The following is a 57,671-nucleotide window of genomic DNA, read 5'->3' as shown; positions in this document are numbered from 1 at the left end:
TACCCATTTCATGAATGCCTTGTCCCATGGCAAATACACTACGGTATCCCGTTACTTCTTTAACCCCCGCAGCTTCGAGCATCTCTTTTCCTTCTTTTATAATATCATCAATCATCAATTTTTCATTCTCTTTAATTTCTGCATCGATTGCCAAAACCGGTAAACCCCATTTATCTTTCCGATTTTTATCGATATATACCCTGTTCTCGTGATAAGGTAAAATCTCACCAAAACCGGTAAGGCCAATCGACCAAACTCCCGGTTCGCATAATTCTTCCTTCAGCCCCGCCCCAATACTCAATTCAGCTATAGATCGTTGCCATGCATCCCGACCTGCTCCACCTTGGTAACCATATCCTCTAATAAATGAACGTTTATCATCACCGATATTCTGAAAACGCGGTATGTATACGCCATTTGCTCGCCTGCCATAGACATATTTATCCTCATAGCCTTCTACAATCCCTCTAGCTCCGTTACCTAGTGTATGATCCATTACGTTATGCCCTAATTCACCCGAGCTGCTACCCAATCCGCCTTCCCAGATATCCGTTGCTGAATTCATTAATATCCAAGCCGAATTAAGTGCCGATGCATTTACGAAAATGACTTTAGCGAAATACTCATAAGTCTGTCCATTTTCGGCATCTAGAATCCGAACACCTTTGGCTTTTTTCAATTCCTTATCATATAGGATCTCCATGACAATCGACCACGGCCGAACGGTTAAATTACCCGTGTTAACCGCCGCAGGTAAAGTAGACGACTGCGTACTAAAATAGCCACCAAAATTACATCCGTTGCTACATTGGTTTTGGTATTGACAGTTAATCCTTCCAGGCAGCGGTTTCGTAATGTTGGCAACTCGACCGATAATCATCGCGCGCTTATCGTTATAGTGTTTTTTAATACGAGCTGCTACATCCTTCTCTACAACATTCAGTTCCATCGGTGGCAAAAATTCGCCATCGGGTAAAATAGAAATCCCATCACGATTACCGCTTATACCGGCAAAACGTTCCACATAACTGTACCAAGGAGCAAGGTCTTTATAACGGATGGGCCAGTCGACCGCAATCCCATCGCGAAGATTAGCTGTAAAGTCTACATCGCTCAGACGATAGCTCTGCCGTCCCCATATCAATGATTTTCCTCCTACCTGATATCCCCTAACCCAATCAAAACGTTTGACTTCTACATAAGGATTATCAATTTCGTTGACTAAAAAATTGACATTACCTTCCGTCATAGGCCAATAACGAGCCTGTATAGGATGCTCGTGAAGCATTTTTTGACTTCTATTATTACGGTATGGGTAATCCCATATATCCTTTGCCGCAAAGCCATAATCCTTTACATGCTCTACATTCCGGCCACGTTCCAACATCAGCGTTTTTAATCCGCTCTCTGTAAGTTCTTTAGCGGCCCAACCACCGCTAATACCTGACCCAATAACAATGGCATCATAATTTTTCTCTGTCATATATGTGTTTTTAGTATCCGACGTTCATACCGAAATCTTTTACAAACAGTAGTGCCAACGTTGGCTTTATCGAACATCTCAATAGACTGATTGTTGTGTGAAAGACTTGCATAAATATTTTATATTGGTTTATTAAACAGACCTTGTCATTATCCAAACATAAATAATTCCTCGCTAAAGCGCAAATAGGAAGTAATTTATTTCATTCAGTATAAGCTTCATGATACTATTTACATGGAGAGAAACAATTTAACGAAAACACCATATAACGACAAAATCCATCGTTTTTTCGTAAATTTGTGATACCCTTCTCCTCCTAAACATTCTCAGTAAATTTTTGGCCTTGCATTCCACGTCAACTCCACGTGAAATCCACCTTTAGTCCACGTTAGATCCACCTGTCATTCGGTATCCCTTTGGTATATACCCGTGTTTCCTTGCTTTTCTATAGAGCGTACATAGTACGGATAGCGCACGAATATCACAGGAATGGAAAACGAATAGAACACGACTGGAAATAAATGAATGTAAGGCTAATTTCATTTATAGCTGTACTCATAAAAATTTCTTAACACATGCTACAACATTTTCCTACCTTGTACGTCTAATGCATTAAAAACTAAAGGAATGTTCAGTAGAATATTATTTATTATACCAATTTGGTTGATTTTAGATTTTTACTTTTTTCAATCGCTAAAGTCAGTTACGCAAAATCTATCAAGTGCAACTCGAAATGGAGTTCATTGGGCTTATTGGCTGTTTGATCTTGTGTTGATTTTAATCGTACTCTTTTTAATATTTATAAACCCAAAACTGCTACCGGCCAAATACATCTTTGTACTCGTCGGTTTTGTTTTACTTAGCTTGGTTCCCAAGTTATTAGTACTTCCTTTCCTCCTCTTGGAGGATATCACTCGTTTAGGAAGCTATGCATGGAATTTCAAGAACAACATCCCTTATCCCGAAAGAAGAAAATTCATTGGTCAAATTATACTTGGCGTAAGCGCCGTCCCTTTCCTTGCCATCATTTACGGGATGTCTCGAGGTAAATATCAATATAAAGTGCATCATCATACCTTATATTTCGACGATTTACCCGAGGCCTTCGATAACTTTACCATTACACAACTATCCGATATACATTGTGGCAGCTTCACGGATCACGCTTCGGTTAAAAGAGGAATAGAACTAGCCAATGAGCAGAAAAGCGACTTATTGGTTTTCACCGGTGATTTGGTAAACAATGAGTCCATCGAATTGGATGAATGGCAAAGTTTATTTGCCCGATTAAATGCTCCCTTTGGTGTCTATTCCATATTAGGTAATCACGACTACGGCGACTATACCGAATGGCCTTCTCCGGATGCAAAGGCAGCCAATTTGAACCGATTAAAGACCATGCAAAAAGAAATGGGTTTCCGTTTATTGCTTGATGAACATGTCAAATTGGAGAAAAATGGTCAATTCATCAACTTGGTTGGTGTACAAAACTGGGGTAAGAATTTCGCGCGCTATGGCAATCTCGAAAAAGCGATGGCTACCGTAGATCGTGATAGCTTCACGGTCGTATTGTCACATGATCCTACTCATTGGGAAGCTGAAATTTTACGGCACCCCATGCCGGTTCATCTAACCTTAGCGGGCCATACGCACGGCATGCAATTCGGCATCGAAATTCCCGGTTTCAGGTGGAGCGCTGTTAAATATATTTACAATCAATGGGCAGGCCTATATAATAAAGGAAAGCAATATATTAACGTAAATCGCGGATTTGGTTTTATAGGCTTTTCAGGAAGAGTAGGTATTTGGCCTGAAATCAGCGTCATTACCTTAAAGAAAAGAACAGTTTAAGCCGCTACACTTTCAAAGTGACCTCGATTACACAAATCCGCGCGCTAAGTTTCAAGTTAGGTGGTGGTGGGTAACTACCGGGATAAAATGTAAGGTAAAAAATTCTTAAGAAAGCTAAAACGATTTAATTATATTTGAAACCGATAGAAATAGCTATAACCAAAAAAACCGTCATGAAACTAAAAACAGTTACCTTACTTCTTTTATGCTCTTCATCGGGCCTAGCAGCAGAAAAACAACTGGCTGACTATGTCAATACTTTACAAGGGACTAATTCCAAGCATGAGCTTACTCGAGGGAATACCTATCCAACAACAGCATTGCCATTTGGTATGCATACTTGGACGCCACAAACCGGAAAAAATGGAGACGGTTGGAAATACCAGTATTTTAAGAAAACCTTAAGAGGCTTTCAACAAGCGCACCAATGCAGTTCATGGACAAATGATTATGCTGTATTTTCTTTTTTTCCAACGATTGACAGTCTACAGGTAGACGAAGAAAAGCGAGCGACGGGATTTTCACATGAAAATGAAATTGCCAAGCCCTATTACTATCAGGTAAAAATGGATAATCATATCCAAACAGAAATGGCTCCAACCGAGAGAGGCGCGCATTTGCGCTTTTCGTTCCCAAAGGGACATAAGGCGTTTTTAGTATTTGATGGTTATACGGGTTATAGCTTGGTTAAAATTCTACCCAAAGAAAGGAAAATCATTGGCTATGTACATAATGGTCGCGGATTTAAAGAGGGTTTTAAAAGCTTCTTTGTGGCCGAGTTTGATCAGCCGTTTCTTGATTATGGTACGTGGGAGAACAGGAAAAACACGACCGATGCACGGACTTTGGAAGCAGAAGGCGATGGAAAAGGTGCTTATTTGGTGTTCAAATCAGGTGCAACTGTACAAGTTAAAGTGGCCTCTTCTTATATCAGTCAAGAGCAGGCTGAACTTAATTTAGACAGAGAACTGGGAGATGATAAAAAGCTGGAAGTAACCAAAAATCGTGCGGTTACTGTCTGGAATAAACATTTGGGAAGAATTAAGGTGGAAGGAGGCAGTGAAGAAGACAAAGCTACCTTTTATAGCTGCTTCTTCAGAGCAAGTCTTTTTTCCCGTCAGTATTTTGAGTATGATAAGGATGGTAAACCTTATTATTTCAGTCCGTATGATGGAAAAGTGTATCCGGGCCATATGTTTACAGATACCGGTTTTTGGGATACCTTTAGGGCACAATTCCCTTTAAATGCGCTTCTCTATCCAACAATGCATGGCCAGTATATGCAGGCGCTACTTGCCGCTTACGAACAGTGTGGTTGGCTACCCTCCTGGTCTTTTCCCAGTGAAGCAGGAAGTATGATCGGCAATCATGCCATTTCGCTACTAGCCGATGCTTGGGCTAAGGGTATTCGTACATTTGACCCTAAAAAAGCACTGGAGGCTTATTTACATGAGGCTACTAACAAGGGACCATGGGGGCCGGCCAATGGCAGGGATGGCTGGAAGGAATATTACCAGTTGGGTTATGTTCCCTATCCGGAGGTAAGAGAAGCTACTGCCAAAACGCTGGAATATGCTTATGACGACTTCTGTGGTTACCAGCTTGCAAAGATGACCAACCAGCCGTTTTATGAGAAGATTTTTAAAAGGCAAATGTTTAATTACCGGAATGTATACGACTCAAAAACCCGATTTATGCGTGGAAGGGATAAAAATGGCAACTGGAATGCTAATTTTGACCCCGCCGAATGGGGCGGTCCTTATACGGAAGGAAATGCATGGCATTGGGTTTGGTCGGTTTTTCACGACACCAAAGGCCTGATTAAGCTCCTAGGCGGAGACACGAATTTCGTCGCCAAGTTAGACTCTGTATTTACCGAGCCCAATCGTGTGAATGTAGGCACCTATGGCGGATTAATTCACGAGATGACAGAAATGGTCATGGCTAATATGGGACAATATGCCCACGGAAATCAACCGATTCAGCATATGGTATATCTATACAATTACGCGGGTCAGCCCTGGAAAGCGCAGTATCATGCACGGGAAGTTATGCGCAGGCTATATAACAGCACAGAAAACGGCTATCCTGGTGATGAGGATCAAGGACAGACCTCATCGTGGTATGTATTAAGCGCCCTCGGTTTCTACAGCGTTTGTCCCGGAACCGACCAATATGTCCTGGGAAGCCCGGCATTTAATAAAATCACCATTAGTTTAGAAAATGGGAAAGAATTCATTATTCAGGCGGATAAAAATAATGGAGACAACGTATACATACAAAAAGCCTCTTTAAACGGGCAGGACTATTCGAAAAATTACCTCACCTATTCAGCTATAAACAATGGAGGCATCTTAGTATTGGAAATGGGTGCTAATCCAAATAAGGAAAGAGGTGTTCGTGAAGAAGATAGACCGTTTTCTGTTAGCAACTCATTTATCGAAATGGAATAAAAACGAGAGGTTTCACTGATTGTTAAATACCGTATATTTTGCTATTTTTGCGAAACGGAAATGATGCCTTCCGACTGAACCGCCTTAAAAAAGCTGATGGCGTCTACTAAAATAAAAGGAATGCGATAGACACTTATATGCGGTCTATTAGAGCCTATTTTGTAGACACATAGCTTTGTATACCATGATAGATAAAATTTTCTTGCTTGAACAGGTTCGCGTTTTGAAAAATCTACTGCGGTGGACCCTTATTATCCTCCCTGTGTCTATCGCGATAGGGAGCATGGTTGCCCTGTTTCTTTGGTTGCTTCATCTTTGCATCCATTTTCGTTTCGAGCATCCTTGGTTACTTTATTTCCTCCCCCTAGCAGGTTTGCTTATCCATTTTGCTTATAAACTGTACGGAAAAAATGCCGAACGGGGTAATAATTTAATTATCGACGAAATTCACGAACCGGGAGGAGGTATTCCGAAACGTATGGCACCTTTGGTTTTATTGAGCACAGTTGTTACCCACCTCTTCGGAGGGTCTGCCGGCAGAGAGGGTACGGCTGTACAAATTGGAGGAAGTATTGCGCAAGCCTTTAGCAAATGGTTTGGTTTAAACGACAAAGAAACTGGTATTCTATTGACCGCTGGTGTAGCTGCAGGTTTTGGTGCCGTATTTGGTACACCACTAACCGGTGCCATCTTTGCGCTCGAAGTGTTAACCATCGGACGCATTCAATACCAAGCCGTTTTTCCCTGCTTAGTGGCAAGCCTTATCGGCGACCTTACCGTTTCGGCATGGCAGGTCCATCATACGAGTTACCGGATCGATGCAATTGATATTCCAAATTATTTTGACGCCTATTTCTCGTTGAACCCTTTGCTGTTAATAAAAGTTGTAATCGCCTCAATTGCCTTTGGCTTAGCCAGTTTATTATTTGCGCAAATGGTCCATAGGATGAAGCATCTTTTCCTTAGCGTTTTTTCTAAAACATGGATTGTGCCTATGGTGGGTGGGCTAACGATCATTCTCTTAACATTTATTTTAGGTAAACCCGATTATTTGAGCTTAGGTGTTGATGCGGAATATAATGGCGCGATTACCATCCCATCCGCTTTCCAAGCTGGCGGGGCTGATACCTGGAGTTGGCTGTGGAAAACCATTTATACCAGCGTCACCCTAAGCAGCGGCTTTAAAGGTGGCGAAGTGACACCGCTATTCTATATTGGAGCAACCTTGGGAAATACCTTATCAACGTTATTAGATGCACCCGTCAGTCTTTTTGCTGCCTTAGGTTTTCTGGCCGTTTTTGCCGGTGCCACCAATACTCCCCTAGCTTGTACTATTATGGGCGTTGAGCTGTTCGGAGGAGAATATGTACTCTACTTCGCCATCGCTTGTTATACGGCTTATTTTTTCAGTGGACATAATGGAATCTATAGTGCACAAAAAATTGGCATAAAGAAATTAGACGCTTAAGAGACTAGGGCTGATAGTTATCCTGATAAAGGAAGCGTAAACCATAAAATAGTGCGGGTAACACTACACTCCCATGGTTCTCTTCATCAAAACGCCTATAATGCCATCGTAAGGTTGGTTGTGTCGTTTCTTTGAGCATATCAGGCAATGACAAGCGTTTTTCATGGTTTGGATTTATGTTTTTTTCCATTCCGGCGCTGGCGACGAATAAACCAACGTGATCAAATTGCGATCTTTGCAGAATCTCCTTTGCTTCTGTCAACAATTTGGAATCATCCCACCATAAACTTGGATCGATAGCTAAATAATCGGAAAATAATTGGGTGTGTTTTAGAAAGATATTGATGGTTGTTAACCCGCCAAAAGAATGGCCGATGAGCACGCGTCTTTTGCTCGTACGAAATTGGCTATCCACCAAGGGAAGCAGTTCTTTTTCAAGAAAGGAGACAAAGCGTTCTCCACCACCGCTATTTGTTAAAGTGGCATGTCCACGCTCGCTAACTGCCGGTGTGGGCGTCAAGTCCCGGGTACGATCGGTATTTTCAATCCCAACAATAATGGCATCGGGTTTACGGCTACGGCCTCCGCGATGTAAGGCGGCCTGTACTCCGGTTACGGTTAAAAAATTCAGTTCGGCATCCAACACGTAAATTACGGGATAATGATGATTGATTGCGCGTTTATCGTGGTAGTTTTCCGGCAAATGAATCCAAATAGATCGTTCTTCTTTCAATTGCCAGGAAACAATTTTATTCTTTTTCCCAACAATTAAAAGACTATCGTTCTCCTTTGCCTGCAAATCCATCATAAAGAAAAAAACACAAAAAATAATGTATGTATGGTATATTTCATTCTACAACAACTTTAAACATGTTCTGTTTGTGCAACTTTAGACCATAGTTTATAGGCTTGCAAAGAAGCAGGAAATGGGTTAATCCAGTGCACCAAACACCTTCTTCAACAAGGACGTACTTCTGAACGCCGCATTATCGCGCACACCTTTTTCCTTTTCGGCAACCATTTTAAATACACCATTAAGCGTTTCTTCCGTTACATACTGATTCAAATCAGGGGTAACATTTTGTTTAGTGATGCTGTTATATTTGGTAATGATTTGATTCCATACTTTATCGGCACCCACCTTTCCTAACGAATTTTCAACCTTTGGTTCAAAAGCCTGATACAATTGTGCAGATGTTTTTCCCTTTAAATAGCTGGTGGCCGCTGTATCCGTACCTAAAAGAATCTTCTTTGCATCATCAAAAGTCATGGATGTAATCGCATTAGCAAAAATAGGCACGCCTTCAGTCACGGCATCTTCGGCCGCTCTATTCAATAGTTTAATTCCCTGATCAGCCAAGCTTCCCATACCCATCATTCGTAAAGTGGATTCTACTTTTTGTAGTTTTTCAGGTAGTAAAATCTTTACCAGATTATTCTTATAAAAGCCATCTTCGGCTCCTAATTTTTTTATACCTTCTTCGACACCTATATTAAGCGCTTGCTTTAATGCACCCGAAACATCAGTGCTACTTAGTTTCTCCACCGCGCTATTATTGCTGCTCGTTGATTTATTCGTAGTGCTACTATCCGCATTTTTCTGCTGCTCTACTGCCTTTTTAACTTTGTCAAAAATGCTTTGGGCCTGTAGATTAGACGAAACCGCTAAACTGATTATTAAGAGTAGTAAAACACTGCTGACTTTCTTCATTCCTTTTGAAATTATGTATTTCCTTAAATATGGCTTAAATATAAGAAAGTTCTTCACCGAATTTTAATATATTGCTTCGGTTTTCCGATAACGCTATGTTCGAGATTTTATTTGAACACATTAACAGAAAAATTTCGCTTCAGGAAGCGGAAATGGAACAATTAAAAACTTTTTTCATTCCAAAAAAATACCGCAGAAAACAGTATGTACTCCAACAAGGAGATCCATGCAAATACATCGTATTTGTAGAAAAGGGCATGTTGCGATCTTATCAGGTGGACGACAAAGGGAACGAGCATATCGTTCAATTTGCGCCGGAAGGCTGGTGGATTAGTGACAGCTACAGTTTTTTAACGGGTACTCCCGCTAGCTACGATATTGATGTATTAGAGGAAGCAGAAGTTTTGCTTATTACGCAACCGGCGATGGAAGAGATGTTACAAGCGATTCCGGCAATGGAACGCTATATGCGTATCCTGATGCAGAATAGTCTAATCAGCATGCAACGTCGAATTGCCTGTACACTTACTACACAGGCAGAAGAGCGATACCTGGGCTTTATTGCCGAAAATCCCCATATCGGCCAACGAGTACCTCAACATATGCTGGCTTCCTTTCTTGGCATGACTCCTGAAACCTTAAGTCGGGTTAGAAAACAATTATTGAAGAAAAGTTGATTGTCAAAGTAGGTAATACGTAGAAACGGGATATAAGTATCAGGACGTAAGACTCATGAGGGGAGGCTTCTACTTAAAACGTATAACTTATCACATAGAACGTACAACTACCTCCCCCCTCTTGATCTATATCAATCCTATTTCTTATTTCATATCAACAGAATAGGGCTCCATTTGTCTCTACCTTTGTAGTACAAAACGAAGGAAATATGAATACAAAACAAACGATTGCTATTGTTGGGGCCTCCGGACAGATGGGCTCTGCCTTAGCGAAGAGCTTGGCAGGGAGTTCTTATCGTTTATTACTAATGGGAACAAACCAGGCCAAGCTTCAAGATTTATATCATCAATTGAAAAAGATAAATCAAGAAGTGGATAGCGACTGGATTTTATGTCCCGTCGATGCCAGTTGGGAAGCTGATATCATTGTTTTGGCGGTTCCTTATAGCGCAGAGAAGGATTTGGCGGCCAAAATCGCACCGGTGACTACGGGAAAGATTGTTATCAGCATCTCAAATCCGATAACACCTGATTTTCAGGGATCACTTTTGCCCGAGCATACCAGTGCAGCGGAAGAACTGCAAGCTCTTTTACCCTATTCGAAAGTCGTGAAGGCATTTAATACCACCTTTGCAGCCAATTTTGGTCAGCCTGTATTTTCAAATCACGTGGCTGATTGCTTTTTAGCGGGTGACGATGAGGCCGCTTTAAGCCAGACGGAAGCACTGGTGAAAGAAGTTGGTTTTAGGCCGGTGATTGCCGGAAATTTGAGCAAAAGTAGAACATTGGAAAATATGCAGATTCTGTTAATGCAACTGGGAATAAAAAACCATTATAATTGGCACGCCGGTTGGAAAATTTTGCATAATTAATTAAGCATCAAAATCTATATAAAACAAGCTGTTAAAGCTTATAACGTAAACTTAAAACGAATAAAATGAAAATTGCATTAATTGGCGCCACGGGATTTGTTGGCGAAACTATTTTAAACGAGTTATTAAATAGAGGGCAAGAGGTAACCGTCTTGCTGAGAGATCCTTCTAAATTAAATACACAGGATGAAAAGCTGCACATCACCCAGGTTGATGTACTTGATACAGAAAATTTTGTAAAAGCCCTCCAAGGTTTCGACCTTGTGATCAGTTCTTATAATGCCGGCTGGACAAATCCAAACCTGTACAATGATTTCTTAACCGGCTCAAAAGCTATTCAAGAAGGCGTAAAAAAAGCTGGCGTAAAGAGATTACTGGTAATTGGAGGTGCGGGCAGCCTATATGCTGCTGAAGGTTTACAGATCGTTGATACACCCGAATTCCCGGCTGAGTGGAAACCCGGTGCTCAGGCCTCTCGTGATTACTTAAACATCCTAAAACAAGAACAGGATATCGACTGGACATTTATAAGCCCTGCACCTGAAATGCACCATGGCCTACCGAGAGAACGAAAAGGTACTTATCGAACCGGTGCTGATTATCCGGTTGCTGATGAAGCTGGAAGAAGTTGGATAACGGTAGACGATCTGGCCGTAGCCATTGTTGACGAAGCTTTAAATCCGCAACATATTAAACAACGCTTCACGGTTGCTTACTAAACATGAGGGTTTGTTCAAAAGGATAGTATAACTTAACAATTAGCTAAAACGAAAGGTCTCCAACCGGGGAGATTGAAGACCTTTACTAACCAATTATAAACCTAAATTATGATGACACAAAGATAATAAGGAGCAGGTACATCGCAAAACTTTTTTTGGGGTTTTAACATATTTTAACATTCTGCTAAAACATTTTAACAACCTATTTTTAGTCTTAAAAATCTACGTGGTAATCCTTTCTAAAAGGCTCTCCTTTCCATGCTTTTAACATGGTCCATTCTTGAAAAGGGTCCGACCAAAAAGGATGTTTTTCAGGCAAGCCTAGGGGCAAGAAAGATAATGATGTTAAATACATACTTCCCGTATTACTATAACTGTCTGCCAAACCACTTTGCCTATCCCCGATAATCCCTAAAGTTAGCCAACCATCCTTTGTAAAGCTCTCCGGAATAAACACCCGCCTCTTCACGGCTGTTATTGCACTCCTAACTTGTGCAGGTGTAATCCAATCAGGCAGGGCATCTTCTAAGGCCAGTTGCGCCAAAGGCTGAAAAATGGCCGTACGATAGGTTGCCGATCTTCCGAAGATCGGATACGTTCCTTCCGGTGAAATCATGCGCTCCAAAAATTCGGCATATCGTTGCATGCGTTTATATGCCCGATCAAATTCGTCCCGCGTACGGCGCCCCTGTTTCACATTTACTCGTAAAATATCCACCAGCATGGGTTGAATAACATAACTATTATAATAGTCGAAACTAAAAACCGCTCCATCACTATACCATCCATCTCCCTTATACCAAGTCACGATCTTCTCAATAGCATAATCAATTCTTTTTTCCTCCACATTTTCACCTATTTCCAAAAGAAAGCTTTCTATCATAGCGGCAAAGAGCAACCAATTACTTTCGTAAGGCTTTATGCGTCGAAGCTGCTTAAATTCGTGGATTAATTGTTGCTTAGTACCGTCGCTTAGCGGTTCCCACAATACCTTCGGGGCCTTCACGAAAGCCTGTGCTAAAAAAGCAGCATCCACTAGGGGTTGAGATCCTTTGTCCCAACTTAGGTAATCTGCGCTTTTCGGATCAACTCCCTTTGCAATACTATCCTGCAATTGCTTCTTTAATCGTGATTGGATTACTTTTTCATTGGCATTCACCTCCTCTAAAGCAAGCCAGGGCCCCATACCAACAGCTAAACGACCTAAAGCTTCTAAATATCCGACTCCTATATCGCGGTTATCCCATATCGGACTGACCCGCATATCCATATTTTTTCGTAACAGGCCTTTACTCATATTGTCAAGTACCGGACTCGCTATCTTATCCATTAACGAGACCCAATAAGCCCGATCGCGTGAGCCATTGATCGACGCTGTATCGTTATTTATTTCAGTACGAGCAAGTAAGGTTGAAGGTTTATATATACCAACCAGTCCGGCCAGGGACAATCCTTTTAAAAGGCTTCTTCTTTTCATGTTAAGTCCGTATACGGTTATCCTCCAAAAATAGGTATTTAATGAACATATTCTAACTCAACAGCAACCTTATGGCTGTTTTTAAGCAATATACAGTGTCAATCAGTATGGTTGTGTTTTTTTAAAGCAATGACCTGAAAACCTATGCCGCAAATTTTGCAAACTTAATATCTGTTATGTAAGTTTGGTTACAGAAGATACCATGCAGATGCCTTGGCTTTTTAAAAAGATCGACCATATCCAACTCATTCTTTTTAGGATATTTTTTGGGCTCTTGGCTTTGCTGGAATGTTGGGGGGCTATTGTAACGGGCTGGGTAAAGGAAACCTTCGTCGACCCTAATTTTACATTCCCCTTTTTTGGTTTCGAATGGACCCAATTTTTATTAGGAGATATCATGTACCTTTTATTTGTGGTACTCGGATTATCTGGGCTCTGTATCGCAATCGGTTACCGTTATCGGGTCAGCATTCTCCTGTTTAGTTTGGGTTGGTCGTTGGTTTATTTCATGCAAAAATCAAACTACAACAATCATTACTATTTAGTGATGCTCATTGCATGGTTTATGGTTTTTATGCCGGCGAATCGCGCACTTTCACTGGATGTTAGACGAGGACGTACAAAAGGTCAGCAAAGCATGTTTAATTGGCAACGCTATTTATTTGTTACTCAATTATTGATTGTATACACTTTTGCCGGTATTGCAAAGTTATATCCCGGTTGGTACAATGGACAATATTTGCATTTACGACTTTCCGATTCGTCAACTTGGTACCGTACACATTTTTCCTGGAGTCATTTCGCCGACCTACTTTCTTCTGAAAATTTTGCACGACTATTATCCTGGCTTGGCATTGGCTTTGATCTACTGGTAATACCCCTTCTATTATGGAAACCTACACGTACTATTGCATTTATCGCCGCACTGCTATTTCATATTTTCAATTCAATCACTTTACACATCGGTATCTTCCCTTATTTTGCTTTAGCATTAGCTATATTTTGTTTTCCACCTGAATTAATTCGAAAGCGATTTGGACAATATTTGACGAATAATCCATATCGTGTCGTTTCATCTCCTCCCCGCCCTTTGAGCAAATATTTATTGCTTCTATTGGCTTCTTATGTACTCTGGCAACTCTATTTACCGTTGCGCCATCACCTAATAGCAGGTGACGTACTCTGGACGGAAGAAGGCCATCGCCTGGCATGGCGTATGATGCTCAGACGAAAATCCGGACAGATCACATTTTACGTTGTTAATAAAGAAACCGGTAAGAAAGAACAGATTCGGTTAAACGAATACGTAATGCCCCATCAACTACACCTTGTCAGTACAGCCCCGGATGCTATTTGGCAATTCGCCCAGCGCTTAGCAAAGGAATATAAGCAAAGAGGACAAGTAGTTTCGGTATTTGCGCAAAGTATGGTTTCCGTAAATGGTAGCCCCTATTACCCATTTATTGATCCCACCGTTGATTTAGCGGCAACTTCCTGGAGATATTTTTCCCACCAACACTGGATTCTGGACGCCCCCGAAGAAATTTACAAGAAAAACACACCCACACCGGAATATTTCCTGCCACAAATTCGAGCGTATTAACAATCTATCCGAACCTTAAATCAACAAGATCGCAATCCGCGATTCACCGTATTAGCTTTTATATTTGCACGGTGTTGTATAGACATCCTACTCATTTATGCTAAGGTTTTTATTTGCTTCGTTTTAGCCAGCAAATTTGGCGAGATTTGTTGAATCGTTTTTTCTGAAAAGTCTAATACATGAATCGTTGCTGTCGATTCGGACTCACTTAGTTTACACAACATGTTTGCGGATTTTCTTTGTGTGATTCCTGCTTTGAAGACATAAACGTTTATTTCTTTTTGAGGAACAGCCAATAAAGAGGAGTCAAGCGCTAAAAAATCAGGCGTACCAATGATAACATAATTAAAGTGTTGCTTAAGCGTTAAGAGTATTTCTTTTAACCCTGCCTTCGCAAAAAAATGCTGTAAGCTCCCGTAGTCATTCAAGCCGGATTCGCCTTTCACGTCGCCCGTTCGAAACGTTTTAACAATATTAACCAGTACCGGGCCTTCCGTTTTCTTCTCCATCGTTTGACAAAGCTGATTCTTTATACGCTCAGCGTTGCCAATAAACTCAATAAAATCGTATGTATATACGTTATCCATATATTGTCGATCAAATTGATTTGAGAGATTTATATGAAGCACTTCATTTCCAAGCTTCGCCAATAAAGCTCCAAGTTGTACACTTATTATATATTGTTCTTTTTCTGCCTCAACAGAGTTAAAGACAATAAGACTTGGCTTTTTTGCTAAACGTTCAACTTCTTGAATGAGTTCTCCGTAGTTAAAGGCAACAAGCTCTTGATTTACATTTTTATTTAGCTCCAGCTTACTGCTTTCTGTTCGAAGCGAGATGTCAAGGTCTTCGAGCCGCTTTACAATGGGGGATTTATACCTTCTAAAAAAGCCAATAAAAAAGGGTATGATCCCTACAAAAACAGCAAGCAACAAAACAACCCATAACCATTTCAATGCACTGTTGGGAAGTAATATGTACCGAGAGATCTCGGCGGGTTGCACCGTTTGAATCTGAGGTGCTACCAATGAATCCATTAAATCACTTACTTGTGTTTGACTTAATTTTTTTTGATATCGCTCAAGCTGATCTGAATAAATCTCCGTGATTGAATCCCGGCTATTGAAAAGGGCGATGAGTTTTTCAGAAGGTTGCCGCGTATAGAACCTTTTACGCTGTGGGACTCTATTTGGCTTAAGGAGCTCCCTTTTTTCAGTGTCCAGTTTGTTAATAAGATCATCTCGCGAACGTTCAATTGGGATAAAATAAGAGGTATCGTATTTCGATTTTTCTTTATACACCTGCTGTAGCTTAGCCAACTCTTCATTATACGATCTAATCTGTTGTTCTAAAGAAGCGTTATTGATGAAATACGCCGGTAATTGGTTAAATTGGTTAAGTGGAGTTTTCAAATATTTTAAGATCGCTTCTATTTTTCTAATGATAAGCTGCTTGTTGGTCTTTGAAACTTTATTAGCCCCATTTTCATTAATAGGCCGTAATTCACTTCGTTCAGCACGTAGTTGCTCTTCAACCTGCGTATTTAATTGTAAAAGTTGTTTATTGGTCAGCGATAAACTATCTTCTAATTGCAACAAGGCACTTTTACTTGTTATCACTTGTTTCACTTCAGTTTTATTGCCAAGCGTTACACGCGCCATCAGGTACGTATAAATCACTCCTCCAATAAGAAGTAGACTGGCTAATGATAAAATTAACTGCTTTCTGTTACGATAAGCATCAACACTTTCCTTGGCTATAGTTATTATTCTCTTTCTTCTATTCTTCTTCTGCATTACGCCCCCTTTGGAGCTTAATACGAAATAAAAGGAATCCTAGTGTAGGTGTGTCGATATTGTATAGTAAACAGTATACCAAACAGTGAAAAAATGAGGTATCCACATGGGGAAATCGCTTTAAAAAAAGAACGTTTTCTTTAGTCACTTTTTTCCGCAAAAAGTGACGCAAAAACTCATCGCTTGGAACTTTGCTACAACGGCAGTGCATCAACGTGCAAACCGCAAATTTCCTAGGCGATATTTTGGCAGAACGAGGGCTTTTACTTTTAACCAATGTATTACATCTTCAGCCCTAAATATAGCCTTGTGCGTGGGAAAAGCGGCCTTGGAGGATACCGCAGCAACGAGCAGCAAAGCATTTGCACTCCTGCTCATTGTGCAGTATCCAAGCGGATTGAGGAAGTGAAACGGCTCCAATACGTGCCGTTGATGCTTTGCCATCAGTTGCAAGGTAGCCTACACAGCCTTGGGTTTTGTTCAACTTTTTGCCAAGAAAAAGTTGATTAAAAAAATCGTTCCTTTAATATAAACACTTTCATTTGTGTGTTAAATCGAAACTAAAGCGTTCAGCAGAAAAAGTAGTTGTCATCCTTTAGCGTTATAAGTAATTTTATAGATGGTTCCCTGCAGGTCATCGCTTACATACAAAGCTCCATCCGGACCCTGAGCCAATCCGCACGGTTTATGTTGACTGGGGCCCGTCGGATTTTTCAAGTCGATTCCTGCAAAATCGTCCGCAAAAACCTCCCAATTCCCTGTCGGCTTACCATTCTTGAAAGGCACGAAGGCGACACAGAAACCCTTATGCAGTTCCGGCGATTGATTATGAAAAGCAATAAAAGCGCCGTTCCTATATTTCTCAGGAAACATAGTCCCTGTATAGAAGAGCATCGCATTTGGCCCTAGGTGTGCTGGAAATGCCAAAGCGGGCTCCAAGTACTTACTATCACCTTCTTTTTTACCATCCCCTCCAAATTCGGGAGCCAGTAATTTGTTATGCCGAATATGATCGTAGTAAATATAGGGCCAGCCCGCATCAGCCCCTTTTTTTAGCTCATATAACGTTTCAGCGGGATAGGTAGCCGAATAGGTTGCATCAAAATATTGCGGAAACTTTTCATGAAAATTGCCCCGGCCATGCTGTAAGGCATAAAGTGAATTGGAAACATCGTTCCATGCAAATCCCATCACCCCCTTTAATCCCGTTGCATACTGTTCACCATCGCTGTACTCCTGATTTACCTTATCGGCGTCAAATCGCCAAATACCTGCTACGGAATCTAGTAAAGGACAAGATTTCCCGTCTTTTGTTTCGTCTGCACAGGCATCTGAATAGGAGGCAACTGCTACATATAAATTCCGTTCCTTATCTATCACCAGCGGTTTTGCACCATCAACGGCATGCGCAACCAACCCTTTAACTATAACCTCAGGGTGGTCCACATCAGTCACCTGCTGATTTTGATCGAGCTTATATCGATATACAGTTGTGTTAGATGATGCATACAGATATTTTTGATCGACTAAAATACCTGTACCGGTATAATCACCAAAAGCGACTGTTTTGTCGATCGTCCCGTCACGATCCGTGTCTGACAAACAATAGATTCCCTTTCCATCTTTTAAATTATTCAATTTAACGTATACATCGCCTTGCTGACTGACCGCAATGTGACGCGCCGCGCCTAAAGAGTCTGCAATAACAGTAGCCGAAAAACCCGGTTCTAGTGTAAGTTTGGCTGTTTTCGGCTCTTTCTTTGCAGGTGATGAGCAGGCAAGACAAGCACTTACGAATGCAAGCACACTCGTTTTTTTTACAATTTTTTTAAACATTGTTTTAGCTGTTGTTTTAGTATTAATCCGACACCTAATCATTGTAGGTTATTGAATGTAAAACTAAAAATATCGAGCAATTTCCGCCTAAGTGCTTTGTATCTTTTGTGTTGCACTCATTTGGATGGATTTATTTTAGTATGATATCCGCTTCAGCATGAACCGATTGTTTTTTTTTCGACCTTAACTTATCCGTAAAAAAAATAAATATGGCAAGGAGGAGAATTAGGCAAATGGGGGTAATGGCGTAAGAAAAATAAATTAGTATAGATGACCACCTCACACCCGGTAAGCCGAATTCTTTAAATAAAAGAAGCGCTACACTTCCGAGATATCCAGCAGAATCGCAGATGTATACAAAAAAACCAGCATTTGCTTTCAGCTTAAACAGTGCAATAATTCGTTCAAATAGGACTGTTTGTACCGGTGTATAAGCCAGGAACAGCCCAATTCCTAATAACATCATCCAAGAGTAAGCATTTAAGTAATGCATTTGAAAGAGCAGTGTACCGGTACCACTCAAAAGCACACCAAAAACCATTAATATGAGTGTGCACAGAAAACCCTTGTGATTATTTCGTATAAAGGCAATCAAACCCACTGACAGAATCACAACTATACTACTGATAATCTCGGTGGTGGCAAAAACAGTCCCCACGTAGCCTGGTTGGATTTCATCCCAGATCTCTACCGAAAAATTATCACGGAAATCACGCATAACGGTTAAAAATGCATATACGACAACGATTGTCACTACTCCGACACCATAAAGTGCCATCGTATGCTTCCTTGTTTCTTTATCCATGGGTATCCTTTCCGTTCGCAATAGTCGGTCCTTTTCGTTAGGTACGGGAATAACGGCAAGCATCCATACAAATAATAGAAAAAAGGGAAAGAACAGCGCACCAACAATAAAAGGCATCCAAAATTCACTAATGTGAATTTGTTGTTGTATAAAAACGTATATCGTTTTGAGTACGCCGGATGCCACGATGATACTTATGTTTAAACCGAAACCTAATAATTCCGTAAATCGTCGCCCCTCTAGAAAGCTAAAAACAATCCCCCAAATCATCCCTAAAGGGAGCCCGTTTAGAAATAAGCAGATAAAATTGTATGGAAAGGGAACAAGGGCAAACAGCAATAGGCTGAGACCAGCCGCTAGAATAAGTGAAATAATCAGCCAAACACGTTGGGCGCTTTTTAGCTCGGCAATTACCTTGATACCGATAAACTTGGACAACATATAGCCAAACACTTGCGCAATGATAAGAACAGATTTATAGTCCATACCAAAAAGACGCAAGCCGTCGTAATGACCGGTATTGAAAGGTTTACGGAAAGCATACATGCAAAAGTACGCTCCGAAAGCGGCGATGGAACACCATAAAATAAAGGCAATATCCGATGTGCGCGACAACCAGGTTGTCACGTTACTTTTCTTTGTATTTTCCATTGTGTATTGACGATTCGTACCTAATGATCGAAGAGTTGCTGAATACTGGCTTCCGTGTAACCTATTCCTGCCGTCATGCCCTTTCCTCCAATACAAGTACGGATGTGGATGTCATCTGTTACATTTATTTCCACAATATTCTTCTCAGGGTGTTGCGGGTAATACCCTGCCCAGCTACCGGCGATTTGTTGTACATCGAAATTGACAATACGTTGCGCCTCATTAAGCATCAACCGATTGATGTAAGAACTAATTTGAAAGCCTAAATCATCCACTTGATTCGAATCGGCATATTCATGTGAATCACCTATAATAAAACTTCCGTCAGTTGCCTTTTTGAATAGTATATGAATACCCCATTTTTTAAGTTCAAGATAATGCTCGGGCGTGCCAATTTGGTTAAATGAGGGACAATACATTTCAAAACTTTCATAGCGTCTAATGGTCAATCCTGTCAAAATATTACCTTCCAATTCAACTTTCGGCATTGGAACCGTACGCAGCATCTGTAATTTACTAACCATTTGTCCGCTGGCACTGAAGATATCCGGAAAGAGTAGTTTAAACTCATTGCCATTACAGATCACCAACTTAGCCCCCAAGTAAGATGTGCCATTCGATCTTCTTACGCAAACACCTTCGTTTAATTGCTCGGCACCAATTACCGGTGCATTATAATTAAGTGTTAAATTTTCAAACCGCGATTGCATATAGGCATGTACTCGATGAATCATCTTGTCGGGTTCTAAACTTACTTCTTGAGGAAAAAACAGCGCTTCTTGCACGTAAGACGATCGAATAGCCGGGTATTTTTTCAGCACTTGATCACTGCTCAGCAAATCACAGGCATATCCTACAGTGTCATAATGCGTCTTTAGTTCGTGAATAAGTTGTTGTTCGTCTTTATCAGAAGCAATGTAAACACTTCCATTATTGCGCACCGAAATATCAAATTCTTTCTGGAGTGCTTGATAAACTTCAAGTCCTTTTACACCATACCAAAACCATTGATCCACCATGCCGGAAGGTACGGCCTGACCGAAGTTTCGCACGGTTGCGCCTACAGGGTAGTTATCCTTCTCGAGTAAAAGCACTTTTAATCCTCTCAGAAGCGCATGGTAAGCATGAAAGGTTCCCAAAATACCACTTCCTACAACAATAAGATCAAATTTTGCTTGCATTGTTTTAATCGATAAAAAACCAATTCCATTTATAAGACAATTATAAACATTGTTTATTATAAATAAACAATGTTTATGTTAATTTTTTGTTAAGAATAAAGAACTAAGTCATGTTAATCCGTAGGAACATTGATGTTAATCTGTTTCGGTTAATAATAAATGGTTTCGTATCGGCTCGAGCCATCTTCGTATAAGTCCAATATAGAATATGCGGGCGGGAAATCATCCAAAACGCCATTCCACCAATTCCCCGAAACGGCTCCGCCACAATAATAACAGACACCCAAATAATCCACTTGGTCTACATAATGTACATGGCCGCTGAGCGCAACTTTAACTTTGCCACTTTCCTTGAATATTTTTTTTACGTCCATTACGTCCACGTGTTGATCCCCCCCTGGGAAGCCGAGTTCTTTGGCAGGTTTACGTTGTGCGGCATAAAGTAGGGGAGTAACGGATATAATAGGTACGTGCGAAAAAATCAGTACGTGCATATCTTTCGGTGTATTTGACAACTGATCTTTTAACCATTCGAGTTGCTCTTCTCCAAAAGTATAGCCACCCTTATCAGTTACATAATGAATACTATCCAAGGCAATAAATCGCCATCCCCCCTTATCAAAAGTATAATATTCACCAGGTAATCCCAACTTCTGCTTAACCCATTGTTTTCCATAATACGCATCGTCCTTTGACGTCCCGTATGCTGCATGCTCCGAAGAAAGGTACCAGACATCGTGATTACCGATACAACTTTTGACCGGCAGATGATTGTATTGAATAACTTCATCCCAGGCTGTCCAAAGGTTGGTTACCTCTTCCTTTGTTTTATTATTCATGTCCATAAGTGAATCACCTGTGTTAATAATCAAGTCCGGCTTATCACTTAATGTATTTACATCCTTTAACACTTTGGCAAAGGCAGCTTTTGGATTAGCTTCGTTAAGCAAATGGATATCTGTAAGATGCGCAATCCGCAGTGCCCGTTTTATGTTTTTCTTATTTTTCTCAGCGGCAAAAGCGCTTAGATTGGCAAAAGCAAGTAAAGAAGAAGCCGACAACAAGCCTGCTCCTTTTAAAAAATTTCTTCTTTGATAATTCATGAGAGATAATGAATTTGCTTACTATTTAATCGACCAAATGACATCATTCTGGGTATCAGAACCCTTGAATTGTCGTTGAAGCGCTTCTTTTAAATTCGCTTCGTTGGTACTATATTCCGCAGTTGGATAAGCCCATCTTTTTGGTATTTCATTGTTATTTGCGTTTGCAGGCCCAACACTGAATGTTGGAACTCCTGTGCGTCTCTGTTCAAAGAAGGCCTGTTTTCCGGAGTTTTCGAAGAAGGCTACATATTTTTGTGTTAAAATTTGCCGAAGACCATCTTCATTATTTCCCTTATAGGGATTGCCCGCTAAGAATGTACTGATTTGATCAGCAGGCACACCATAGAATTTCATGGACTCTTCGATACCTAATTTAAAATGTTCCGCAGCGTTGCCTGCCGCCCATCCACGATTAACACCTTCGGCCAAAGCAAATTGAACTTCTGAGGCTCCGAGCTGTATGGCCGGAATACCGGAAGGGGAAGTTACCCAATAATCAAAATTGATCATTGAAAGTTGGCCCTCGGTAGCCTGCTTCAAGAGTGTGCTTTGTAGATCACCGGTTTTTCCTCCCTGAAAAGCGGTAAAAGGATTACCGGGATCAGCACGGAGCCCTTCTGCCGGAAGCGCCTGAATTAGTAAGCGCGGATCTCTGCTTTCCTTTAGAATATCTACATATGTAGCGCCTAACGTATTACGTGCATCTCGCTTAATGACGATACCATCTGAAGGCCATAAAGGATACATGTTGATGGTGTTGTATCGTAACTGAAAATTATCCTGATTGGATAATATAAGCGGAAATTGTGATGGATTGGCTAATAGCTCGGCAAAACGTTCTTTTACACGTAAGTCAGGCGTATCATCCGCACGCTTACTCAAATCCATCAATACCCTCAATTTAAACGAATTCACCAACTTGCGCCACTTATCAATTTGCCCGTCATAAAAAAAGTCGCCTTCTAACGAAGCGCCCCGCGCCGCGTGCGCCTCAAGCTCGGTATTAGCCTCCTCTAGCCAGTTCAACACTTGTGCATATACCGCTTGCTGTGTATCATATTTGGGCTGAAAGTTGTTGTCAGCCTCTCCTTTAATAGCTTCTGACATCGGTATATCACCAAACATGGCAGTTGCCCGGCAAAAAAAATAGGCTTTGAAAAATTTAGCCATACTGAGATAAACAGCACCGAGTTCACCGGCTTTTCGCGCCTCCACTTCCATGCGATTTACGTCGCGGAGTGTGCCATATGCCTCCTCATAGGATCCGGTAGTCCAATTATAAGGCTGCCCGGCATAATAGGCCTCATTCTGCGTCATGTATTGATTGTGACGCTGATCTTGGCTCCAAGGCGCATCGGAAGCACGCATCAATAATCCGGTGAAAATAAGTTTAGGCGCGGGGTCATAAACGGCGGCCGGATCTTTTTGTAGATCTTCAATTTTTTTACAGGCACTCACCATGCAAGCTAGCAGCAAAATGAGCGTTATTGATTGGAAGGTTTTCATTAGTATATTTTTCGGGTCCATGGAAGTATTAGAAAGTTGCATTGAGGTTGATGCCAAAACTCTTGACAGATGGCGTCTGGTAATCAGAACTAGAACCTGTAAACTGATCCAGATCCATATTTTGCGTCCCTTTGCCTGTAAAATAGAACAGATTGCGCCCGACTAAAGAGACACTTGCCGTATCAAAGAACTTGGTCCGTTTGAGAAAGGATGACGGGAAGTTATAGCTCAACACAATCTCTCGCAGCTTTACAAAGGTTCTTTTCTTCGTTGCAATGGGATCGGATTGATAATAATTGGTCGCCCACGCTTGCCATAATACCGGAATATCATTTGGAGCGAAAACACGTGTGTCAGAAATTACATTCCCATCTTGATCGGCATTCAATTGACCGCTGACGATTTTTACGCCGTCCGTCATAACACTACCTTTATACCCGTCCACATCTCGATTTTGCCAGTCCTTTAAACGGTACTCATTGGCAGATTCCGGATGAGTGCCTGATCCCCACTGTTTGGCGTCTTGTACATTCTTTATCAAACCACCAAATCGGCCATCGAACATAAAACTTAAGCTAAAGGCCTTATACTTGAAGGTGTTGTTAACACTGACAGCCCAGTTATTATCGCTGTGTCCTATTTTCGTCATATAAGGATTATAGGCAGGTAGACCGTTTGTCCCTACAATAAGCTTCCCTTCATCATCCCGTTGGAAATCTTTTATATAATAACTGTCCCATCGTTCGCCGACATGGATATTTCCATAACGATTTTGCACGCCGTCAATTTCATGTAACCAGGCATGATTCGTCGAGGCATTGACAAGCACATTCCACGAGAAATTATCACGGGCAATGGGCGTACCATCTACACTTAACTCCAGCCCCTTGCGTAAGAGCGTTAAACCATTTGTCTGTCGAGCACTGACACCCGATGTTAGGGATGTAGCAAGCTCAATAATCCGCGGCCCTTCTAAATTTCTAAAAACAGCTGCATCTACGCCTAGTCGTCCATTAAAAAATCTAGCCTCAAGCCCTAGCTCAAATGTCTTCACACGTTCCGCCAACAAATCAGGATTAGGCAATACACCGGTATAATTAACGCCGGTATAGGTATTTTCCCATCTCCCATAATTACTATAAAAGGGTAACAACTTGTAGATATCGTACTGGGCATCTTCGTCCACAAAATCACTGGCAACGTCGGCGTAAGCACCGCGCACTTTCAAGGATGTTATCGCTTTGGGCATGCTAATCATTTCGGAGATAATAGCACTAAGAGACGCCGATGGATAAAAGTAGGTGTTGTTTTTTAGGGGCATAGTGGATGATTTGTCAACACGCCCGGTCAAACTTAAATACAATAAACTCTTGTAGTCGAGATCAATAAAACCATATACACTTCCAACCTGTCTGGAAGCCCTATCGTTAGTGGCAATGGTAGGCATAACCGAATTACTCAAGTCGTACACTCCCGGTACCGTTAATCCACGGTCAGTCCGTGCAAACAGCGATTTAGCGCTCACGGTTCGCAAGTTCCCGAAAATGGATCCCGTGAAACCAATATCTTCAAAAAACCGGTCTTGATACTTTAAGGACGCTTCCGTATTGTTTTCCCAAAAGGTATCATACGTTTCCTGATAGCCCCCCACTCTACTTCCACCAATAGTGTAGCCATATAAGTTGGCTGATATCGGGATTTTAATTGTGCGATTCCGGTTCCAAGTACTAACACTCGTACGAGCATTGAAAGACAGCTTCTCCGTTAACTTATAGTTCATCATGATATGTCCATAAATATCATCTTTATCATAAGTTCGCAGGTTTTCATAAGCTGTCATCCAAGGGTTATCGTAAATCGTATACTCTCGATTATATTGTTGTACATTCTCTTTGCCCGGTTGCCAATAATTTCGGAGATCATTGATATCGTAATCCGCGCCTCCCCAAAGCGTTAATATATAAATGGGACTTTGCGGACCATAAGCTAAATTCGGATAGTTGGGTGAATATTGTTTATTATAATTGATACTCGCATCAAAGCGAAGCTTACTGCCGGCATTAATACCGCCGGAGAGATTTACGTTGGTTCCTCCTAATTTTGTGTTAGGTGTAGTGCCTTTCTGAAACATCTGGGATGCCGACAATCGGAAATCTCCCCGATCTCCTTTAGTGGAAATAGCCAGGTTATTTGTACTTAATAAACCATTTTCCAGAAACTCCTTTAAATTGTCTTTTCCTTTGGCCGTCCAAGGCAATGGCACCAGTTCGCCGGTTTGCGGGTCAAGCGGACTGTTATACTGTATAATCAGTTGCCCCTCGAAACGCGGCCCCCAAATATTGTAATCATTATCATTAATCCCACCCCCTCTACCGTCTTTAAAAGCATATTCATAATTGGAACCGGGACCGTACGCTGTTTGAATTTTTGGTATCGCATTATAACCGGTCTGTAATTGGGTACTCGAATTAAATTCGACTTGAAAGCCTTTGTCTCGAGCCTTGGCACGTTTTGTAGTAATGACAATCGCACCATTTTGCCCTCTGTTACCATATAGAGCGGCAGCATTAGCGCCTTTCAATACAGAATACGACTCAATATCATCAGGACTTAAATTCCAGGAATCTGTATTAATGGGCATACCATCAACTACAATTAACACATTATTACGCCCTCGTAAAGTAATACCGGGGTTACCGAAGAGATTGGTGCTTGGTGTGATCGTGAGACCGGCAACCCGACCTGCCAAATTGGAAATAGCACTCGGCTCACGCGCTTTTACTAAATCCTGCCCTTTTACTTCCTGAATAGAATAACCAACCGCCTGCTTTTCCTTTTTAATACCTAGTGCGGTAACGACTACTTCATTTAGACCCTGTTGATTAGGTGCGAGGGCAATAATAAGTTCTTTTTTTGTATCGACAATCATACGCTTGGTCAAATAGCCAATAAAGGCAATCTGTAGCGAGTCAGCCGAATTTGCCGAAACATTAAAATTTCCATTTTGATCGGTTGACACCATTTTTCCGGTGCTCATGTTACGAACGGTCGCGCCGGGAATGGTTTCACCGGTCAGCGAATCGGTTACTTTTCCGCTGACTACGGGAGATTGCCCGAAGGAATAGCCATAAAGAACCGTCAACAGGAGTAATAGTATTGATTTCTGCCGTAACTGAGATGAAGGTTGAACTAACATAAACAAACTTTTAACATTAGGTGTTTTTAAACACAACAATATTAAACTTTGTATATTATTAGTAAACTATTTAAATATTAAATTTTGGTTAACTCCAAACATAGACTAGCTAAAAACAAATCAAACTACTAAAAAACAACCATTTAAAGTTATTAAACCGAAAAACAAAGAGTAAAAACCGGCACTTACCGTTACTTAACAATTGTTTATAAAAAAAGCCGTTCTTTGCAGAACGGCTCGGTTTTAAGACAGATTTAGCGGGCTAGTAGCCAGGATTCTGTATTAATTTCGTATTCAATCTCATTTCGCTGGTAGGCACCGGATAAATGCGATAGGTTGGTGCTTGCCCTCCGGGATTAAATCCCCAAGCATCTTCAAATTTACCAAAGCGTATCAAATCATTCCTTCTCCAAGCTTCCCAAGCAAACTCCCTTGCTCGTTCGTTTAGAAGAGTTTCTAAAGTAATACCCATTACTTCATCCGCGCCCACACGCCTACGGATCTTATTTACAAGTACATCTGCCGTTTGTGATTCACCTTTTACGGTGGTTGCCGCGGCACCTCGGAGAATCGCCTCGGCTTTCATTAGATAAACATCCGCCAAACGAAATACCGGCACATCATTGTTAGAATCACGATTGCTGGGATGCGTATTCTTATCGGGGTAGTACTTTATTGAACGTACACCGCGGGCTTTGCCAAGTTCATCATTGCCGACGTCCATCGTAGCTTCCAAACGTAAAGGCATTTCGGGCGTAAATTCCAATTGCCATTGAATTTCTTTCCCTGGGTCCGGCCCGCTATAGCTTGCATCTAAGCCTTTATTGGTTGTTTTGACCAAAATCGGATTACCATCAAAATCTACTTGTTTTCCAGCCAGCCAAGTCTCATTGCGTTTGTCGCCCGCTAGATTAAACAAACGATAGAAATCGGCGATAGTGCTTAAGGCAATACTCGGTCTAAAGGGCAAATCGTATTTGTCTTGTAGAGCTGTATGCAATCCGAATCGTGAGAATTGATTTCCCGGAGCCACATTGGCATCATAAGGCACTGCAAAGATGGTCTCGCTGTTTGGACCATTATCCGGCATGAACAAGCTTGTAAAATCGCTCATAAGTGAAAAATTTGATTCAGTCAGGAGCTTATCAGCGTACGCCACCGATTCTGTATATTTCGGCGTACCCGTATAATATTCGGCGTTTAAGTAAAGTTTCTGCAGCATTACATAGGCTAGCCAACGAGTTGGACGACCATAAGTCAACATACCTGTCTCGACCGATAAATCAGGAACCGCAGCCAACAACTCCGTTTCGATAAAATTAAAGACCTCTGAACGACTTGAAGTAGCTGGTTGTTCGGATGAACCGAAAGCAATCGAAATGGGTACATTTCCATATAAATCCATCATAAAAAAATAGAAAAGCGCTCGCATAGTCCGAATCTCCGCTAGGGTTTGTCTCTTAGAATCACTCTCTACTGCATCTTCGAACAGTGCCAACAGCCGATTACACGTTTGGATACCACCAAAGCCCCATTCCCAAACCGCTTTAATCGTTGGATGGTCCGGATTCCAATTATGTTTATGCAGCATCCTATATTGCCCACCATCATCATAATTCCCATCTCTTGCAGGGATAATAGCTTCATCGGTAGAAAGTTCCTGCATACGCCAATAGTTAACAGCATAACCAGACCTCAGCTGTGTATAAATGGGTCCTGTTGCAGCCACAAAAGCTTCCGGTGTATTTGGAAAATTATCAGGAGTCAGCTCCGACTCAACAGGTACGTCCAGCTTCGTACAGCTTGCAGCTATCATCCCAATAAACATGGCGATTAAAAATATTCTTTTTTTCATCTTGTATATCTTTAGTGCAATACAACCATCATTATTTATCATATTGCTGTCTACTTTATTGAACATTAAATTCCATTAAAAATTCACGTTTAAACCCAACATGAAGGAGCGAGTTTTGGGGTAATAATTGCGATTATCAATTCCCGGCTCTATCCCACCCATGCTAATCTCAGGGTCAATTCCTCGATAATTTGTAATAACAAACAAGTTATTAGCACCCACATATATTCGAATCATACTTTTGTCCTTCTTAAAGTTATAACCTAAGGTCGCGTTATCTAAACGCAGATAACTCCCGCTCTCAACAAAACGATCCGACAGCAAATAGGCATTGTTATCATTAATAGGCTCCTGCTCATCTAAGGTAAACTGTGGTATATTCGTTTGCGTAGCATTATTAGGCGCATTCATATCGGCTAGGGTTGCATTGATAATTTTATTACCGGTAACTCCGCGGAGAAAGAAATTTAAGTCAAAACTCTTATACTTAAAGGTATTGTTCCAACCATAAATCAGTTTAGGTTGCGCATTACCGATATAATAAAAGTCGTTTGACGTTGGTGCAGTTGTTAAGTTCCCATCTTTATCATAGAACTGCGATACACCCTCGGCGTTCTTTCCGGCATAACGCCATGTATAGATGGAACCCAATGCATAACCTTCTTGTACACGCTGCGAAGCATTCCCCGATTGTCCTCTACCTCCTAAGTAAGCGGTTTGTATCAGCGGCAATTCAAAATTATCATTGCTCAGTGATGTCATTTTATTGCGGTTATGCGCCAGATTAATAGCTGTTGTCCAGCTAAAACCATTTCGGTTAACCGGAGTAGCCTGCAAAGCGAGCTCGATTCCTTTATTGGACATTTCACCGGCATTAGCTGTCAATTCAGGTACAAAATATTGCGTAGCTGATACGGGATAAGTCCATAGCAAATCGGAGGTACGCTTGTCATAAACATCCACCGAACCGGAAAGTTTATTGTTAAACAAACCAAAATCCAACCCGATATTAAGTGTAGCTGTTCGTTCCCACTTTAAATCGGGGTTTTCATTTTGGAAAGGTCCAATCGCATTAACGAAGCGACCGTTATAATAAAAACGCCCTGTACCTGCATAAAGGAATCTGGATGTAAACACGTTGAATCCTTGTGAATTGCCGGAAACGCCGTAACCGGCACGTAATTTCAGGCTACTGACAACCGGTAATGCTTGCATAAACGCCTCCTGATCAATTAACCACCCTAAGGATACCGCTGGAAACAAACCCCATTTATTGTTTTCGCCAAAGGCGGATGATCCATCTCTTCTTAAGCTGGCTTGTAATAGATACCGGCCTTTATATTGGTAGTTTGCCCTACCGTAAAAAGAAATGAGTCTTAATGTCTGAATTCGCTTGGTACCATAATCGACCGGTATTTCGTTTGAATCGCCCAAACCCGGGTTGTTATAAGACAAACCATCCGTCACAAATCCCTGGTTAGTAGTTTGAAAACCATCTCCTAAACGATCCTCTTGCCAAGAATAACCAGCTAACAGTTTTACGCCATGCTCACCGAAGCTACGATTGTAATTAAAGAACGACTCCAGGATTTTTTTTGTATTACTAACGGTATTTCGGATAACGCGTCCGTTTAGATTCTGCGCTAATCCTGAAAATCGGTTATAATAGACATTGCTGTCAATCCGTTCATCTTGATAAGACACATTGGTGGTAAAATCGAATCCTTCGAGAATAGTTACTCTCGCACCACCGCTGGCTAAAAACACCTTTGTTTTTTGACGGATATCGTTATTGTCAATCAACGAAACAGGATTCAAATAGCCGCGAGTTACTGAAAAGTCTTCGGTATAAGAGCCATCCGGTTGTTTTACAGCAACTGTTGGCAAATAGGTCAGCATATTGCTGTATACCTCATTGGGCACCAACTTACTATCTGTGTTACTATTGGTAATATTTAAGTTGAGCTTTAAGCGATCGTTAAAAGCGTGTTGTTCCATATAACCTCGCACAATAAATCGTTCCATGGAAGTGCCTTTAATAACCCCTTGATTATTTAAGTAATTTACGCTGGCACCATAGGAAGAGTTTTGACCACTTCCACTAAACGACAGATTGTGATTATGGGAAATACCTGTGCGGCTTACCTCTTCTTGCCAATCCGTATTGCTCCCATCATCTTGGGCAGCCGTTTTACCATTTTCACCAAGGTAGGCACGCAAATCTTCACCACTTAACATGTCAATGGTGTTGGAAATCTGCTCGGCTGCCACATAGGTACTATAAGAAAGCCGGGTGGCACCCGCCTTAGCTTTCTTAGTGGTAACCATAATTACACCATTAGCTGCCCGAGAGCCGTAAATGGCTGTGGAAGCCGCATCCTTCAATACGTCAATGCTTTCGATATCATCCGGCGCTACCAAATCAATGGAAGCACCCGGCACCCCATCAATTACATAAAAAGGCTCTTGCGACCCTGCGCGCAAAGTAGTAGGGCCTCGAAGAATTACCGCGGGTTTTTCATTTGGATTACCACTTCGGGTGATGTTTAAGCCCGCAACTTTACCTTGTAATAACTGCCCGGGCGTACTAAAAACCCCGGCGTTGAACTCTTCGCTACTTACCGAGGTAATTGACCCGGTAATTTCGCGCTTGCTACTTGTACCATACCCAACAATAACGACCTCACCTAAACCTGTTGCTTCTTCTTGCAGTTTAACACTTAATGTTACCTGTTTTCCTGCACTCAGCTGATAATTCCGCAGTGTGTCCGATTGATAGCCTATATAGCTAAAGACAAAGTCATAAGGACCTCCAAGCGGCATCTGCATGAATTGAAATAGTCCTTTCTCAGATGTGCTCGCTTGAAAACTCTTTCCACTACTTTGATTAATGGCCTTCACGCTTACCCCAATAAGCGGTTGGCCCAGCACGTCCTGCACGATACCTGATACCATGGGTTGCCCCTGCCGCGCATAAACATGCTGACAAAGCACACAGGTAATCAGCAAAATGCTTGTTTTTAGTTGCTTTAATACATTCATTTTGAAATTAATTTAATTAAGTGTTTGATATGGTTATGGTATTTGTGTTTTCCCTTTATGGATAGTAAATCTGTTGCCCTGATTTGGTTCTAGTGTTAGTCCGTTTAACAAACAAATATTTGCCAACACATTATCAATCGGTTCGAGCTGCATATTAATTTCGCCGGTATAGCTTATATGTTCAATTTTAAGCTTCGGCTCAAGTACGATCTCCACTTGATAATTTTCAGCCAACACTTGCAGCACTTCATTCAATTGCATCTTATTGAAATGGAGCGTAAAGCCGCTTTTCTCGAAAGAACGCATTTCATTGTCCTTATTCCGCTTAGAAACAAGCGTAACCGGAATTTCTCGTTGTCTCAAGCGGTTAAAGGTGAAATGTTGACCAGGTAATAAAATTTTCTTCCGAAAGTTTTTTGATAATTGCAAAGGCTCTATTTGAATTTTGCCCGTATGCAGTTTCACATAGGTGTTTTCTCCTTTGCCCAACGTGTTAATGGTAAACGAAGTACCCAGTACGGTTGTTTTCAATCCTCCTGCGTAAACACGGAAAGGTTTCTGTTCATCTTTTGCGACTTCAAAAAAGGCCTTACCACTTAGAAATAACGCTCTTTCTCCGTCATTAAATTTCTCTAAATGCTTTGCGGAACTATGTGCATATAATACCATCCATGAAGAATCCGGTAAGCGCACACGGACCGCCTTTTTTGTTGTATTGTTATAAATTTTCCATTGCGGTACAGTGTTGAGCGATGCTACCTGCGGTTTCTGTTTTTTTTCGGTAGTCGACGATATATAGGATCGCCAAAGAACAATCACCGTTAGCAAAAGCAAGAAAGTAGCTGCGGCCGCATATATACCCGGCCAATACACCTGTAGGCGCTTATTGACACGAGACGAATCATGTTTTTGCAATCTGTTGGATATAGAAGCAAATAGCTGATCTGACTTCTCTTGTCCAAGTTCCTCCGGTGACCGGAAGGTCTCCCATTCTCGTTCGGTAAAGTATCTTTTTATCGAACGTGTTGGCCAACGCCATATAGATCGTCTGATATCTTGTTTTCCCTTCATATACAAACAATACGTTTGCCGGAAGGGAGTCCCTTGATACTTAACAATTATTTAACATTAGTATGAACAGCTATTTCAATTCAGGTAAATCAAAGGAACAGGGTATACATATATTGCTTTAACCGATTCAATACTTTTGTAATATGCCCTTCTACGGTTTTCATAGAAATGCCCATCATTTCGGCGATTTCTTTATGACTCAACCCCTTCTCTCGGCTTAGGTTAAATATAAGTCGACGAATCTGTGGCATATCGGACAGCTGGTTATCAAAAAGCCGGATTAAATCTTTAGCTTCTATTGCTTGGACGAGGTTATCGGTAAAGGGCGTAGCTGCGCAAACCCCTTCATGCTTAGTGCGCGTTGCTTCCTTGCGTAGCTCATCAATCATAACTTGACGGGCCATATGAAACAACTGCAACGAAAGATCTATATGACCATTAACAGCTGTACGGCATTGCCAGAGCTTAATAAAAGTAAGCTGCACGACTTCCTCCGCCAGAAAGTCCGAATTCGTCTTTTTTTTAATGAAGAAATAAAGCTGTTGATGGTATTGCTTATAAACAGCATTAAAGGCGGTCCAGTCGCCTTGCTTTAGCTCTTCCGTTAACTGCATGGCCTCAAAATTAAAATGCCACTTTTAGCTCAACCCTTATTATATGTTAAGCTTTCATTAAAGGCATCGTTCGGTTTATAATTGGTGGTGCTTCTTAAAAATTGTATATGATAAAAACGGCTTAGCAAGCTCTGTATATATTTACCAAAATCTAGCGTAAATGACGGATAGTAATAAAATAGTAGTAATACTTAAAATAATAGTAGACGGCTCCAGCTTAAACATCGCTTTGTCAAGTGAAAAGGCTTTTGGACTGATTTTCGGGCCGGCTAAACTTACACCTATCATGACAAGTACCGTCGTAAAGAAAGACCAACCTAAACATATAAAAAAGGGTATCTCATACACGCCTTCGGAGTTTTTAAAAGCTGAATATAACCATGTTTCAGGTCCTAGCAGGGGTACCGCCAATTGGTTAAAGAAAATAGAAGCAGCAAAACCGGTTAATATACCGACTACAGCGGCCGCGCCACTGGTACGCTTCCAAAACATACCCAACAAAAAGGTGGCCAACACACCGGGACTGATAAAGCTTGAATATTTTTGCACAAAAGTATAGCCACCCTCTCCACTTATACCTAACAGATCATTCCAAGTAAACGCAATACTTAAAAGCATCGCAACAACGACAGCAATACGACCCGTTCTCACCATACGCTCTTCGTCAGCACGTTTATTCAAATACTTCTTATATACGTCCATGGTAAATATGGTGGATATGCTATTAGCCTTTCCCGCCAATGAAGCTACAATAGCAGCGGTTAAGGCCGCCACCGCCAGCCCCTTTAGCCCGGCAGGCAGAAATGTCAATATAGACGCATAGGCAGCATCTTTATTCTGTCCTTCCATAGCAGGCAGCATGCCATTTTTGTATAATACATAAGCAATGATTCCAGGCAACATAACAATAACCGGCATTAAAATTTTAAGCAAACTGGCAAATAAGATTCCCGTTCGCGCGGTTTTTAGATCTGCCCCTAAGGCTCGTTGCGTAATATACTGATTGCAACCCCAATAGTTTAAGTTACTGATCCACTGACCCGCTGCATACATACCAAATGCCGGTAGGATTAAATATTTGTCAACATACTCTTGTGGGGCCCCGGCGGTAGGTTTTTTAAACATTAAATGGAAATGATCCGGAGCCTGCTGCAGCAAGACATTAAATCCAGCGAAGGCGTTTTTTCCCAATCCGAAATTCTGGCTTACAATGGTTAAAGCCATATAGGTGGTTGCTAAGCCTCCTATTATTAGCACGGCAACCTGTATCGCGTCGGTATAGCCGATCACCTTCATGCCTCCTAGGGTGATGAAAATGGCAAACAAAGCTAACACCATCATAATTTCGTGAAAATAAGCACCGCCCAACAGTCCATTGATCGCTAGCGCACCTAAGTACAGGATGGAAGTTAGGTTAACAAACACATAAAGAAATAGCCAGAAAATCGACATAATAAGCGCTACTTGCTCATTGTAGCGCATCGTTAAAAACTGGGGCATGGTATAAATCCTGTTCTTGATATAAACAGGCATTAAAAAGATCGCTACCAATATTAATACGGCCGCCCCCAACCATTCATAGATAGCTACGGCAATACCGGCAAAGAAACCGTCACCACTCATTCCTATAAACTGTTCGGCTGAAATATTGGAAGCAATGATGGATGCGCCAATGGCCCACCATGTAAGTGATCCTTCTGCCAAAAAGAAATTTTTGGTACTATTTGCTTCGTTTTTCTTCTTTTTCTTATAAATCCAATATCCGTATGAAACAATTATTACCAAGTAGAAAGCAAATACGAGATAATCCCAAAAAATGAGTTGATTTGGCATGGATAGCGTTAAATAATTTGGATGAATAAGTTCTAAGAGGTTCAATTTCTTTCCCTCATCCTATCCAATGCCCGTTGTTTAGAGGGGCATTGGACAGGATGAGGGACGGTCATTTTTGTCTCTTCACTATTGTCAAAGACAAACATATAGAAATTGGATTGATATTACAATGATGGCGCTGCCATAATTATCGCACAACAGCTAATTTATAACTTCAGCTTTGGCGGCAAATACTTGGCTACCAGGTCTTCATAATAGGGTTTTAGTTCCTTCCAATTAGGGGGTACCGGACTTTTGGAATATAAATCGTACGGATTAAATAAGTTAACCCAATAGAACATCTCCTGATCATGTTTATTCAGCAAGTGATCATAGGCATGCTCTCGATGCTGTGCATAGAATGAATGATAACGTAACATGTACAAAGCGCTTTCGGGCAAATAGTCTTTCATCATCTGATAGATGTATTCGTCATGTCCCCAGGAGAGTTGCACCTGATCTAACCCACAATTGGGTTCGTAAATACCATATTTGGTATTAAACGTCTCGTTTTGAGAATCGGGGTTATATTTAAAAAACTCCGAATAGACAATTTTATCCGAAAAAGCGCAACCTACCGGAAATGTATCACCGACAACAGCCCATTGTGGCTCGCCGAATAGACAGAGTACTTTTCCCAAATCGTGAAAGAGCCCCGTTAGCACCATCCAATCGGGATGGCCATCTGCTCGGATCGCTTCCGAAGTCTGCAACAGATGTTGAAACTGATCCAAATCGGTATCGGGATCTGAATCGTCTACCAATTGATTTAAGAAATCAAAGGCTTCCCATATCGGCATCTCCTTTTTGTTGAATTGCAAGAATTCCTTCTTTTTGTTTTCAACAAACTCAAAAGTTTGATACGTATGATTTAACCGATAAAATTCTTTCACACTATCGCGAGCCGGTTCTTCGTAATTTCGATATTCCTCTTTTGTCTTTGCCGTAGCGATCGTGTCGGGATCGGGGTAACGACGCAGCAGATCATCCTCCCAATGTTCTAAATCTGTAAGTGGGTTATGATTAACCATTGAATTCGTTTGATTGTTCATAATATTAGTTGTTAGCTGTTTGTTATTGGTTACTCGTTATTAGTTGTTAGTTATTAGTTGTTAGTTATTAGTTGTTAGTTGTTAGTTGTTAGTTGTTAGTTATTAGTTGCTTGTTATTGGTTATTCGTTGTTGGTTATTGACTATTAGCCATTGTCGTTGATATTAAGCAAAGTCCTTACCAAAGAGCAACTTTATATCTCAACTATTTTGCTATTAAACTACTCAACGAAGCATCGTTTACCCAAATTTGCAATATTTCCTTTAGGATAAATCGCTTTTGATTAGATATATTTACTTAATCGTTTACGTAAAACCAATTATATAAAGCATAGATATGGCAACCATCGGGATGAAGGAACTGGCAAGGGAACTGAAATTATCAACTGCAACGGTTTCTAAAGCACTTCGCGATAGCTATGACATCAGTGAGGAAACAAAACAACGGGTTTTAAAACTAGCTCGCGAGTGGAATTATATTCCGAATGCCCACGCCAGTAGCTTACGGGGCAAAAAAAGTAAAACTATTGCTGTTGTTATCCCCGAAGTGGCCGATAGTTATTTCGCACAAGCTATTAATGGTGTAGAGACAGTAGCCCAAAAGGAAGGCTTTCATGTACTGGTTTATTTAACCCACGAACAAGTTGAAAAAGAAAATCTCATTTTAAAAGAGCTTTTAAACGGGCGTGTCGATGGTATTCTTATTTCAGTAACGAGTCAAAGTCAGGATGTGACCGCTGTAAACAAACTCAAACAAGCGGGCATTCCCGTAGTATTTTTTGACCGTGTTTTAGAGGGCGTTGGTGATGGACAAATTATCACGAATGATTTTGAAGCAAGTTATAAATTAACAGCACATTTAATAGAACAGGATTGTAAAAACATCGCCTTTCTTCTTTTCTCTGAGTCACTGAATATTAGCACGCAACGCATGAATGGCTATAAAAGCGCGCTTCATCAATACGCCCTTAGTCTACAAGACAAAAATCTCTTAATATGTACAAATCAAGATGAGGAAAACCGAAAAGCCATCCATCAACTGCTACAGGCAGAGAGTCGTCCTGACGCTATTATTGCCTCTGTTGAAAAACTCATTCTCCCTACTTATTTGGCCTGCGCTGAACGCAACCTAGTTATTCCCAACGATATAAAAGTAGCCGCCTTTTCTAATTTGATGCATGCAAGCATCCTTAATCCGGCCATCACGACCATTACTCAACCCGCTTTTGAAATGGGAAAAGTAGCTGCGGAATTGCTATTGAAGGCATTAAAAGGAAAGCCTATCGATCAGGACGAGTCCAAAATAGTGCTACCTTCTATCTTGGAAATCCGAACTTCTTCCAAGTTGTTTTTGTAGCTGGAATTCAGCATTCACAGGAGGGATAATTTTTTTTAAAAAAAAGTATACTATTTTAGTAGACTTTTTATATATTTGTTCCGTATTCAATTTGTCTTCTCTTCTCATATATATTAGGTTTTATAATTGGTTAGCTCAGCGTATCTGCCCATCGGATGCGCTGATTTTTTAAAACCGTAACGAACCACTTAGGCGTAATCTAAAGTTATTTGATCTTTCTTGTAACGGTTAATAGAGCAGTGATAGCTACGTCATCCCAAAGCAATAAACAAAGAAATCACTTTGTTTATTGCTTTGAGAACTTAACTTTGCGGTAAATACCCTTATTAAAGAGGGTGTTCTCAAATAAACTGGTACGCCATGAAGACGATAGAAAATAATGCTTTTTACTTTTATTGGGTTACGTTGCAAATCATGTATGCCAATATGAAATAATTGTAAGATTTATGAACAGCATAGAGAATGTAGCCAATAAAATACAAACATTGGATATTAAATCAATGAATTTAATGGACTATAAACCGACCGTCAAATTCAAAGATTTTGATCTAGCTCCTTACCTTTATAAAGGCTTAATTCTTAAAGAAAAAGAGTTTAAGGAAAACATGGAACGTGTTGACTGGTCGGTTTATAAGGGTACAGCGGTATCTCTGTTCTGTGCTATTGACGCAATTATCCCACAATGGGTTTACATGTATATAGCCGCTAAGCTGAGCAGTTTCACCGATCTCATTTCCTGCAAACATCAACGTGAGTACCTGATGGATTTATGGATAGAAGAAATAAAGAAGAATGATTTTGAATATCTCAGGGGTCAAAAAGTAGTTTTAAAAGCCAATCCCCAAATTCCGGAAGCTATTTATATTGGTGCCACCAACATTTTGCTTACTTACCGTGTTAAAGCTTTAATGTATGGTGAAATCGGCATGCCCAAAGTTGTATTCAAACAAATTGATTAAACATGAATGTGTTAATATTTAACGGAGCCCTGGAAAAACGGAACACGGGTACTTCCAAAACCATCAGTAATTACTTTCACAACCGGCTAACGGATGCAGGAGCTGTGGTCACGGAATTTAATCTTGCTGATGCCGGCATTCCTTTTTTTGATCTCAGTCTTGTCAACATACCACAATCGGTGAAAATCATGACAGGTATTTTCACGGAGGCCGATGCCCATATTTGGCTGACTCCTTTATATCATGGCGGTATGACCGGTATTATGAAAAATTGCTTGGATTGGCTGGAAATAAGCAGTAAAGCAAATCCACCATATCTCACCAACAAAACAGTCGGACTGGTATGCTGGGCTAGCGGTGGCCACGCCATGCAGGGTATTAATGCGATGGATGCAGTTGCCAAGTCGCTTCGCGCTTGGACACTGCCCTATACGATCCCCGTTGTACGAAACGATCTTTTCCATACTGATGGAAACTTACACCCGCTATATAAAGAAAAATTTAATCTGATGAGCCGCTTATTATTGGAATCGTCACATAGTATTTCTGCCCGCCCGTAAGTGGCGGGAGATCACGACATGCAAATACGTTAGTGGATCTCGCATAAACTCGTTAAAATACTATTTCATAGTAGCCAATTTTTCCAACAGTAAGTAACGATCTCGGTGTTTTTCTTTTATCGCTTCGGAAACCGTATCGACGTGCATAATGGTTGCAGCGTTGCCCTGCTGGATAGCCGGCCAGGCAGGCACCCCTAAACCATTTGGATCGCCGGATTTAATAAAATTAGCAAAATAAGCCTGCAATACCGCTGATACTTTATAATCGTCGGCTTGCCAGTCGTAAACCCTATTGGTTGGCAAATTGCCTAGTGCGTATTCTATTTCAGCAGAATGCACCGCTCCTTTTGACAGTGGTATCCGCTGTTTTTTTGCCTCTCCCCCTTTTATCACCCCGCCGGCCAAACCAGCTACCGCGTCGCCCATTTCCGCGCGCATTGCCGGCCTGGGTCTTGCATAAAGATAGCGATATACCGGGTTTTCTCCTGTTTGGCTGTGTAAATCTGACCAACGCCAAGTGCCGTAGGCAATAAATTGATCGCCCGCAAAATCAGTTGCTACCCGCTCTACATCCTCATCCGTATCTATCTTATAAACAGCAAGCAAGGCTTCGGCATCTTCTCCGAATCGCTCTCTAACAACTTTTGTGAAGTTCTCCTTAGTTGGCTGCAAACTCCCTAGCAAGGCCCGATAGTTCATTTCTTCCGAATTCCATCCCACTAATAGAGGCACCTTAGCCTGTTCTCCGTCCTTGAAAACATCCGCCGGATTTTTTTGGAATAAATAACCATCGATGTTCACACCAAAATTTGCATCCGGACGAGCAGTCGCTTCTAATAGCTTATCCGCCGAAAGTGCTCGTAAAGCCTCTAATGACGGAGCGCCTATTGCTGATGCAAAGGCTATACCTTTCTTTTCAGATTCAGCTAGAGTGGGTAAAGGTCGGTTGCCAAGCAGCGAACCGCTTTCACCGATTGCTGCTCGAAAGAGCCCTTTTGATAAAGGTGAAGCCATTTGAGCACTGACTGAAAAAGACCCTGCGGACTCACCCGCGATCGTTACCTTATTCGGATCGCCGCCAAAAGCAGCTATATTCGCTTGTACCCATTTTAAGGCCGCATATTGGTCCAGTAAACCGTAATTTCCTGAAGCCTTAAAAGGAGACTCTTTACTTAGCTCAGGATGGGAAAAGAACCCGAATATATTTAAACGATAATTAACAGTGACTGCCACAATACCTTGCCGAGCCATGCTTTCCCCGTCATACCGCGGTTCTGAACCATCGCCTGCCATCAATCCGCCGCCATAGAAATATACCAATACCGGCAGTTTCTCCTGAAAAGTTTTCGTAGGCGTCCATACATTTAAGTAAAGACAGTCCTCACTCATGCCATTTGATCGGAAATTCATGTCACCGAATATTGGGCGTTGCATGGCACGTGGGCCGAATTTATCGGCTTTCCTTACACCTTGCCATTTTTTCACGGGCTGTGGTTCACGCCAACGTAAAGGACCTATGGGAGGGGCTGCAAAAGGAATCCCTTTGAAAACATAAACTCCCGACTCATTAACGCCTTCCAACACACCGTCTCTAGTGCTGACTTGCAACTCTTGTGCATTCAATCTATCTTCGACAAGCACACCGGCGATACTGAAAATTAACATAAAAGTAAATGCTAAAAGCTTCATGGCAATATTGATCAGTTTGTAGGAGTGCAATTTAGTTAATATATGCTAAAGCTCAAACGAAAAATCGCAGCTACCAGCCCTTCAAGCTTAATGTACCTAACAGCTAACCCCTAATCGTCCATACTCCTAGTCTAAGCTTTGCTCGAAACCATAAATAAAAGTTCTTATAAAAGGTAGCTCAATACATAGTGAATTTCTTGCTTTAGCTTGTTAATCATTGTTTGAATTTGCTGCAATGTTAAGTCGCCCGTTTCTATTTCATACGCAATTTTATGCATTGCGGAAAAGCCCAACATAAGTGCTGTAGCTCGAATTTTATGCGCAGTATGCTTTATTGCATTAATATCGGCCTGATTATAAAAGGAGTCTACCTCCACTATAGATTCTCGAAGCGCCTGTTTCGCGACTTCGATGATTTCAACAGCGTCTTCTATTTTTACATTTAATACTTTCGACAAACGCTCGCCAAGATTCGCGAGGTTTTCCGGCTTCTGCTCAACACACGTTATCAGTTGTTTTTGTTCCTCTGTCAGCCACCTTTCTACAATGCTTCGGAGGGTATCTTGCAAAACAGGTTTACTTAAATAGTCATTCATTCCGATAGCTAAACATTTTTCCTTTTCGCCGTTTAAAATACCGGCAGTTAAGGCAATAATGGGCACCTCCCTTCCTTCATTTAATGATCGTATGCCCGTGGTCAGATCAAAACCATTCATCTTAGGCATTTGCAAATCGGTGATGACAAGATGCGGTTTAAACTTTTTAAACAACTCCAAAGCTTTCTGCCCATCACCGGCCTCTAAAAGTTTTGCGTGCGGAATAATATTATTAAAATAAGACTTTAGCAAAAGCATGTTAGTTGAATTGTCTTCAACCAATAAAATGGTAACATCGCATAACAACTGGCTGTCCGACGCGGTGAAAGAAGACCTTTCAGCTTCCGAAGGCTGGTCAGTGTCTACCAAGGTCAACAACAAATCGAAATAGAAAGTACTACCGGTTCCGGTTTCACTTCTCAATTTCAGTTGGCTTCCCATTAAGGAAAGTATCCTGTTGGAGATGGTTAATCCTAGGCCAGTTCCACCAAATCGTTTAATAATGGATGAATTTTCCTGCACAAAGGCTTCAAATATTTTCTCACGGTTCTCTTCCGCTATTCCTATTCCCGTATCGGTAACGGAAAAACGGATAATCACTTCTTTCGCTGAAAGATGTTGTTCTACTTGAATATCCAAGTCAACACTTCCTCTTTCCGTAAATTTCAGTGCATTGCTCAATAGATTAAAGAGCACTTGACGCAACCGTTGACCATCGGACAAAACCAACGGGGGTAGCTCGGGAGATAATATCAGATTAAAGTCGAGTCCCTTTTTATTTGCTTGATATTTTAATATTTCAACAACCTGCTTTGCCAGCTTAATGAGATCGACCGATTCGAGCACTAAATCAAGCTTTCCCGACTCAATTTTAGAAAGGTCCAGGAGATCATTTATCAAATCGAGCAAAGATTGTCCGGACTGAAACACCGCTCGCATATATTCTTTTTGTGCTTCACCCAAAGGACTCTTTAATAACAAGTCGGTAAAGCCAATAATTGCATTCAATGGTGTTCGCATCTCATGGCTCATGTTAGCCAAAAATTCAGACTTAGCATTGTTTGCGATCTCCGCCTGCTCTTTGGCCGCCTTCAATGCCCTTTGCTGCTCTTTTTGTTGAGAAATATCCTGAACGATCGTAAGGATTTTCTTTTCTCCGTTTACGTCTGTAAATGCGACACCGGTAACAGAAACCCAAACCCGCTTTCCATCCTTTCGAAGATACTCCTTTTCATAGTTATCAAAGCGTCCGTTCTTGTGGAGTTGCTTAAGTTGTAGCTTATCTGCTTCGTGATAGGCTCTAGGTGTGATATCCGAAAAAGATAACCGAAGTAACTCGTCTCTCGTATATCCGGTAAACATCGGAATTGCCGGATTCACTTCCTGAAAAATACCGGTCTGATATTCAACAAGCGCAATTCCAATAGGACTATTATCGACAATGCTCTTAAATTTTGCATTTAACGCCCGCAGTTCCCTTTCTGCAATGAAATTTACCGTATCATCTCTACATAAAACGATGATCTTATCTCCTTCGAAGGGGACCACGCGTGCACGATAATACTTTTCCTGCTCATGCAAGATTAAGCTATAAGTAAATTCGACCAATGAATCAGTACGAATAGACTGTTCAATCTTTTCTTCGATTAATAGCCCCAGTTTTGCAGGAAAAATATCTTTAAAGTTTTTACCGAGAAACAGATTTGGTTTGGTATATAAATCCTTTTCATGCGATTTATAATCCAAAAATTCACCATCCCTACTTAAGACAAACAATAAATCCGGAATGCTGGTTATCAGTGAATGCGCATAACTTTCGCTCCGTCGCAAATTTTCTTGTAATTGCTTTTCTTTGGTGTTTTCCAAATGCGTACCATACATCCATAACGGAGCGCCCTTATCATCCCACGACAAGATCTTTCCCTGCACGAGCATCCAAACCGTATGTCCCGCTTTATGTATCATACGCATTTCGCACTGATAGATGTCCGTTTCTCCCGAAAAATACGACTCCATAGCATTCTTCGCCTTATCAAAATCCTCGGGATAAATAAAACGCTGAAAGGCACTCCCTGTTATTGGCTGCACCTCCATCAGCTCATACCCTAAAAACGCCGCCCATTGCTCATTAAATAAAATCTCGTCTGTCTGAACATTCCACTCCCAAGTACCTAGGTTAGCACCCTGCAAGACGTACTTCAAGCGTTGCCGCTCTTTTATCAGATTGTATTCTGTATTTTTTTGCTCATGAATATCTTGTATTAATCCATAGGCACCAATACATTGCCCTCCCTTGTACAGCGGAATTCCAATGAAGCGGATCCATCCTTCCAATCGACGGGATGAAAGAATGGAGAATACCTCATCCATACGTCCCTCTTGATCGCGATTTGATTGTTTGAGCTTCTCAAGAAGATATTGAAAACGTTCCTTCTCCTTTATTAGGCCACAAAACGCATTGACAGACAGTTCATTCTCTTTTAAACCAAAAATTTCTCCTGCAAATTTGCTCAAGTGAATACTATTTTCTCCGAAGTTGATGTCCCATTGACCAATCCGAGCGGCTTCATTTGATTTTTCCAGCATTCTCTTTGTACGATCAAGTGAGCTCAATAAATTTCTTTTCCAATGCTCGGCAATGACAGCAATAAAGAAAATACAGATGATCACTCCGACAGTAGATACAAATAAATGTATATCGCGCAAATGCGGTGCAATAAGATTTGGAAAAACATACTCACTTTGAGAAAGAAGCGTAAAAATAGTTAGAATGAAAAGGATTACACCGAACCACCAACGTGTATTTTTCCTATTTCCGAATAATAGTACAAATATCAAGGGAGGTAGGGCAAGCCAAGACGTGATTGGGGAGTTTAATCCGCCGGTAAAATACATTAACGGAACAAGCAGACAAAAAGTAATAATAAAAATCAAAAAATGAATTGCATACTGTATCCGAATCTTTCGTTTCCGTATTAACCATCTAAAGCAAGTGATAAACACTAAGAATACAGCCAAAAAACTGACCAGCAGCACGCTCCTCAATAAACTGAATATAACAAAGTAGGTCGTTGTCAGCAACATGCACAGATCCACCAAACCTGTCAGCATTTGCTCCTTGGAAAGAAAGATTTCCCGCAAACCTAAATTAGTTTTCAACTGCTCAAAAAAACCTTTCATAAATTGGCGCTGCAAATAATCCGTATGTTTTTCTATTAAAGATAATACAATTCATCACATTTTCATCGTGTCAAATTTATTTGATACTTTTTTGATTTCTGTTGTTTCTCTAGCTAGTACTTTCCTAGAGAAAAAGAATGGTTTACACCTATTTTTAGTTCGATGTTTAAAACGATCTAAAGACTAAGCCGATTGACTGTTATAAATTTGAGCTATACAACTGATGAATCATTTTATTTCTTGAGATAAAGCACGGCTATTCTGATTTTTTTTTAAACAAACGACATTTTAGAGAGAAAGATTACTAATTGTATCATTTTTTTTCTATCATTACAGCTTTCACAGAATTACTTAACCTTTACGCATAATAAAATGGAGGAAATTGCCAATTACATCAATAATATCATCTGGAGTGACGCTCTAATTGTACTGTGCTTGGGAGCTGGAATCTACTTTTCTTTCAGCACGCGGTTAGTCCAACTAAGATCGATCAAAGAAATGTTGCGTTTATTATTTGGCAGTAAATCTTCCGATCAAGGAGTTAGTTCATTTCAAGCTTTTGCCATTGCACTATCGGGGAGAGTTGGTACAGGTAATATTGCAGGTGTAGCTACAGCTATTGCCATGGGTGGTCCGGGAGCTATTTTTTGGATGTGGGCTATCGCTTTTTTAGGCTCTGCTTCTGCCTATATAGAAGCTACCCTCGGTCAACTTTACAAACGTGAAATCGATGGGCAATATCGCGGTGGCCCGGCCTACTATATTGAAAAGGGTTTGGGCATAAAATGGTATGCCATACTCTTCGCTATTGCTACCATTTTCAGCACAGCGCTTTTTCTTCCCGGTGTACAGAGCAACAGTATCGTCGTGAGTGCGTTCCACGCTTTTGAAATACCTCAATACCTTACCGGGTTGATTGTTGTATCGTTATTAGCACTCATTATATTCGGCGGCGTTAAACGCATTGGAAAAGTAGCTGAGTTCGTAGTACCTTTTATGGCAGGCGCATATATTTTAATGGCCGTAATTATTATAGCATTACATATCAAGCAGGTACCGGATATGTTTATGCTTATCATCCGTTCTGCATTCGGGACAGAGCAAGCTTTCAGCGGCATATTTGGCATGGCGGTTGCCTGGGGTGTAAAGCGAGGGATTTATTCCAACGAAGCTGGCCAAGGCACGGCTCCTCATGCTGCAGCAGCTGCTGAAACGAAGCACCCCGCTACACAAGGTTTGGTGCAAGCTTTTTCTGTGTATGTTGATACTTTGTTCGTTTGCACAGCTACAGCATTCATGATTCTCTTCACAGGAAAATACAATGTAAAGAGTCCGTCGGGAGGCTTCCTAGTCGAAAATCTACCAGGCGTTGAAGAAGGTCCTGCCTTTACACAACAGGCGATTAATGCCCACTTCCCGTCTATGGGTTCAGGATTTGTCGCTGTCTCTCTTTTGTTTTTTGCCTTCACAACGATCATGGCTTATTATTATATCGCTGAAACAAACCTCAGTTACCTGCTTAAAAGAACTGAAAAAAAATGGATGCTTATGCTATTGCGGGTCCTATTTTTAGCAGCAACCTACTACGGATCGATAAAAACTGCTAAATTGGCCTGGACTTTAGGCGATATCGGCGTAGGACTGATGGCTTGGTTAAATATTATAGCGATCCTTTTATTACGCAAACCTGCACTCAAATTGTTGAAAGATTACGAGGAGCAGCGGAAGAGAACGAAGGAACCCATATTTGACCCGGAGAAGCTGGGAATTGATCGTGTTGATTTTTGGATGTCGAGGAATCAGGGACATGAATCCAAATAGCAATTGTTACGAATAGCACTTGTTTTGTTCCTTAAGCGCTAGGATATGTATCTTTGCAACCTTCACTTATCGAACACAAACGGTATATCAATTAATGGAGCAAAAGCTATACACGCTAAATTTCTGGTTGCTTTGTTCAAGCTCACTTTTGTTTTCGGCGAGTTTCAACATGCTGATACCCGAACTACCATCGTACTTAAGCAGTATAGGAGGAGCAGAATATAAAGGATTAATTATAGCATTATTTACGTTAACGGCAGGGATTTCAAGACCCTTTAGTGGTAAACTCACTGATACAATAGGACGCGTGCCCGTTATGGCGGTAGGCTCAAGCGTTTGCTTTATATGTGGATTTCTTTACCCTATCTTGAGCAGTGTTTCCGGTTTTTTATTCCTACGCTTATTGCATGGCTTTTCCACGGGCTTTAAGCCAACCGCTACAGCAGCCTATGTAGCCGACATCGCTCCTTCTTCGCGATGGGGAGAGGCTCTTGGTATTCACGGGTTATTTTTTAGTACGGGTATGGCCATTGGTCCTGCTATCGGCAGCGCCATTACAGCGAGTTATTCAATAGACACGCTTTTTTACTGCTCCTCTCTCCTGGCCTTTCTTTCCATTGGCATCTTACTTAATTTGAAAGAGACATTAGCAAAAAAACAACGCTTCTCCTCGCAATCAATTAAGATCACAAAAAACGACATCATCGATTTACGTGTGTTTCCAGCAGCTTTTGTGACCTTGCTATCCTATTTTGCTTATGGCACTATACTTACGTTGATTCCGGACTGGAGCGAGTATATCGGCTTAAAAAATAAGGGGTTGTTCTTTATGGTCTTTACCGTTTCTTCTTTACTGATTCGCTTCGTAGCGGGAAAAACATCTGACAGATATGGCAGAACAACGATTATTACGATTGGCCTTATCGTTCTTATTATTTCCTTATCCATCATAGGTTCATTTCAATCGGTACCGGGCTTATTGATCGGTTCGTTTATCTACGGTATTGCAACCGGTTTGTTATCACCGGCAACCAATGCATGGACAGTGGATTTAAGCAACCCGGCTCATCGAGGAAAAGCCATGGCAACCATGTATATAGCGCTCGAAGTAGGGATTGGCATCGGAGCTCTCTGCTCCGGTTGGTTTTATCAAGATCGATTAACGATGATCCCTCGCTTAATCTTCTTAGCAGCGGGAATAGCCGGCCTTGCCTTGCTGTATCTAGTTAAACGGCGTTATAATCAAAGACAAGAGGCTCATTGATGGCCGGTCTTCAACCGAGCGTATGGTAAGCAAAAGATAATGTCATTGTACAATTCAATTTCGTAAATAGCACGCATTTTACCTAAGTTTGTTAAACAACAGCAGAAAAAATGGAGGATCAATTAAAATTTCCCGTCGGCACTTTTCAAAGGCCTGAAATCATTAGTAAAGAACAGATAGCTGATTATATAGACATCATTGAAACTTTTCCGGAACGGCTTGCCGCAGAAGTAATGCAATTGAGTAATGAGCAATTAGACACCCCTTATCGACCAGGGGGATGGACCATAAGACAAGTGGTCCATCATTGCGCTGATAGCCATGTAAACAGCTTCGTGCGCTTTAAACTAAGCCTAACGGAGGATACGCCTGTCATCAAGCCTTATTATGAAGACCGTTGGGCCGAATTAGCGGACGCAAAAAGTCTGGCAATCGAACCTTCTCTGCTTTTATTAAAAGGATTACATAAGCGATGGGTGGTATTATTAAAATCGTTAAAGGCAGACGATCTGAAGCGAACTTTTATCCATCCCCAAAGTGGCAGAACATATGCCTTAGACGAAAACATCGGACTTTATGCATGGCATTGCAACCATCATTTAGCGCATATAACAACCCTTAAGAGCAGAAGAGGCTGGTAGCGTTCACACCGTAGCCAAGAGACGCTCATGGATTAAAAGAAAAATTGTTTCAACATGAAAATATTCCAACAAGAAATACAGATTCCTCGTAAAAGGCGTGGTTTTCATCTTATTACGCCATCGATTATAGAGGCAGTTCCAGGCATTCGGGAATTTCGATCAGGAATGTGCCAGGTATTTATACAGCACACGTCGGCCTCGCTAACTATCAATGAAAATGCTGACCCAACGGTTAGAGGTGATTTTGAAACTTTTTTCAATAAAACCGTACCGGAAAATGATCCGGATTATATGCACGATTATGAAGGCCCGGACGACATGCCGGCGCACTTAAAGGCCTCTATATTGGGCAGTTCAATTTTAATACCAATTCGTCAGGGCGAGTTGGCCCTAGGGACCTGGCAAGGGATTTATTTATGCGAACATCGTGACCACGCAACACCGAGAAACTTAATTATTACCGTCTGGGGTGAATAGTTTATGCGTCTCTCCGTCGATAAAAACGGTTCCTTCTCCCTCAAATTCCACGGCCCGCTCTGCCTCTTTCTCACCCAAGTAATAGGTATTGTTACTCAGGGTTAAATCTTTCGGATTGGTCGATATCAAGGTCGATGTCGAACGATTGGAAGTATCAGAAGCAAGAGTATTTTTGATAATTTTCAACTGCTGGGAACCAGCGTCTTTGATGCACACGGTTGAGGAACGTATTTTATTCGCTTCAATAACAACATTCATGGCCTCATTATGCACATACAAAGCGTCACTTTTATTGGCAGATATTTCGTTGCCGGATAAAACGGCTCCATTAACTTTCCATAAAGAAATACCTCCTCTAGGAGAACTACTTGATAAAACATTATCTTTAAATATGAGTTGACCACTCATATTTACATTGATATTACCTTTTAGATCGTTCGCTAAAAAGACTAAACTATCAACCATAATTCCGTTTGGTATTGCTAAATAGCGAATATTATTGGAATCAAGCATCAATTTTTTAGCTTTCAAATCAGACAATAACCGTAAGCCGGCAAAGGTATTTTTATATAAATGGATTTGCCCTTGGCTTCCTACGATTTCAGCAAAATTATCGGCATTGTTGTTAATCACCTGAACCGCATCACAGTCCCGAAGATAAACAGCTGGCCGATTACTCCGATTCGATTTATTATTTCGGACCATGATATTTTTGAGCCCCACCAATGTAGCGATACCAGAACCGTCCCGTGTCTTTTCACCTTTTACCCATCCATTATCATAACTCGTGTTGCCTTCTATAAGGGCCGCTAAATTTATTTGCCTCGATATATCCGGATTATTAATATCGATTGCATCAGCTGCATTAGCAAAAATCAAATTGTTTGTAATTTGATACGTATTTTCAAGTCCAACGCTTCCAAAGGCTACCTGAATACCACTCATTCCGTTATGGCTGATCTTATTCCGATTAAGGGTAATGTTCGCACAGCTGTGCAGAAAGACGCCATTCTCGCCATTGTGATGAATACGATTTTCATTGATGGTTACATCGCTACACGTTTGAAGGCGAATGCCGGTACCCCGTTGGTAATAATTGGGACTTTTTCTCGGCATTCCATAATAAGCCAATTCGGCATTTTCTATATTGATATTTTTACTGCGAAACAAATAAATACCGGAAAAAGAATAAAGTTTTGTGGAATCGCCAAAAGCGACCACGTCTTGAATCGTTATGTTCTCAGCATTATCCAAACGAACGGCCTCTCCATAAGTAAATGCGTTGAAGCGAAGGGACAAGCCTTTTACCTTATTACCGTAAAAGAGCGGATGCTCCGAATACTGTTTCCCCATGGTAAAGTTTTCTGCGCTATCTGGCTTGATCTGTTTCAAAGTGCCCAGGGTGTGGACACTAACACCACTTTTCAGCTGCAAAGAACGTACATGGTAAATTCGCTTCGCCAACTTTATGGTATCTCCAGGTTTCGCTTTATCTATTAACGATTGTATAAATCTTGTATCATCATCTTCTATTTTTGTTCTTTTTGTCTGTACACTTTTCGTTTTTTTCTTTTCTTGACCTAAACCCGTATGAAAGTTTAACACCATTGATAAAAAAAACAGCGTTACGGCTAATAATCTATTCATGAATTCGCTTTTTATGTAAGTATCTTATCGTGAACGCAATATACTATTATTTTCTATAACTGAGTAATGTAATTATTATTTTAATTTCATACGAAAAAGATTAAACAATGACATTAGCACTACATTTCTAATGGTTTTTTAATACATGCTATCCTTATGCCTAAGCACAGAGGCTACTTCGTTACACGGTTTTGGATTCACAAGCCCGAACGGCTCTAAAAACCTCATTGTCTAAGGCAGGCAGATAAAAAAATGGATTCTGGTCAACAAGTGAGTAAAATATTGACCAAAACATCAATATACCGCAATCCGATGCGTTCGTTGTTTATATGGAATCTTTTCCTTGCTCGCACTTCTTTGAAAACCAATACTTTTTGAGACTTTGACGGGCATGTGGCAATCAATACAGTTATCTTTGGCAAGATGTAACGCCTTTTCATCCAATGACGGATGCTTTATCTTTTGATGGCATTGCAAGCAAGTCTGCGAATAGACAGCCAGGTCAGGGCTTAGGTTAGTGTGTGTCTGATGGCAACTACCACAATCCATATTGCTAAGTTTATAACATTTGCTGGCCATTAACAATTGCTTTTGTTTACCATGAACATCTGGATCTTCGCCGGTATAACTCGTATACTCCGGTAAATTGTTAATCGTATCTCCGGGCTTAAAGAAAAAGGTCGAGTTCAACATTTTCAAATTAGTACCCGAATGGCAAACACCACACATATCGACTTTTTGTGAACGGGATAGTTCTTGATATTTGACCATATATTTAGCTTCCTTCTCGTTGGGATGTTCTTGGTGGAATTGCACATGTTCTGCGGCCGGCCCATGGCAACGTTGACAATCGATCCCCGCAATCAATGAATTTTTAAGAAACTCTTCTTCCTGTTGAAAGTTCGCAGAAGCGATAATTTTAGACTGCACAAAGGAGCTATGACACTCCAAGCATCGCGTAATAATAGCCCTACCAAAATATATCTGCTCGGCGGGAAATCCCGGGCTGTTAACCCATTTATGTTCGGGAACGAGGTAATTCAAGGGCATTTGCATCAACCTATTCCCGTACCAAAATGCAAATGTATAGGCGCTTTTGCCCGCACCAAAGACCATGGCTGTTCGCTCTTCTTTCACGTTTTCTCCATTTACGTAAGCTACTTGATATAAACCGTCTGCTCGCTTCTCAACACCTACCTTGGTCTTCTCGTTAAACACGTATACGTTCTCCTCTAGTCCCATGCTATCTGTAGCAGAGGGCGTGTGTAATTCTTTACTGGTATTGAAATGTGCATTATGAAGATAGTTTTGAGCGATATCATTATGACATTGCACACAGCTCGTACGATTGGCATATTGTTTACCACGTACATCACCCGATTCCTGCTCTGTACATTGCACTATGGCAATTAATAGAGACACGCCCAAAAAGAGAATGGCAATAAGCTGTTTGCGGTTCAATTGGCCTGTTAGCATGTTGTTTAGTTTTTATTCCGATGGATTCATCGCTTTGCATTTGCTCGAAACGCTTGGGAAGATACGGATTTCATGGCATATACTGCAAGTCCGGTTTTTGTGATAGCAAGGAAAAACAGAAGCAAGCTGTCAAATAGTCCGATAGTTAGTTCCTAATAACCAATGGAAAACGTATTTTTGCAATCAACAGTAAAGGTTTAATTTTGACATTTTGTATTCTAAAGAAGAAGCCTCTAAATTAAAACAGTCTTTTTGGACCACCTTTGGGCAATACATGGCTTCCGTACCCTCGTCGGAAGGAATGAAGATAAATTGGATCAACTACAAAACGGGTTTTAAGCATCTATATTTTAAAATGGATGCTGGCAAAAAAGAAGCTTATATCGCTATTGAAATCAACCATCCGGATATGGGAATACAGGAACTGTTCTTTGAGCAGTTTAAGGAATTCAAAAAGATACTGGAAGGATACTTGAATGAAACTTGGTCCTGGAAATTGCATACGGAAGACGAGCACGGAAAAATCATAAGCAGAATATACTGCCAAATTGATCCTGTGAGCGTATTTAACCAAGCAGATTGGCCAACCTTGATTTCATTTTTTAAACCGAGAATCATCGCGCTGGACGAGTTTTGGAATATGGTTAAGGATAGTTTTGAGGCACTGAAATAAAATCCCTCGCATGTCTCCTTTAAGCCGTATGTCTACGAAATTCACATAACATAAAGGTTACATTTTAGCTTTTCACATTTGTCTCACAAAAGCTTATCTTTCGAATCGAATTCGCATTGATACCTGGTTGACACTAAATGGTATCAGCTTACTGATAAACTAATACAATAAAAATAGAGTACAGAACCTTTTATGTGTATTTGTTATTAAACGCACAGGAAGGTCTAACCGATTAAAAAACATGAATTCAAAAGACGTTTCAAGAAGGTTATTTCTCAGGAAGGCAATGATGTTATCTGCCGCCGCTGCCGTTGCGCCTACTATCTTACACGCCAATTCTTTCGCCCCAATAAAACGCGCCAGGGCGAGCGAAAGGGTAAATCTAGCCTGTTGCGGCATAGGCAATCGGGGTGGCGAGATCATTCAAGCACTTTATAGCACCGGTTTAGCAAACATAGTTGCACTATGCGACGTTGATATGGGCGCTCCCCATACGCTAAAAACCTTACAACAATTTCCGGACGTGCCGCGCTTCAAGGACTTCCGTGAAATGTTCGATAAAATGGGAGGCCAAATTGAAGCGGTTTCCGTGGGCGTACCCGATTTTTCGCATTTCCCAATATGCATGGAGGCGATGGCTCGCGGTATTCATGTATACGTAGAAAAGCCAATGGCAAGAACATTCAATGAATGCGAGTTACTGATGAAAGCTGCGGATAAATACCCTAAAATAGTAACACAAATGGGCAACCAAGGCCATTCTGAAGCAAACTATTTCCAGTTTAAGGCTTGGGTTGAAGCCGGTATTATAAAAGATGTAACGGCAATCACAGCGCATATGAATTCTCCGCGCCGTTGGCATGGCTGGGACACGAATATCAGTGCACTGCCGTCTGCCGAACCTATTCCGGAAACGCTAGACTGGGATAAATGGCTTACCACTAGACCTTTTCACAACTACAATCATGATTATGTAAATGGACAGTGGCGTTGCTGGTATGATTTTGGCCTTGGAGCGCTGGGGGACTGGGGGGCACACATTCTGGATACAGCGCACCAGTTTCTAAACCTAGGGCTACCTGAAGAAGTAAACGCCATTAAACTCGAAGGCCATAATGATTTCTTTTTTCCGCAAGCATCAACACTATCTTTCAAATTTCCGAAGCGGAAGAAAATGCCTGCGCTAGAGATTACTTGGTACGATGGTGTAAACAATTTACCTCCCATTCCGGAGGGATACGGTGTTTCGGGATTGGATCCGAATATCCCACCGCCAAGTACAGGAAAAATCGAACCCGCCAAGCTTAATCCCGGTAAAATTATCTATAGTAAGGAACTGACCTTTAAGGGAGGTTCGCACGGGAGCACCTTATCCATTATTCCGGAAGAAAAAGCGAAAGAAATGGCGTCAAAATTACCGGAAGTCCCCATCAGCCCGTCAAACCATTTCAAGAACTTTTTACTGGCCTGTAAAGGGGAAGAACAAACTCGTTCGCCATTCCATATTGCGGGCCCACTAAGTCAAGTACTTTGTTTAGGTGTATTAGCACAACAGCTAAACACGAAATTATTGTTTGATCGTGACAAAAAGGTGATAACCAATAACAAAACCGCGAACGAGCTACTTGTAGGGCCGCCGCCAAGAAAAGGCTGGGAGGATTATTACAAAGTGTAAATTTATGTAGAGGGTGTCTGAGAATTGTTACATATACGAACATAGAAGACACCCTCCCTTCATATATTACTTTTTTGGAAAGGTGCTTGCGCCCTTCACTTCTTCTATCTGTTCAGTGTGTCTTAAACTATGCCCCGCTATATACAAAAGCATCCGGTATGCATCGGCGTATTCTTTGGCGGGTGTAATGGTTAGGTGATTTCGTAAGTCGTCAAGTGGCGTATTCTTAATAAAGTCTAATGTAATTGCACGTTGTTTCTTGAAATCGTCCAACACTTTGGGCAATTGATAGGATTGTTTGTCGGGCTGTAAAGGTTCAGGTGCTTTAAATTTCTGCGTTCTATTCTGCATCATACCAATCACATCACTATCCGTGCCCTTTAATGCTGTACGTTTTTCAGGATTGGCCGGCTGCTTCATCAAATCCTGCACCATACCTAAAAGCATATGTTCTGTTTTGGTAATGTGTTCAAGGCATTGCCCTATAGACCAGCTAGCGGTATCTGCTTTGAAGTTTACTTGTTGTTCGCTTAACCCGGCGACGTCATTAAACAAGCGAGTTTCCGACTGTTTAAAAACAGCCAGCAACGAATCTTTCGCGTTATCCGTTGCTTTTGCCGCCTCTAAGACAAACAGTAAAAAGGCGATCAAAATAATTGATTTTTTCATTGGAGTAATTTGTTTTATGATGTTTAAACTTCCCTACCTACTATCGGTAAATAGGTGCTCTCTATTCTTCTCCCCTGTGCGTTGACTCAGATTTATAAGTATATTGTATGGTTTTTAATTTGGCATCTGAGCGTTACTTTAGATCAAAACAGAATAAATAATTCCCACCTCGCGTTTGACCGCCGAAATAACACTTTAATAAGTCAAAGTTATGCAGAATTCATTAAATAACGGAGGTGAAAAACGACAAAATCAGGGTGTGGAATAGACGAATAAGCATATTGCACAAAATAACACAAAGTGGTTGATTGCGACAATATTACCGTTTATATTTGCGTTATTAAGCAAAAACCAATTAGAAAACAAACAATCTTAGGTCATGAAACACATATCGATCCTGATTCCCGAAGGACACACCAGTATCACTAACATTGAAGGCACGCACCAGATTTTCTCAGAAGTAAACGAATGCTTTGTTCGAGTTGGTAGACCCCCTCTTTTCGACATTAAACTTGTTGGGATTAACCCGAATGCCAGCCAACGAAACGGTGTGTATACGATTAAACCGGATCATCTTATAGGAGAGGTAAGCAAAACAGACCTGATCATTATTCCCGCTATGCTGGGTGATCTGGAAAATGCGCTCAAGCTTAATGCGGCCTTTATTCCCTGGGTTGTCAAACAGTACATGCAAGGTGCCGAATTAGCTAGTTTTTGCGTCGGCGCTTTCTTTTTGGCCGCAACGGGTCTATTAGACGGCAAACAATGCGCAACACATTGGCGATTTGCCAACCAGTTTAGACAGCAATATCCGAACGCAAGGCTCGTTGACGATAAAATTATGACCGAAGATCGTGGAATCTATACAAGCGGTGGCGCTTATTCTTATACTAACCTACTCTTATATTTAGTAGAGAAACATGCTGGAAGAGAAATTGCTGTACTGATTGCCAAAACGTTTATGATCGACATTGATCGATATAGTCAATCACCTTTCATTATGTTTAAAGGGCAGAAGGAACATGAAGACGATCTGATTATTAAAGCCCAGGAGTTTATCGAAAAAAATTTCCAGGAAAAAATAACTGTTGATCAACTGGCAGACATGCTTGCTCTCGGACGTAGAAGCTTGGAAAGACGGTTTAAGAAAGCAACCAGCAATACAGTAACAGAATATATACAGCGGGTAAAAATGGAAGCTGCAAAAAAAGAATTGGAAACAAGTAGAAAAACGGTAAGTGAGTTGATGTACGAAATTGGTTATTCCGACACAAAAGCTTTCCGTTCGACCTTTAAAAAAATCACCGGTTTGTCTCCGATTGAATACCGTAATAAATATAACAAGGAATCTATTGTTCTTTCTTAACGAACCAACGTTCGCTAGAAGCAATAGCGTCACCAGCGATTAAGTAGAATGGAGAAGAAATATAAAACGCTGAAACCCTATAAAACACCCTACTCAAACCCGATTACACTGGTAAAAGGAGAAATCGTACGACTAGGAAAAGAGGAAACTGAAGAAAAGTGGAGAGGATGGATCTGGGCAGAGAATGATAGTAATAAAGGGTGGATACCTCGTCAGATCGTTGCTTTTTCAGAAGATAAAAGAAGTGGTTGCCTGTTGGAGAATTATTCTGCCAAAGAACTAACTATTAATGCGGACGAGCAAATCATGATCCTACGATCTTTAAATGGTTGGAGTTGGGTGCAAAATATAACAACTCATGAAGAGGGCTGGATTCCTGATGAGATAATCGGTCAAAGTGAATAACCCAACAATGTCAAAACATATGCTCCGCCATTCTTCCTTACAATGAGTTCCTACCTTCTAGCCTCCTCCTCGTTACGCCATATCTTCTTCGAAAAAATAAACCACCAGCATAACCGCTTTATAAGATCCGATGTTTTTGGGGGTATGGGGAATCCTACCGTCGAATAATAGCGAATCTCCTGCACTCAAAAGGATACTTTCCTGTTCGAATTTATATTCGATTTCGCCGGATAAGATATACTTATATTCAAAAGCCAGTGTTTCTACCATTGGTCTTGAAGCATTGGGCTCTAGTTCCAGTAAAACAATATCAACCGTTGAGTTTTTAATATTTCTGGTGAAAATGCGGTGATAGTGAAACCCGATCGCTTCCTCTTTTTCAAAATGGCTATACTCGTCCTTTTTCTTTATCAGAATTGTCTTATTGTTTTTGTTGACACCGATATCCTTAAAAAAAATGTTCAAATCAACATCCAAAGATTTGATGATTTCAATCAACACCATCAAGGAAGGGATGACGCGGTTATTTTCTATTTGCGATATCAGTCCTTTACTTACCGAAGCTCTGTCAGCTAGTTCCTGAACGGTAATTCCTTTATTCTTACGTCGTTCTTTGATTTGATTGCCTATTTGTATTAAAATATCGTCCTTCATTTAGACAGCTTGTTATACTTGATGATGTAATGACTACAAATATATCAGAGCTTCCTGTCTATAACAAATGACAATAAACTATTTAGACTAAAATATTTTTAGCAGATCACCGATTATGTATAGCCGTATTGTGTTGCTTCCGAGCAGTCCAAGCACCGGTACTCCAGAGAGGCCATATAATAAGCAGCGGATGTAGGCAAAGACGTAATAACCGTAAAAAATCACTGTTTAAACAAAAGCGTCCGCATGGGTTAAATACTGCTGAAGGTTCCCCGGAAAAATTAGCAGGAAAAACAAAGCGGTTAACCATCCTATCGGCACTTGTTTTGACACCCAGAACAGCAATGCAATACCAAGCAAAATCTCCACTGCGCCCGATAAATTGACGACTAAACCAGGATCTAATGGTAGCCAGGAAGGTACTTGTGCACGGAATGGAATATGTAACCAAGTGAGGTGTCCGGTACCTGTAAATAACAAAAGCAATCCTAATAACACCCTGAAAAGACGCTGTGTTTTAGTTGTTGAGATCATAATTTAAGAAGGTAAAGGTGAAAAAACAGGTGCATAGCTGTTACGCAACCTCAAGACAAATATAAATATTTAGTTGATTATCAACAAGAAATGCCATATAATTCAAAAAAAAATGCTATGCAACGAATCCACT

At 41.0% G+C, this 57,671-nt stretch carries 42 protein-coding genes and 1 riboswitch (1 of these 43 only partly in view); of the genes, 18 read left to right on the top strand and 24 right to left on the bottom strand.

All coding sequences use genetic code 11. From position 1 onward, the window contains the following. Positions 1-1,483, bottom strand: the 5' portion of a protein-coding gene (locus M1D52_RS05305; protein ID WP_437394414.1) for a GMC oxidoreductase. It extends 197 nt beyond the left edge of the window; only the first 1,483 of its 1,680 coding nucleotides appear in the window; its start codon is at positions 1,481-1,483; the stop codon falls past the left edge of the window. A 627-nt stretch (positions 1,484-2,110) separates the two neighbouring features. On the opposite strand from M1D52_RS05305, the gene M1D52_RS05300 reads away from it, so the two are divergent. The 3 genes from M1D52_RS05300 to M1D52_RS05290 all read left to right on the top strand — a co-directional run bounded on the left by M1D52_RS05300 (position 2,111) and on the right by M1D52_RS05290 (position 7,255). Then, complete coding sequence (locus M1D52_RS05300) at positions 2,111-3,334, top strand: metallophosphoesterase (protein WP_437394416.1); 1,224 nt, start codon at positions 2,111-2,113, stop codon at positions 3,332-3,334. 173 nt (positions 3,335-3,507) lie between these two features. Further along, positions 3,508-5,787: a GH92 family glycosyl hydrolase gene (locus tag M1D52_RS05295; protein WP_437394418.1), complete on the top strand. Its 2,280-nt coding sequence runs from the start codon at positions 3,508-3,510 to the stop codon at positions 5,785-5,787. A gap of 47 nt (positions 5,788-5,834) precedes the next feature. Further along, positions 5,835-5,900, top strand: a riboswitch (Fluoride riboswitch). A 71-nt stretch (positions 5,901-5,971) separates the two neighbouring features. Next, complete coding sequence (locus M1D52_RS05290) at positions 5,972-7,255, top strand: voltage-gated chloride channel family protein (protein ID WP_149106258.1); 1,284 nt, start codon at positions 5,972-5,974, stop codon at positions 7,253-7,255. A gap of 4 nt (positions 7,256-7,259) precedes the next feature. Here M1D52_RS05290 and M1D52_RS05285 read toward each other — a convergent pair whose 3' ends face one another. Together M1D52_RS05285 and M1D52_RS05280 are read right to left on the bottom strand one after the other, a co-directional pair. Then, the gene (locus tag M1D52_RS05285) at positions 7,260-8,063 is read right to left on the bottom strand and encodes an alpha/beta hydrolase (RefSeq protein WP_437394420.1); all 804 of its coding nucleotides are present in this window, start codon (positions 8,061-8,063) and stop codon (positions 7,260-7,262) included. Between the two features lie 123 nt (positions 8,064-8,186). Continuing rightward, complete coding sequence (locus M1D52_RS05280; protein WP_013663501.1) at positions 8,187-8,966, bottom strand: DUF4197 domain-containing protein; 780 nt, start codon at positions 8,964-8,966, stop codon at positions 8,187-8,189. A 95-nt stretch (positions 8,967-9,061) separates the two neighbouring features. Between M1D52_RS05280 and M1D52_RS05275 the strand changes: the two genes are divergently transcribed. The 3 genes from M1D52_RS05275 to M1D52_RS05265 all read left to right on the top strand — a co-directional run bounded on the left by M1D52_RS05275 (position 9,062) and on the right by M1D52_RS05265 (position 11,234). After that, positions 9,062-9,643: a Crp/Fnr family transcriptional regulator gene (locus tag M1D52_RS05275; protein WP_130858006.1), complete on the top strand. Its 582-nt coding sequence runs from the start codon at positions 9,062-9,064 to the stop codon at positions 9,641-9,643. Positions 9,644-9,852: 209 nt separating this feature from the next. After that, the gene (locus M1D52_RS05270; RefSeq protein WP_437394421.1) at positions 9,853-10,515 is read left to right on the top strand and encodes an NADPH-dependent F420 reductase; all 663 of its coding nucleotides are present in this window, start codon (positions 9,853-9,855) and stop codon (positions 10,513-10,515) included. Positions 10,516-10,580: 65 nt separating this feature from the next. Continuing rightward, positions 10,581-11,234 carry an NAD(P)-dependent oxidoreductase gene (locus M1D52_RS05265; RefSeq protein ID WP_437394422.1) on the top strand — a complete coding sequence of 218 codons (654 nt, stop codon included), beginning with the start codon at positions 10,581-10,583 and terminating at the stop codon, positions 11,232-11,234. Between the two features lie 214 nt (positions 11,235-11,448). On the opposite strand, the gene M1D52_RS05260 is transcribed toward M1D52_RS05265, so the two are convergent. Next, positions 11,449-12,711: a DUF2264 domain-containing protein gene (locus M1D52_RS05260; protein ID WP_377610259.1), complete on the bottom strand. Its 1,263-nt coding sequence runs from the start codon at positions 12,709-12,711 to the stop codon at positions 11,449-11,451. A 184-nt stretch (positions 12,712-12,895) separates the two neighbouring features. Here M1D52_RS05260 and M1D52_RS05255 point away from each other — a divergent pair, with 184 nt between their 5' ends. Beyond that, positions 12,896-14,314: an HTTM domain-containing protein gene (locus M1D52_RS05255; RefSeq protein WP_437394423.1), complete on the top strand. Its 1,419-nt coding sequence runs from the start codon at positions 12,896-12,898 to the stop codon at positions 14,312-14,314. A gap of 95 nt (positions 14,315-14,409) precedes the next feature. Here the strand turns inward: M1D52_RS05255 and M1D52_RS05250 are convergent, their stop codons facing one another. The 13 genes from M1D52_RS05250 to M1D52_RS05190 all read right to left on the bottom strand — a co-directional run bounded on the left by M1D52_RS05250 (position 14,410) and on the right by M1D52_RS05190 (position 35,897). Further along, positions 14,410-16,110 (bottom strand): hypothetical protein, encoded by a 1,701-nt coding sequence (locus M1D52_RS05250; RefSeq protein ID WP_130858003.1) that lies wholly within the window; start codon positions 16,108-16,110, stop codon positions 14,410-14,412. A 588-nt stretch (positions 16,111-16,698) separates the two neighbouring features. After that, positions 16,699-17,946, bottom strand: coding sequence for a PQQ-dependent sugar dehydrogenase (locus tag M1D52_RS05245; RefSeq protein ID WP_437394424.1), 1,248 nt, complete (start codon positions 17,944-17,946; stop codon positions 16,699-16,701). 130 nt (positions 17,947-18,076) lie between these two features. Beyond that, positions 18,077-19,402, bottom strand: a complete 1,326-nt coding sequence (locus tag M1D52_RS05240; protein WP_437394426.1) for a DUF5690 family protein — start codon at positions 19,400-19,402, stop codon at positions 18,077-18,079. A 20-nt stretch (positions 19,403-19,422) separates the two neighbouring features. Further along, positions 19,423-20,583, bottom strand: coding sequence for a TIGR03364 family FAD-dependent oxidoreductase (locus M1D52_RS05235; protein WP_377610262.1), 1,161 nt, complete (start codon positions 20,581-20,583; stop codon positions 19,423-19,425). A 149-nt stretch (positions 20,584-20,732) separates the two neighbouring features. Then, the gene (locus tag M1D52_RS05230) at positions 20,733-21,686 is read right to left on the bottom strand and encodes a metallophosphoesterase family protein (RefSeq protein ID WP_130857998.1); all 954 of its coding nucleotides are present in this window, start codon (positions 21,684-21,686) and stop codon (positions 20,733-20,735) included. A 21-nt stretch (positions 21,687-21,707) separates the two neighbouring features. Next, positions 21,708-23,195 carry a SusD/RagB family nutrient-binding outer membrane lipoprotein gene (locus M1D52_RS05225; RefSeq protein WP_437394428.1) on the bottom strand — a complete coding sequence of 496 codons (1,488 nt, stop codon included), beginning with the start codon at positions 23,193-23,195 and terminating at the stop codon, positions 21,708-21,710. Positions 23,196-23,223: 28 nt separating this feature from the next. Continuing rightward, a complete protein-coding gene (locus M1D52_RS05220; RefSeq protein WP_437394429.1) occupies positions 23,224-26,391 on the bottom strand; it encodes a SusC/RagA family TonB-linked outer membrane protein in 3,168 nt (1,055 codons plus the stop codon). 262 nt (positions 26,392-26,653) lie between these two features. After that, positions 26,654-28,246: a RagB/SusD family nutrient uptake outer membrane protein gene (locus tag M1D52_RS05215; RefSeq protein ID WP_437394431.1), complete on the bottom strand. Its 1,593-nt coding sequence runs from the start codon at positions 28,244-28,246 to the stop codon at positions 26,654-26,656. 75 nt (positions 28,247-28,321) lie between these two features. Continuing rightward, positions 28,322-31,288, bottom strand: a complete 2,967-nt coding sequence (locus M1D52_RS05210) for a SusC/RagA family TonB-linked outer membrane protein (RefSeq protein ID WP_437394433.1) — start codon at positions 31,286-31,288, stop codon at positions 28,322-28,324. A 33-nt stretch (positions 31,289-31,321) separates the two neighbouring features. Then, positions 31,322-32,359 (bottom strand): FecR family protein, encoded by a 1,038-nt coding sequence (locus M1D52_RS05205; RefSeq protein ID WP_437365435.1) that lies wholly within the window; start codon positions 32,357-32,359, stop codon positions 31,322-31,324. A gap of 89 nt (positions 32,360-32,448) precedes the next feature. Beyond that, positions 32,449-32,973, bottom strand: a complete 525-nt coding sequence (locus tag M1D52_RS05200) for an RNA polymerase sigma factor (protein WP_013663512.1) — start codon at positions 32,971-32,973, stop codon at positions 32,449-32,451. A 141-nt stretch (positions 32,974-33,114) separates the two neighbouring features. Continuing rightward, positions 33,115-34,806, bottom strand: a complete 1,692-nt coding sequence (locus M1D52_RS05195; protein ID WP_013663513.1) for a sodium:solute symporter family transporter — start codon at positions 34,804-34,806, stop codon at positions 33,115-33,117. A 206-nt stretch (positions 34,807-35,012) separates the two neighbouring features. Continuing rightward, positions 35,013-35,897, bottom strand: a complete 885-nt coding sequence (locus tag M1D52_RS05190; protein WP_130857993.1) for an inositol oxygenase family protein — start codon at positions 35,895-35,897, stop codon at positions 35,013-35,015. 335 nt (positions 35,898-36,232) lie between these two features. Between M1D52_RS05190 and M1D52_RS05185 the strand changes: the two genes are divergently transcribed. From M1D52_RS05185 to M1D52_RS05175, 3 genes are all read left to right on the top strand, one after another. Then, positions 36,233-37,252: a LacI family DNA-binding transcriptional regulator gene (locus M1D52_RS05185; protein WP_130857992.1), complete on the top strand. Its 1,020-nt coding sequence runs from the start codon at positions 36,233-36,235 to the stop codon at positions 37,250-37,252. A 446-nt stretch (positions 37,253-37,698) separates the two neighbouring features. After that, positions 37,699-38,211, top strand: a complete 513-nt coding sequence (locus M1D52_RS05180) for a DUF2480 family protein (protein ID WP_013663516.1) — start codon at positions 37,699-37,701, stop codon at positions 38,209-38,211. 2 nt (positions 38,212-38,213) lie between these two features. Next, the gene (locus M1D52_RS05175) at positions 38,214-38,771 is read left to right on the top strand and encodes an NADPH-dependent FMN reductase (RefSeq protein WP_130857991.1); all 558 of its coding nucleotides are present in this window, start codon (positions 38,214-38,216) and stop codon (positions 38,769-38,771) included. A gap of 60 nt (positions 38,772-38,831) precedes the next feature. On the opposite strand, the gene M1D52_RS05170 is transcribed toward M1D52_RS05175, so the two are convergent. Together M1D52_RS05170 and M1D52_RS05165 are read right to left on the bottom strand one after the other, a co-directional pair. Next, positions 38,832-40,460 (bottom strand): carboxylesterase/lipase family protein, encoded by a 1,629-nt coding sequence (locus M1D52_RS05170; RefSeq protein ID WP_437394435.1) that lies wholly within the window; start codon positions 40,458-40,460, stop codon positions 38,832-38,834. A 164-nt stretch (positions 40,461-40,624) separates the two neighbouring features. Then, positions 40,625-44,236, bottom strand: coding sequence for a PAS domain-containing hybrid sensor histidine kinase/response regulator (locus tag M1D52_RS05165; protein WP_437394436.1), 3,612 nt, complete (start codon positions 44,234-44,236; stop codon positions 40,625-40,627). Between the two features lie 372 nt (positions 44,237-44,608). On the opposite strand from M1D52_RS05165, the gene M1D52_RS05160 reads away from it, so the two are divergent. The 4 genes from M1D52_RS05160 (at position 44,609) to M1D52_RS05145 (ending at position 48,439) form a co-directional block, all read left to right on the top strand. Continuing rightward, complete coding sequence (locus M1D52_RS05160; RefSeq protein ID WP_437394437.1) at positions 44,609-46,057, top strand: alanine/glycine:cation symporter family protein; 1,449 nt, start codon at positions 44,609-44,611, stop codon at positions 46,055-46,057. A 94-nt stretch (positions 46,058-46,151) separates the two neighbouring features. Next, entirely contained in the window at positions 46,152-47,321 is a 1,170-nt protein-coding gene (locus M1D52_RS05155; RefSeq protein WP_130857987.1) for an MFS transporter, read from the top strand. A gap of 110 nt (positions 47,322-47,431) precedes the next feature. Further along, positions 47,432-47,962, top strand: coding sequence for a YfiT family bacillithiol transferase (locus M1D52_RS05150; protein ID WP_130857986.1), 531 nt, complete (start codon positions 47,432-47,434; stop codon positions 47,960-47,962). A gap of 54 nt (positions 47,963-48,016) precedes the next feature. Further along, positions 48,017-48,439: a secondary thiamine-phosphate synthase enzyme YjbQ gene (locus M1D52_RS05145; RefSeq protein WP_130857985.1), complete on the top strand. Its 423-nt coding sequence runs from the start codon at positions 48,017-48,019 to the stop codon at positions 48,437-48,439. Here M1D52_RS05145 and M1D52_RS05140 read toward each other — a convergent pair. Both M1D52_RS05140 and M1D52_RS05135 read right to left on the bottom strand, forming a co-directional pair. Then, the gene (locus M1D52_RS05140) at positions 48,413-50,086 is read right to left on the bottom strand and encodes a right-handed parallel beta-helix repeat-containing protein (RefSeq protein WP_013663524.1); all 1,674 of its coding nucleotides are present in this window, start codon (positions 50,084-50,086) and stop codon (positions 48,413-48,415) included. The two genes, M1D52_RS05145 and M1D52_RS05140, sit on opposite strands and share 27 nt — an antisense overlap. 294 nt (positions 50,087-50,380) lie before the next feature. Beyond that, positions 50,381-51,562, bottom strand: a complete 1,182-nt coding sequence (locus M1D52_RS05135; RefSeq protein ID WP_437394439.1) for a cytochrome c3 family protein — start codon at positions 51,560-51,562, stop codon at positions 50,381-50,383. A gap of 211 nt (positions 51,563-51,773) precedes the next feature. Here M1D52_RS05135 and M1D52_RS05130 point away from each other — a divergent pair, with 211 nt between their 5' ends. Together M1D52_RS05130 and M1D52_RS05125 are read left to right on the top strand one after the other, a co-directional pair. After that, on the top strand, positions 51,774-52,235 hold the full coding sequence (locus M1D52_RS05130; protein WP_013663526.1) for a DUF4268 domain-containing protein: 462 nt from the start codon (positions 51,774-51,776) through the stop codon (positions 52,233-52,235). Between the two features lie 241 nt (positions 52,236-52,476). After that, entirely contained in the window at positions 52,477-53,910 is a 1,434-nt protein-coding gene (locus M1D52_RS05125) for a Gfo/Idh/MocA family oxidoreductase (protein ID WP_437394441.1), read from the top strand. Between the two features lie 66 nt (positions 53,911-53,976). Here M1D52_RS05125 and M1D52_RS05120 read toward each other — a convergent pair whose 3' ends face one another. Beyond that, on the bottom strand, positions 53,977-54,579 hold the full coding sequence (locus M1D52_RS05120; protein WP_437394442.1) for a DinB family protein: 603 nt from the start codon (positions 54,577-54,579) through the stop codon (positions 53,977-53,979). Positions 54,580-54,958: 379 nt separating this feature from the next. Here M1D52_RS05120 and M1D52_RS05115 point away from each other — a divergent pair, with 379 nt between their 5' ends. Next, positions 54,959-55,945 carry a GlxA family transcriptional regulator gene (locus tag M1D52_RS05115; RefSeq protein ID WP_130857980.1) on the top strand — a complete coding sequence of 329 codons (987 nt, stop codon included), beginning with the start codon at positions 54,959-54,961 and terminating at the stop codon, positions 55,943-55,945. A 48-nt stretch (positions 55,946-55,993) separates the two neighbouring features. Beyond that, positions 55,994-56,350 (top strand): SH3 domain-containing protein, encoded by a 357-nt coding sequence (locus M1D52_RS05110; protein WP_013663530.1) that lies wholly within the window; start codon positions 55,994-55,996, stop codon positions 56,348-56,350. A 72-nt stretch (positions 56,351-56,422) separates the two neighbouring features. Here the strand turns inward: M1D52_RS05110 and M1D52_RS05105 are convergent, their stop codons facing one another. Together M1D52_RS05105 and M1D52_RS05100 are read right to left on the bottom strand one after the other, a co-directional pair. Beyond that, a complete protein-coding gene (locus M1D52_RS05105; protein ID WP_437365452.1) occupies positions 56,423-57,004 on the bottom strand; it encodes a helix-turn-helix domain-containing protein in 582 nt (193 codons plus the stop codon). 228 nt (positions 57,005-57,232) lie between these two features. After that, positions 57,233-57,538: a DoxX family protein gene (locus M1D52_RS05100; protein ID WP_437394444.1), complete on the bottom strand. Its 306-nt coding sequence runs from the start codon at positions 57,536-57,538 to the stop codon at positions 57,233-57,235. Positions 57,539-57,671: the final 133 nt, after the last annotated feature.

The sequence above is a fragment of the Olivibacter sp. SA151 genome (genome assembly GCF_054130995.1).
This window is presented reverse-complemented; position numbering and strand designations above follow the sequence as displayed.

Bases quoted from the DNA above. Each gene is read 5' to 3' on its own strand.
- M1D52_RS05300 (WP_437394416.1), top strand. From the start codon at position 2,111: ATGTTCAGTAGAATATTATTTATTATACCAATTTGGTTGATTTTAGAT.
- M1D52_RS05295 (WP_437394418.1), top strand. From the start codon at position 3,508: ATGAAACTAAAAACAGTTACCTTACTTCTTTTATGCTCTTCATCGGGC.
- M1D52_RS05290 (WP_149106258.1), top strand. From the start codon at position 5,972: ATGATAGATAAAATTTTCTTGCTTGAACAGGTTCGCGTTTTGAAAAAT.
- M1D52_RS05285 (WP_437394420.1), bottom strand. From the start codon at position 8,063: ATGATGGATTTGCAGGCAAAGGAGAACGATAGTCTTTTAATTGTTGGG.
- M1D52_RS05280 (WP_013663501.1), bottom strand. From the start codon at position 8,966: ATGAAGAAAGTCAGCAGTGTTTTACTACTCTTAATAATCAGTTTAGCG.
- M1D52_RS05275 (WP_130858006.1), top strand. From the start codon at position 9,062: ATGTTCGAGATTTTATTTGAACACATTAACAGAAAAATTTCGCTTCAG.
- M1D52_RS05270 (WP_437394421.1), top strand. From the start codon at position 9,853: ATGAATACAAAACAAACGATTGCTATTGTTGGGGCCTCCGGACAGATG.
- M1D52_RS05265 (WP_437394422.1), top strand. From the start codon at position 10,581: ATGAAAATTGCATTAATTGGCGCCACGGGATTTGTTGGCGAAACTATT.
- M1D52_RS05260 (WP_377610259.1), bottom strand. From the start codon at position 12,711: ATGAAAAGAAGAAGCCTTTTAAAAGGATTGTCCCTGGCCGGACTGGTT.
- M1D52_RS05250 (WP_130858003.1), bottom strand. From the start codon at position 16,110: ATGCAGAAGAAGAATAGAAGAAAGAGAATAATAACTATAGCCAAGGAA.
- M1D52_RS05245 (WP_437394424.1), bottom strand. From the start codon at position 17,946: ATGTTTAAAAAAATTGTAAAAAAAACGAGTGTGCTTGCATTCGTAAGT.
- M1D52_RS05240 (WP_437394426.1), bottom strand. From the start codon at position 19,402: ATGGAAAATACAAAGAAAAGTAACGTGACAACCTGGTTGTCGCGCACA.
- M1D52_RS05235 (WP_377610262.1), bottom strand. From the start codon at position 20,583: ATGCAAGCAAAATTTGATCTTATTGTTGTAGGAAGTGGTATTTTGGGA.
- M1D52_RS05230 (WP_130857998.1), bottom strand. From the start codon at position 21,686: ATGAATTATCAAAGAAGAAATTTTTTAAAAGGAGCAGGCTTGTTGTCG.
- M1D52_RS05225 (WP_437394428.1), bottom strand. From the start codon at position 23,195: ATGAAAACCTTCCAATCAATAACGCTCATTTTGCTGCTAGCTTGCATG.
- M1D52_RS05220 (WP_437394429.1), bottom strand. From the start codon at position 26,391: ATGTTAGTTCAACCTTCATCTCAGTTACGGCAGAAATCAATACTATTA.
- M1D52_RS05215 (WP_437394431.1), bottom strand. From the start codon at position 28,246: ATGAAAAAAAGAATATTTTTAATCGCCATGTTTATTGGGATGATAGCT.
- M1D52_RS05210 (WP_437394433.1), bottom strand. From the start codon at position 31,288: ATGAATGTATTAAAGCAACTAAAAACAAGCATTTTGCTGATTACCTGT.
- M1D52_RS05205 (WP_437365435.1), bottom strand. From the start codon at position 32,359: ATGAAGGGAAAACAAGATATCAGACGATCTATATGGCGTTGGCCAACA.
- M1D52_RS05200 (WP_013663512.1), bottom strand. From the start codon at position 32,973: ATGCAGTTAACGGAAGAGCTAAAGCAAGGCGACTGGACCGCCTTTAAT.
- M1D52_RS05195 (WP_013663513.1), bottom strand. From the start codon at position 34,806: ATGCCAAATCAACTCATTTTTTGGGATTATCTCGTATTTGCTTTCTAC.
- M1D52_RS05190 (WP_130857993.1), bottom strand. From the start codon at position 35,897: ATGAACAATCAAACGAATTCAATGGTTAATCATAACCCACTTACAGAT.
- M1D52_RS05185 (WP_130857992.1), top strand. From the start codon at position 36,233: ATGGCAACCATCGGGATGAAGGAACTGGCAAGGGAACTGAAATTATCA.
- M1D52_RS05180 (WP_013663516.1), top strand. From the start codon at position 37,699: ATGAACAGCATAGAGAATGTAGCCAATAAAATACAAACATTGGATATT.
- M1D52_RS05175 (WP_130857991.1), top strand. From the start codon at position 38,214: ATGAATGTGTTAATATTTAACGGAGCCCTGGAAAAACGGAACACGGGT.
- M1D52_RS05170 (WP_437394435.1), bottom strand. From the start codon at position 40,460: ATGAAGCTTTTAGCATTTACTTTTATGTTAATTTTCAGTATCGCCGGT.
- M1D52_RS05165 (WP_437394436.1), bottom strand. From the start codon at position 44,236: ATGAAAGGTTTTTTTGAGCAGTTGAAAACTAATTTAGGTTTGCGGGAA.
- M1D52_RS05160 (WP_437394437.1), top strand. From the start codon at position 44,609: ATGGAGGAAATTGCCAATTACATCAATAATATCATCTGGAGTGACGCT.
- M1D52_RS05155 (WP_130857987.1), top strand. From the start codon at position 46,152: ATGGAGCAAAAGCTATACACGCTAAATTTCTGGTTGCTTTGTTCAAGC.
- M1D52_RS05150 (WP_130857986.1), top strand. From the start codon at position 47,432: ATGGAGGATCAATTAAAATTTCCCGTCGGCACTTTTCAAAGGCCTGAA.
- M1D52_RS05145 (WP_130857985.1), top strand. From the start codon at position 48,017: ATGAAAATATTCCAACAAGAAATACAGATTCCTCGTAAAAGGCGTGGT.
- M1D52_RS05140 (WP_013663524.1), bottom strand. From the start codon at position 50,086: ATGAATAGATTATTAGCCGTAACGCTGTTTTTTTTATCAATGGTGTTA.
- M1D52_RS05135 (WP_437394439.1), bottom strand. From the start codon at position 51,562: ATGCTAACAGGCCAATTGAACCGCAAACAGCTTATTGCCATTCTCTTT.
- M1D52_RS05125 (WP_437394441.1), top strand. From the start codon at position 52,477: ATGAATTCAAAAGACGTTTCAAGAAGGTTATTTCTCAGGAAGGCAATG.
- M1D52_RS05120 (WP_437394442.1), bottom strand. From the start codon at position 54,579: ATGAAAAAATCAATTATTTTGATCGCCTTTTTACTGTTTGTCTTAGAG.
- M1D52_RS05115 (WP_130857980.1), top strand. From the start codon at position 54,959: ATGAAACACATATCGATCCTGATTCCCGAAGGACACACCAGTATCACT.
- M1D52_RS05110 (WP_013663530.1), top strand. From the start codon at position 55,994: ATGGAGAAGAAATATAAAACGCTGAAACCCTATAAAACACCCTACTCA.
- M1D52_RS05105 (WP_437365452.1), bottom strand. From the start codon at position 57,004: ATGAAGGACGATATTTTAATACAAATAGGCAATCAAATCAAAGAACGA.
- M1D52_RS05100 (WP_437394444.1), bottom strand. From the start codon at position 57,538: ATGATCTCAACAACTAAAACACAGCGTCTTTTCAGGGTGTTATTAGGA.